The organism is Amycolatopsis sp. cmx-4-83, from assembly GCF_046548815.1.
GTDB lineage: Bacteria > Actinomycetota > Actinomycetes > Mycobacteriales > Pseudonocardiaceae > Amycolatopsis > Amycolatopsis pretoriensis_A.
Genome location: NZ_JAEBEF010000003.1, coordinates 335685 through 393355 on the forward strand (window position 1 = coordinate 335685; position 57671 = coordinate 393355).

Annotated in this window: 47 protein-coding genes and 3 pseudogenes (1 of these 50 only partly in view); 21 read left to right on the forward strand and 29 right to left on the reverse strand. The window is 71.3% G+C overall.

What is annotated here, in order from left to right:
* The 5 genes and pseudogenes from ACLJQM_RS11095 to ACLJQM_RS11115 form a co-directional block, all read left to right on the forward strand.
* Positions 1-1892, forward strand: partial view of an SDR family NAD(P)-dependent oxidoreductase gene (locus tag ACLJQM_RS11095; RefSeq protein WP_410631078.1) — the end only. The gene continues 3208 nt to the left of window position 1, outside the view; only the last 1892 of its 5100 coding nucleotides appear in the window; the start codon falls outside the window, past its left edge; its stop codon occupies positions 1890-1892.
* Between the two features lie 26 nt (positions 1893-1918).
* A pseudogene (locus ACLJQM_RS11100) lies at positions 1919-4909 on the forward strand (type I polyketide synthase); the annotation flags it as partial.
* A 4-nt stretch (positions 4910-4913) separates the two neighbouring features.
* Entirely contained in the window at positions 4914-5687 is a 774-nt protein-coding gene (locus ACLJQM_RS11105) for an arylamine N-acetyltransferase family protein (RefSeq protein WP_410631079.1), read from the forward strand.
* Between the two features lie 23 nt (positions 5688-5710).
* On the forward strand, positions 5711-7249 hold the full coding sequence (locus ACLJQM_RS11110) for a bifunctional 3-(3-hydroxy-phenyl)propionate/3-hydroxycinnamic acid hydroxylase (protein WP_410631367.1): 1539 nt from the start codon (positions 5711-5713) through the stop codon (positions 7247-7249).
* Between the two features lie 8 nt (positions 7250-7257).
* Entirely contained in the window at positions 7258-8436 is a 1179-nt protein-coding gene (locus tag ACLJQM_RS11115; RefSeq protein ID WP_410631080.1) for a 3-deoxy-7-phosphoheptulonate synthase, read from the forward strand.
* Between the two features lie 78 nt (positions 8437-8514).
* Here ACLJQM_RS11115 and ACLJQM_RS11120 read toward each other — a convergent pair whose 3' ends face one another.
* The 5 genes from ACLJQM_RS11120 to ACLJQM_RS11140 all read right to left on the reverse strand — a co-directional run bounded on the left by ACLJQM_RS11120 (position 8515) and on the right by ACLJQM_RS11140 (position 14500).
* Entirely contained in the window at positions 8515-9390 is an 876-nt protein-coding gene (locus tag ACLJQM_RS11120) for an alpha/beta fold hydrolase (protein WP_410631081.1), read from the reverse strand.
* A gap of 41 nt (positions 9391-9431) precedes the next feature.
* Entirely contained in the window at positions 9432-11045 is a 1614-nt protein-coding gene (locus ACLJQM_RS11125; protein ID WP_410631082.1) for an FAD-dependent oxidoreductase, read from the reverse strand.
* Positions 11045-11779, reverse strand: a complete 735-nt coding sequence (locus ACLJQM_RS11130; protein ID WP_410631083.1) for an SDR family NAD(P)-dependent oxidoreductase — start codon at positions 11777-11779, stop codon at positions 11045-11047. The genes ACLJQM_RS11125 and ACLJQM_RS11130 overlap by 1 nt, the downstream gene beginning before the upstream one ends.
* Positions 11776-13005 carry an MFS transporter gene (locus tag ACLJQM_RS11135; protein WP_410631084.1) on the reverse strand — a complete coding sequence of 410 codons (1230 nt, stop codon included), beginning with the start codon at positions 13003-13005 and terminating at the stop codon, positions 11776-11778. The genes ACLJQM_RS11130 and ACLJQM_RS11135 overlap by 4 nt, the downstream gene beginning before the upstream one ends.
* Before the next feature lie 136 nt (positions 13006-13141).
* Positions 13142-14500 (reverse strand): FAD-dependent oxidoreductase, encoded by a 1359-nt coding sequence (locus tag ACLJQM_RS11140; RefSeq protein WP_410631085.1) that lies wholly within the window; start codon positions 14498-14500, stop codon positions 13142-13144.
* An 88-nt stretch (positions 14501-14588) separates the two neighbouring features.
* On the opposite strand from ACLJQM_RS11140, the gene ACLJQM_RS11145 reads away from it, so the two are divergent.
* Positions 14589-15347: an IclR family transcriptional regulator gene (locus ACLJQM_RS11145; RefSeq protein WP_410631086.1), complete on the forward strand. Its 759-nt coding sequence runs from the start codon at positions 14589-14591 to the stop codon at positions 15345-15347.
* 356 nt (positions 15348-15703) lie between these two features.
* Here ACLJQM_RS11145 and ACLJQM_RS11150 read toward each other — a convergent pair whose 3' ends face one another.
* From ACLJQM_RS11150 to ACLJQM_RS11160, 3 genes are all read right to left on the reverse strand, one after another.
* The gene (locus ACLJQM_RS11150; protein ID WP_410631087.1) at positions 15704-16171 is read right to left on the reverse strand and encodes an SRPBCC family protein; all 468 of its coding nucleotides are present in this window, start codon (positions 16169-16171) and stop codon (positions 15704-15706) included.
* Positions 16172-16441: 270 nt separating this feature from the next.
* Entirely contained in the window at positions 16442-16846 is a 405-nt protein-coding gene (locus ACLJQM_RS11155; protein WP_410631088.1) for an ATP-binding protein, read from the reverse strand.
* A gap of 432 nt (positions 16847-17278) precedes the next feature.
* Positions 17279-18154 carry a C1 family peptidase gene (locus ACLJQM_RS11160; RefSeq protein WP_410631089.1) on the reverse strand — a complete coding sequence of 292 codons (876 nt, stop codon included), beginning with the start codon at positions 18152-18154 and terminating at the stop codon, positions 17279-17281.
* A gap of 455 nt (positions 18155-18609) precedes the next feature.
* On the opposite strand from ACLJQM_RS11160, the gene ACLJQM_RS11165 reads away from it, so the two are divergent.
* Together ACLJQM_RS11165 and ACLJQM_RS11170 are read left to right on the forward strand one after the other, a co-directional pair.
* The gene (locus tag ACLJQM_RS11165) at positions 18610-18744 is read left to right on the forward strand and encodes a hypothetical protein (protein ID WP_410631090.1); all 135 of its coding nucleotides are present in this window, start codon (positions 18610-18612) and stop codon (positions 18742-18744) included.
* 42 nt (positions 18745-18786) lie between these two features.
* Positions 18787-19029, forward strand: a pseudogene (locus ACLJQM_RS11170) (hypothetical protein); the annotation flags it as partial.
* A gap of 201 nt (positions 19030-19230) precedes the next feature.
* On the opposite strand, the gene ACLJQM_RS11175 reads toward ACLJQM_RS11170, so the two are convergent.
* The 8 genes from ACLJQM_RS11175 to ACLJQM_RS11210 all read right to left on the reverse strand — a co-directional run bounded on the left by ACLJQM_RS11175 (position 19231) and on the right by ACLJQM_RS11210 (position 26732).
* Positions 19231-20358 carry an alpha/beta hydrolase family protein gene (locus tag ACLJQM_RS11175; RefSeq protein WP_410631091.1) on the reverse strand — a complete coding sequence of 376 codons (1128 nt, stop codon included), beginning with the start codon at positions 20356-20358 and terminating at the stop codon, positions 19231-19233.
* 34 nt (positions 20359-20392) lie between these two features.
* Positions 20393-21460: a zinc-dependent alcohol dehydrogenase gene (locus ACLJQM_RS11180; RefSeq protein WP_410631092.1), complete on the reverse strand. Its 1068-nt coding sequence runs from the start codon at positions 21458-21460 to the stop codon at positions 20393-20395.
* Positions 21457-22671 (reverse strand): MFS transporter, encoded by a 1215-nt coding sequence (locus tag ACLJQM_RS11185; protein WP_410631093.1) that lies wholly within the window; start codon positions 22669-22671, stop codon positions 21457-21459. The genes ACLJQM_RS11180 and ACLJQM_RS11185 overlap by 4 nt, the downstream gene beginning before the upstream one ends.
* Positions 22672-22754: 83 nt before the next feature.
* Complete coding sequence (locus ACLJQM_RS11190) at positions 22755-23627, reverse strand: intradiol ring-cleavage dioxygenase (protein WP_410631094.1); 873 nt, start codon at positions 23625-23627, stop codon at positions 22755-22757.
* A complete protein-coding gene (locus ACLJQM_RS11195; RefSeq protein ID WP_410631095.1) occupies positions 23624-24685 on the reverse strand; it encodes a maleylacetate reductase in 1062 nt (353 codons plus the stop codon). Before ACLJQM_RS11195 ends, ACLJQM_RS11190 begins: the two co-directional genes overlap by 4 nt.
* On the reverse strand, positions 24682-25080 hold the full coding sequence (locus ACLJQM_RS11200; RefSeq protein ID WP_410631096.1) for a nuclear transport factor 2 family protein: 399 nt from the start codon (positions 25078-25080) through the stop codon (positions 24682-24684). Before ACLJQM_RS11200 ends, ACLJQM_RS11195 begins: the two co-directional genes overlap by 4 nt.
* Positions 25077-25931 (reverse strand): NAD(P)-dependent oxidoreductase, encoded by an 855-nt coding sequence (locus ACLJQM_RS11205; RefSeq protein WP_410631097.1) that lies wholly within the window; start codon positions 25929-25931, stop codon positions 25077-25079. Before ACLJQM_RS11205 ends, ACLJQM_RS11200 begins: the two co-directional genes overlap by 4 nt.
* A 93-nt stretch (positions 25932-26024) precedes the next feature.
* Positions 26025-26732, reverse strand: a complete 708-nt coding sequence (locus ACLJQM_RS11210; protein ID WP_410631098.1) for a helix-turn-helix domain-containing protein — start codon at positions 26730-26732, stop codon at positions 26025-26027.
* A 232-nt stretch (positions 26733-26964) separates the two neighbouring features.
* Between ACLJQM_RS11210 and ACLJQM_RS11215 the strand changes: the two genes are divergently transcribed.
* The 4 genes from ACLJQM_RS11215 to ACLJQM_RS11230 all read left to right on the forward strand — a co-directional run bounded on the left by ACLJQM_RS11215 (position 26965) and on the right by ACLJQM_RS11230 (position 29558).
* On the forward strand, positions 26965-27699 hold the full coding sequence (locus tag ACLJQM_RS11215) for a hypothetical protein (protein ID WP_410631099.1): 735 nt from the start codon (positions 26965-26967) through the stop codon (positions 27697-27699).
* Between the two features lie 54 nt (positions 27700-27753).
* Positions 27754-28050, forward strand: coding sequence for a hypothetical protein (locus tag ACLJQM_RS11220; protein ID WP_410631100.1), 297 nt, complete (start codon positions 27754-27756; stop codon positions 28048-28050).
* Between the two features lie 233 nt (positions 28051-28283).
* Positions 28284-28457, forward strand: coding sequence for a hypothetical protein (locus tag ACLJQM_RS11225; RefSeq protein WP_410631101.1), 174 nt, complete (start codon positions 28284-28286; stop codon positions 28455-28457).
* A gap of 219 nt (positions 28458-28676) precedes the next feature.
* The gene (locus ACLJQM_RS11230; protein WP_410631102.1) at positions 28677-29558 is read left to right on the forward strand and encodes an XRE family transcriptional regulator; all 882 of its coding nucleotides are present in this window, start codon (positions 28677-28679) and stop codon (positions 29556-29558) included.
* 52 nt (positions 29559-29610) lie between these two features.
* Here the strand turns inward: ACLJQM_RS11230 and ACLJQM_RS11235 are convergent, their stop codons facing one another.
* Positions 29611-32919 carry a protease pro-enzyme activation domain-containing protein gene (locus ACLJQM_RS11235; protein WP_410631103.1) on the reverse strand — a complete coding sequence of 1103 codons (3309 nt, stop codon included), beginning with the start codon at positions 32917-32919 and terminating at the stop codon, positions 29611-29613.
* 367 nt (positions 32920-33286) lie between these two features.
* The gene (locus ACLJQM_RS11240; protein ID WP_410631104.1) at positions 33287-33661 is read right to left on the reverse strand and encodes a hypothetical protein; all 375 of its coding nucleotides are present in this window, start codon (positions 33659-33661) and stop codon (positions 33287-33289) included.
* 1007 nt (positions 33662-34668) lie between these two features.
* Between ACLJQM_RS11240 and ACLJQM_RS11245 the strand changes: the two genes are divergently transcribed.
* Entirely contained in the window at positions 34669-37443 is a 2775-nt protein-coding gene (locus ACLJQM_RS11245) for a SpoIIE family protein phosphatase (protein WP_410631105.1), read from the forward strand.
* Here the strand turns inward: ACLJQM_RS11245 and ACLJQM_RS11250 are convergent.
* The 4 genes from ACLJQM_RS11250 to ACLJQM_RS11265 form a co-directional block, all read right to left on the reverse strand.
* Positions 37406-37756 (reverse strand): STAS domain-containing protein, encoded by a 351-nt coding sequence (locus tag ACLJQM_RS11250; protein WP_410631106.1) that lies wholly within the window; start codon positions 37754-37756, stop codon positions 37406-37408. The two genes, ACLJQM_RS11245 and ACLJQM_RS11250, sit on opposite strands and share 38 nt — an antisense overlap.
* 296 nt (positions 37757-38052) lie before the next feature.
* A complete protein-coding gene (locus tag ACLJQM_RS11255; RefSeq protein WP_410631107.1) occupies positions 38053-38382 on the reverse strand; it encodes an STAS domain-containing protein in 330 nt (109 codons plus the stop codon).
* A 156-nt stretch (positions 38383-38538) separates the two neighbouring features.
* Positions 38539-39279: an ANTAR domain-containing protein gene (locus ACLJQM_RS11260; protein WP_410631108.1), complete on the reverse strand. Its 741-nt coding sequence runs from the start codon at positions 39277-39279 to the stop codon at positions 38539-38541.
* Between the two features lie 617 nt (positions 39280-39896).
* A complete protein-coding gene (locus tag ACLJQM_RS11265) occupies positions 39897-40478 on the reverse strand; it encodes a hypothetical protein (RefSeq protein ID WP_410631110.1) in 582 nt (193 codons plus the stop codon).
* A gap of 700 nt (positions 40479-41178) precedes the next feature.
* Here ACLJQM_RS11265 and ACLJQM_RS11270 point away from each other — a divergent pair.
* Positions 41179-41457, forward strand: a complete 279-nt coding sequence (locus ACLJQM_RS11270) for a hypothetical protein (protein ID WP_410631112.1) — start codon at positions 41179-41181, stop codon at positions 41455-41457.
* A gap of 167 nt (positions 41458-41624) precedes the next feature.
* Here ACLJQM_RS11270 and ACLJQM_RS11275 read toward each other — a convergent pair whose 3' ends face one another.
* Together ACLJQM_RS11275 and ACLJQM_RS11280 are read right to left on the reverse strand one after the other, a co-directional pair.
* Entirely contained in the window at positions 41625-42851 is a 1227-nt protein-coding gene (locus ACLJQM_RS11275; RefSeq protein WP_410631368.1) for a cytochrome P450 family protein, read from the reverse strand.
* A gap of 267 nt (positions 42852-43118) precedes the next feature.
* Positions 43119-43626: pseudogene (locus ACLJQM_RS11280) on the reverse strand (SAM-dependent methyltransferase); the annotation flags it as partial.
* Positions 43627-43932: 306 nt separating this feature from the next.
* Here ACLJQM_RS11280 and ACLJQM_RS11285 point away from each other — a divergent pair.
* The 5 genes from ACLJQM_RS11285 (at position 43933) to ACLJQM_RS11305 (ending at position 48046) form a co-directional block, all read left to right on the forward strand.
* A complete protein-coding gene (locus ACLJQM_RS11285; RefSeq protein WP_410631369.1) occupies positions 43933-45222 on the forward strand; it encodes an RNA polymerase sigma factor in 1290 nt (429 codons plus the stop codon).
* Entirely contained in the window at positions 45116-46261 is a 1146-nt protein-coding gene (locus tag ACLJQM_RS11290; protein ID WP_410631370.1) for a sensor histidine kinase, read from the forward strand. The genes ACLJQM_RS11285 and ACLJQM_RS11290 overlap by 107 nt, the downstream gene beginning before the upstream one ends.
* Positions 46258-47016, forward strand: coding sequence for a LytR/AlgR family response regulator transcription factor (locus ACLJQM_RS11295; RefSeq protein ID WP_410631113.1), 759 nt, complete (start codon positions 46258-46260; stop codon positions 47014-47016). The genes ACLJQM_RS11290 and ACLJQM_RS11295 overlap by 4 nt, the downstream gene beginning before the upstream one ends.
* A 283-nt stretch (positions 47017-47299) precedes the next feature.
* On the forward strand, positions 47300-47497 hold the full coding sequence (locus ACLJQM_RS11300; RefSeq protein ID WP_410631115.1) for a hypothetical protein: 198 nt from the start codon (positions 47300-47302) through the stop codon (positions 47495-47497).
* 90 nt (positions 47498-47587) lie between these two features.
* A complete protein-coding gene (locus ACLJQM_RS11305) occupies positions 47588-48046 on the forward strand; it encodes an aldehyde dehydrogenase family protein (protein WP_410631116.1) in 459 nt (152 codons plus the stop codon).
* Here the strand turns inward: ACLJQM_RS11305 and ACLJQM_RS11310 are convergent.
* Entirely contained in the window at positions 48009-48188 is a 180-nt protein-coding gene (locus tag ACLJQM_RS11310; protein WP_410631381.1) for a hypothetical protein, read from the reverse strand. The genes ACLJQM_RS11305 and ACLJQM_RS11310 overlap by 38 nt on opposite strands.
* Before the next feature lie 142 nt (positions 48189-48330).
* Between ACLJQM_RS11310 and ACLJQM_RS11315 the strand changes: the two genes are divergently transcribed.
* Together ACLJQM_RS11315 and ACLJQM_RS11320 are read left to right on the forward strand one after the other, a co-directional pair.
* Positions 48331-48744 carry an SDR family oxidoreductase gene (locus ACLJQM_RS11315; RefSeq protein WP_410631371.1) on the forward strand — a complete coding sequence of 138 codons (414 nt, stop codon included), beginning with the start codon at positions 48331-48333 and terminating at the stop codon, positions 48742-48744.
* A gap of 79 nt (positions 48745-48823) precedes the next feature.
* Positions 48824-52861 carry a CshA/CshB family fibrillar adhesin-related protein gene (locus ACLJQM_RS11320; protein ID WP_410631117.1) on the forward strand — a complete coding sequence of 1346 codons (4038 nt, stop codon included), beginning with the start codon at positions 48824-48826 and terminating at the stop codon, positions 52859-52861.
* A gap of 171 nt (positions 52862-53032) precedes the next feature.
* Here ACLJQM_RS11320 and ACLJQM_RS11325 read toward each other — a convergent pair whose 3' ends face one another.
* The 4 genes from ACLJQM_RS11325 to ACLJQM_RS11340 all read right to left on the reverse strand — a co-directional run bounded on the left by ACLJQM_RS11325 (position 53033) and on the right by ACLJQM_RS11340 (position 57644).
* Positions 53033-54001, reverse strand: a complete 969-nt coding sequence (locus ACLJQM_RS11325) for an SDR family NAD(P)-dependent oxidoreductase (RefSeq protein ID WP_410631118.1) — start codon at positions 53999-54001, stop codon at positions 53033-53035.
* Positions 53986-54609, reverse strand: coding sequence for an alpha/beta hydrolase (locus ACLJQM_RS11330; RefSeq protein WP_410631119.1), 624 nt, complete (start codon positions 54607-54609; stop codon positions 53986-53988). The genes ACLJQM_RS11325 and ACLJQM_RS11330 overlap by 16 nt, the downstream gene beginning before the upstream one ends.
* Before the next feature lie 1225 nt (positions 54610-55834).
* Entirely contained in the window at positions 55835-56836 is a 1002-nt protein-coding gene (locus ACLJQM_RS11335; protein ID WP_410631120.1) for an acyl-CoA dehydrogenase, read from the reverse strand.
* 94 nt (positions 56837-56930) lie between these two features.
* Positions 56931-57644: a hypothetical protein gene (locus tag ACLJQM_RS11340; RefSeq protein WP_410631121.1), complete on the reverse strand. Its 714-nt coding sequence runs from the start codon at positions 57642-57644 to the stop codon at positions 56931-56933.
* Between the last annotated feature and the right edge of the window lie 27 nt (positions 57645-57671).

A 57671-nucleotide genomic window follows, 5' to 3' on the forward strand; every position in this document is an offset into this window, starting at 1 on the left:
TGCGCAAGGCGTGGCACCGTGACGGCGAAGTCTTCGCGGAAGTGGCGCTGCCCGAGGGCCGCCAGGCGGATGCGGCCCGCTTCGGCTTGCACCCGGCCCTGCTGGACGCGGCCCTGCAGGCGACCAGCCTCGTGGCCGCGGGCGACCCGGACCGGATCGTGCTTCCGTTCGCCTGGACCGGGTTCACGTTGAGTTCCACGGGTGCCACGGAGCTGAGGGTGCACGCCAAGCCCACCGGCGCCGACGCCTTCACGCTGACGGTGACCGATCCCGCCGGAGCGATGGTGGCGTCGCTGGCGGAGCTGGCGCTGCGCCCGCTGTCGCCGTCCCGCGCCGGCATCGCCACGGACGCCTTGTTCCGCGTCGGCCGTCGCCCGGTACCGCTGACCGGCGCGGGTGATCGGCCGCTGCCGCGCGTGCTCGACGTCTCCGGTGCCGGACCGGTGGCCGCCCGCGCGGCCACCACCGAAGTGCTCGCGGCGCTACAGCGCGACGACGAGCCCCTGGTCGTGGTCACCGCGGACCCGGCTGACCCGGTGGCGGCCGCGGTGTGGGGGCTGGTGCGCACGGCGCAGTCGGAGCAGCCGGGCCGGATCACGTTGGTGGCCGCCGAACCACCGGACCACGCCCTGCTGCCCGCCGCGCTCGCCACCGGCGAACCCCAGCTCCTGCTGCGCGACGGCCGCGCGAGCGTGCCGAGGCTGGTCCGCGCGGAGGTCCGGGGCGCGGCCCGGCCGTGGAACCCGGAGGGAACCGTCGTCATCACCGGCGGAACCGGCACCCTCGGCACTGCGGTGGCCCGCCACGTCGTCGCGAACTACGGCGTGCGCCGGCTCGTGCTCGTCAGCCGCGGCGGAGGGCCCGTTCCCGACCTGGACGCCGACGTCCGGATCGCCGCCGCGGACGTCGCCGACCGCGCCGCCCTCGCCGGCGTCCTGGCTGCGATCCCGCCCGAACACCCGCTCACCGCGGTCGTGCACGCGGCCGGGGTGCTGGACGACGGCGTGGTCGGCGGGCTGACGCCGGAGCGGATCGACAGCGTCTTCCGGCCCAAGGTCGACGGTGCGTGGCACCTGCACGAGCTGACCGAAGGCGCCGACCTCGCCGCGTTCGTGCTGTTCTCGTCCGGGGCGGGCGTCTTCGGCACGGCCGGGCAGGGCAACTACGCCGCCGCCAACGGGTTCCTCGACGGGCTGGCCCAGCACCGGCGGGCGCGCGGGCTGCCGGCGACGTCGCTCGCGTGGGGCCTGTGGTCGGAGACCAGCGCGCTCACCGCCGGTGCCGACCGCGACCGGCTCGGCCGCGGCGGCCTGCTCGGGCTGTCCACCGCCGAGGCGCTCGAGCTGTTCGACACCGCCCTGGGCGGGGACGACGCCTTGCTGGTCCCGGCGAGGTTCGACTTCGTGGCGTTGCGAGCGCAGGCCGACGAAGTGCCCGTGCTGCTGCGGGACCTCGTGCGGCCGCCGCGGAGAACGGCGGGAACTTCCACCGCGACCACCACCGGCCTGCGGGACCGCCTGGCGGGACTCGCCGAGCCCGACCGCGTGCGGCTGGTGGTCGACGTGGTCCGGCGGCACACCGCCGCCGTGCTCGGCCACTCCACTGTGGACGAAGTACCCGCGACGCGGTCGTTCAAGGAAGCCGGGTTCGACTCGCTGGCGGCGGTCGAACTGCGCAACCGGCTCAGTGGCGAAGCCGCCGTACGGCTGCCGGCCACGCTGGTCTTCGACCACCCGACGCCCGCCGTCCTGGCGAAGCGGGTGCTGGCCGAGCTGTTCGGCGAAGCGGAACCCGAGCGGGCGGACCCGGGCTTGGCCGGGGAAACGGAGCTGATCACGGCGATGAACGTCGACGAACTCGTCGCCCGTGCGCTGGGAGGGAGCGGCCGATGAGCCAGGACCGGGTGGTCGAGGCGCTGCGCGCGGCGCTGCTCGAGAACGAGCGGCTGCGCGCCGAGAACGACCGGCACCGCGAGCCGATCGCGATCGTCGCGGCCGGGTGCCGCCTGCCGGGCGGCGTGACGTCCCCGGCTGACCTGTGGCGCCTGGTGGCCGGAGGCCGGGACGCGGTGTCGGGGTTCCCGGAGGACCGGGGCTGGAACGTCGAGGAGCTGTACGACCCGGATCCGGATCAGCCGGGCAAGTCCTACGTCCGGGAGGGCGGTTTCCTCCACGACGCCGGGGACTTCGACGCGGGGTTCTTCGGGATCTCGCCGCGGGAGGCGCTGGCGATGGACCCGCAGCAGCGGCTGCTGCTGGAACTCTCCTGGGAGGTGCTCGAACGCGCCGGGATCGACCCGGCGTCGGTGCGGGGCAGCGACACCGGCGTCTACTCCGGCGTCATGTACCACGACTACGCCGCCGGTGCGGCCCCCGACGGGCTCGAGGGGTTCCTCGGCACCGGGAACTCCGGCAGCGTGGTGTCCGGGCGCGTGGCGTACGCGCTCGGGCTGGAAGGTCCGGCCATCACGGTCGACACGGCGTGCTCGTCGTCGCTGGTGGCCGTGCACCTCGCAGCGCAGGCGCTGCGCGGCGGTGAGTGCTCGCTGGCGCTGGCCGGCGGTGTCGCGGTCATCTTCGGCACCTCGCCGTTCGTGGAGTTCTCGCGGCAGCGTGGGCTGGCGCCGGACGGCCGGTGCAAGGCGTTCGCCGACGCGGCCGACGGCACCGGCTGGTCCGAAGGTGCCGGAGTTCTCTTGCTGGAACGGCTTTCGGACGCGCAGCGCAACGGCCACCCGGTGCTGGCGGTCGTGCGTGGCTCGGCGGTCAACCAGGACGGCGCGTCCAACGGCCTGACCGCCCCCAACGGACCGGCTCAGCAACGCGTGATTCGCCAGGCCCTCGCCCAGGCGGGCCTGGCACCCGGTGACGTCGACGCCGTCGAGGGCCACGGCACCGGGACGACGCTCGGTGATCCGATCGAGGCGCAGGCGCTGCTGGCCACCTATGGGCAGGACCGGGCGGAGCCGTTGTACCTGGGGTCGTTGAAGTCGAACATCGGGCACACGCAAGCGGCGGCGGGCGTCGCGGGGATCATCAAGGTCGTCGAGTCGTTGCGGCACGGTGTGTTGCCGAAGACGCTGCACGTCGACAAGCCGTCGTCCCATGTGGACTGGGACAGCGGTGCGGTCGAACTGCTCACGGAGGCCCGGGAATGGCCGCGGGCCGGACGGCCCCGGCGAGCGGGCGTCTCGTCGTTCGGCGTGAGCGGGACCAACGCGCACGTCATCGTCGAGGAAGCACCGGCACACGAGCCGGCCGCCGAGGTCGGCCCGGTTCCGGCCGTGGTGCCGCTGCTGGTGTCGGGAGCCGGTCCCGACGGCCTGCGCGCTCAAGCCGGCCGTCTGGTCGCACCCCTCGAAGACGGCGCCCGCCTCGCCGACGTCGGGTTGTCGCTCGCGACGACCCGGGCGGCGCTCACCCGCCGGGCCGTCGTCGTGGCCGGGGCCCGGGCGGAGGCGGTGTCCGGCCTGACCGCGCTGGCCGGGGGAGAAGCGGCGCCGAACGTGCTGACCGGCGTCGCCGACGTCGACGGGAAAGTGGTGTTAGTCTTCCCCGGCCAAGGCACGCAGTGGACCGGCATGGGGACCGGGCTGTTGTCCTGGCCGGTTTTCGCCGACGCGCTCGGCGAAGCGGGCGCGGCCCTGGCGCCCTTCGTCGACTGGGATCTGCTGCCCGTCCTCCGCGGCGATCCCAGCGCACCCCCGCTGACGCGAGTGGACGTCGTGCAGCCCGCGTCCTTCGCGGTCGCCGTCGCGCTCGCGCGGCTGTGGCGGTCCTTCGGCGTCCGGCCGGACGCCGTGGTGGGGCACTCGCAAGGCGAGATCGCCGCCGCCGCCGTCGCGGGCGCGCTGCCGCTGGCCGAAGCCGCCCGAGTGGTCGCCGTCCGCAGCCGGATCATCGCCACCCGGCTCGCCGGGCACGGTGGCATGGCCTCGGTGGCGCTGCCCGCCGACCACGTCGTCCCGCGGCTGGAGCGGTGGGCCGGACGGCTGGAGGTCGCCGCGGTCAACGGGCCCGCGTCGGTGGTCGTCGCGGGCGATCCCGGGGCGCTCGGCGAACTCGTGGCAACGTTCGAAGCGGAAGGCGTGCGGGTCCGGGAGATCCCGGTCGACTACGCCTCGCACACCGCGCACGTCGAGCCCGTCCGGGGCGAGCTGACCCGGGCGCTGGCCGATCTGCGCACCGGAACCGCCGATCTGCCGTTCTACTCCACTGTGGACGGACGGTGGCTCGACCCCGAAGACCTCGGCGCCGGGTACTGGTACCGCAACCTGCGCGGGACCGTCCGCTTCGCCGACGCCACCAAAGCCTTGCTGGCCGAAGGTTTCCGGGTGTTCGTCGAGGCGAGCGCGCACCCGGTGCTGACCACGTCGGTGCAGGAGAGCCTCGACACCGCCGGCGTTCCCGCCGTCGCCACCGGCTCGGTGCGCCGCGACGACGGCGGACCGGACCGCTTCCTCGCCTCCCTCGGCGCGTTGCACGTGCGCGGCGCCGAGGTCGACTGGAAACCGCTGTACGCCGGGACGGCCGCCAAGCGCGTCGACCTGCCGACCTACGCCTTCCAGCACCGCCGGTACTGGCTCGGGCAAGCGACCTCCGCCGCCGTGGCCGCGGAGGTGCCCGAGCAGGCGGACGAGCTGCCGGCGTCGTTCGCCGCGTTGCCGGACGAGGAACGCGCGCACGCGCTGCTGGAGCTGGTCCGCGGCGAGGTGGCCGCGGTGCTCGGGCACGACGGCGCCGCCGCAGTCGACCCCGGCGCGGTGTTCTTCGAGATCGGGTTCACCTCGCTGACCGCCGTCGAGGTGCGCAACCGGCTGCAGGAGCGAACCGGCCTCGAACTGCCCGCGATGCTGATCTTCGACCACCCGACCCCGGAACTGCTCGCCGCCCACCTCGACCAGGAGCTGCGCGATGTTTGACGTGGACCGCTACCTCTCCGTGCTGGGCCACCCCGGCCCGGCCGAGCCGACGTGGGACACCCTGCGCCGGCTCCACCGGAGGCACCTGATCACCATCCCCTACGACAGCGCGCTCAACGCGACCCGGGGCACCGCGTTGTGGGCGGACGTCGATGTTGATGTCGACGCCGCTTTCGACAGCGTCGTCACCGGCGGCCGTGGCGGGGTCTGCACCGAGCTCAACGGCCTGTTCCGGACCCTGCTGACCCGGCTCGGCTTCGACACCGGCGTGCTCGCCGCGGGGATCCGGCAGCTGGACGGCTCGTTCGGCCCCGACCTGGAACACCTCTTCGGCTACGTCCGGCTCGACGGCGAGCTGCTGCTGACCGACGTCGGCTTCGTCGGGCCGTCCTATGTAGAACCGTTGCGGATCACCGAGCAGGTGCAGCACCAGTACGGCAACGACTTCCGCGTGGTCGAGCGCGACGGCTACCACGTCGTGCAGCGCCGCGGCCGAGCCGGCGACTGGCAGGCGGTCTACCGGTTCCACCCGCGGCCCCGGGACTTCGCCGAGTGGCGCGGCCCCGGCCTCGGCCTCGAGGAGTTCGCGCGCCGGCTCGCGAGCGCCGGCACGCTGGTGCGCGGCCGCGCGTTCGAGCGCGGCCAGAAGATCCTCATCGGCAGGCGGCTGCTCACCGTCGAGGACGGCCACGACACGATCCGGGGCCTGGTCACCCAGTCCGACTACGACGCAGCGCTGGCGGACATCCTCGGCAGGCCGGCGTGAGCAGGACGGTGGTGGACACCGACGTGCTCGTGGTCGGCTACGGGCCGGTCGGGCAGGTGCTCACGCTGCTGCTCGCGCGGCAAGGCAGGCGGGTGACCGTGCTCGAGCGCTGGCCGGCGCCCTACCCGATGCCGCGGGCGGTGTCGTTCGACGGCGAGTCCGCGCGGATCCTCGCCGCGGCCGGGATCGGCGACGCGCTCGGCGAGGTGAGCGAGTCGTCGCGGGACTACGTCTGGGAGACCGCGGACGGCCGGGTGCTGTTCGCGGTGGACGTCCCGGAGCGGGGCCGGTCCGGCTGGCCGGGGTCGACGTCGATGTACCAGCCGGGGCTCGAAGCCGCGCTCGCCGAGCGGGCACGGGCCCGGCCCGGCGTCACGGTGCTGCGCGGGCGGCGCGTGGTCGCGCTCGCCGACCACGGCGACCACGTGGCGGTCGGTACCGACGGCGAGGACTTCACCGCGCGGTGGGTGATCGGGTCCGACGGCGCCAACAGCTTCGTCCGCGAGGCCGCCGGCATCGGCAGCACCGACTTCGGGTTTTTCAACGACTGGCTGACCTGCGACGTCACCCTGCACGAGCCGCACGCGTTCGAACCCAACAACCGGCAGATCTGCGATCCCGCCCGGCCGCGGACGGCCGTGTCGGCGGGACCGGGCCACCGCCGCTGGGAGTTCATGCGGCTACCCGGTGAGGACGCGGCAGAGTTCGCGAGCACCGAATCGGCGTGGCGGCTGCTCGGCCTGTTCGGCATCGACCCCGGCAACGCGACCCTCGACCGGCACGCCGTCTACACGTTCCAGGCGCGCTACGCCGACCAGTGGCGGTCCGGGCGGGTGCTGCTCGCCGGCGATGCCGCACACCTGATGCCGCCGTTCGCCGGGCAGGGCATGTGCTCGGGCTTCCGGGACGCGGCGAACCTGGCCTGGAAGCTCGACCTCGTGCTGCGCGGCGAGGCGGGGGAGGACCTGCTCGACAGCTACACCGAGGAGCGGCGCCGGCACGTCCAGCACGCCATCGGCCTGTCGATGCAGCTGGGCCGGGTGATTTGCCAGACCGACCCCGCGGCGGCCCGCGACCGCGACGAGGTGATGCTCGCGCAACGGGCCCGGACGACCACGCCGAGCCCACCGGAGGCCGCGGTGGAACCCCTGGCCGCGGGCGTGCTCCACCGGGACGGCACCGGACTCGGCGGGACTTTGAGCCCGCAAGGCCGGGTGTCCCGGGACGGGGTGACCGGCCGCTTCGACGACGTCGTCGGGACCGGGTTCGCGCTGATTTCCGCCGTACCGCCGGACGAACTGCTCGACGCCGGGCGGCGGGCGGTGCTGGCCGCGCTCGGGACCCGGCTGGCCCACGTCGTGCCCCGCGACGCGGAGGTCCCGGGTGCCGTGGCCGACGTCGACGACGTCTACCTGCCACTGCTGGCCGAGGCCGGGGCGGTCGCCGCGCTGGTGCGGCCCGACTTCTACTTCTTCGGCGGGGCGGCCGACAACGCCGGCGCCCGCACCCTCGTGGACGACCTGCTGGCCGCACTGCACTCGGGAAGGCTCTCGCACGCATGACCTCCACAATGGACACCCGAGTCGTCGCCGAATTGCCAGCGGCGCTCGCCGACGTCCTCGCCCGGCCGGCCGCGCAGCAGCCCGCCTGGCCCGATCCCGCACGGGCCGAGGAGATCCACCGCGCGCTGCGGCGGGTGCCGCCGCTGGTGACCGTCGCCGAAACCGAACGCCTGCGCGCCCGGCTCGCCGAGGTCGCGCGCGGGGAAGCCCTGGTGCTGCAGGGCGGTGACTGCGCGGAGACGTTCCACGGCAACACCGAAGAGCACCTGCGCGGCAACGTCGAGCTCCTGCGGGCGGTCGCGGACGTCCTCGAAATCGGCACCGGCCTGCCCGTCGTAGTCCTCGGCCGGATCGCCGGGCAGTACGCCAAGCCCCGGTCGCGCCCGGTCGACGCCACCGGCCTGCCCGCCTACCGCGGCGACCTCGTCAACTCGGTGGTGCCGACCGCGGCGGCGCGGACGCCGGACCCGGAACGGATGCTGCGGGCCTACGCCGACGCGGCCGGCACGCTGCACCGCCTGCGTTCGTTCGGCGGCGCGCGCGAGGTCTTCGCGGGGCACGAGGCATTGCTGCTGGGCTACGAATCCGCGCTCGTGCGCCGTGCCGGGTCCCGGCTCTACGGCAGCTCCGGGCACTTCCTGTGGGTGGGGGAGCGGACCCGCCAGCTCGACGGCGCGCACGTCGCGTTCGCGGCGCTGGTGGCCAACCCGGTCGGCCTGAAGATCGGCGCGACGGCGACCCCCGACGAGGTGCTGGCGTACGTCCGCCGGCTGGATCCGGACCGTACGCCGGGCCGGCTGACGCTGATCAGCCGCATGGGCGCCGACCGCGTCCGGACGGCGCTGCCGCCGATCGTGGCGCGGGTACGCGCCGCGGGGCACCCGGTGCTCTGGCAGTGCGATCCCTTGCACGGCAACACCGAAACGGCACCGAGCGGCCACAAGACCCGCGACGTCGGCCGGGTGGCCGACGAACTGCGCGGCTATTTCGACGTCCACCGAGCGCTGGGCACCCACCCCGGCGGCATCCACCTGGAACTGACCGGCGACGACGTGACCGAGTGCGTGGGCGACGGCATCACCCTGGGCGACCTCCCGGCCCGCTACACGACGGCGTGCGACCCCCGCCTCAACGTCCGGCAGGCGCTGGGGATCGCGGAGGTGGCGGCGGAATCGATCGCCCGCTGACGCCGCTGGACCTCGGAGGCGGCACGATGAGGTCGGCCGGCAACGATCGCGACCGTACCGCGCATGCCGGCGTAGGCCTCACGCTGCGAGCGTCCGGATCAGCCGCGCCAGTTCCCGCGGTTTCGAAGCGAACGGCGAGTGGCTGCTTTCGAGCGAGCCGATCCGGAAGCGGTGGGCCGGTGCGATCCGGTCGGCGTCGGCGATCATCCTGCGTTGCAGCGCGGGGGTGACGACCCGGTCCTGCGTCGTCAGGACGTACGAGCGCGGTATCGATCCCCACCGTTCCCGGGTCGCGCCGACCTCGGCCGCGGCGATCCTGGTGGGGTTGTCCGGGACCAGACCGTTGGCGAAGGCCAGGAACCGCTCTTCTCCGACGTCGCCGTAGAAGGTGCGGTGTAGCAGCGCGCGGTAGCCGGCGTCGCTGCTGCGGAAGTTGATCCGGGTCGCTCCGATCGCCGCGGGGTCGCCGAGGTAGAGGTCCGGGTAGCGGGGTCCGGCCTCGGGCAGTCGGAGGTAGGCGGCGGCCGACCCGAGCAGCGTGGGCACGAGGGCCGCGACGTAGACGACGTGGTCGACCAGGTCGGGAGCCTGCTCCACGGCCCGCGTCACCGTGAGCCCGCCGAGGCTGTGCGCGACGAGGACGAGCTTGCGCCCGGCACCGCGCAGCTGCCGGAGAGCGGCCACGACGGCGTCGGCGGTGTCTTCCAGCGTCAGGTTCCGCAGCGGTGAGGCCTCGGTCGTGAGCCCCTGCTGCCCGGTGGTCAGGTACGACACCGGGAACCGTGCGTTCGGTCCCGCGCCCGGCAGGTCGAGGGCGCAGACGCGGGCGCCCGCCGCCGTCAGCTCGAAGCTCACCTCCGCCCAGGCGGCACCGCTGTGCCACGCCCCGTGCACCAGGACGAAGTCCGTCCCGGCTGCCTTGCCGTGACCCGGCGGCGGCCCGAATCCGGCCATCAATGCGCTCCCGAGGACCGTGCGCCGGTTCGGCGAGTTGGTCAAAGTCCGTTCCCTTCCAGGTTGTCCCGTGCCGCGTGCCGGGCCGCGAGGTAGCCGAACGTCACGGCGCTGCCGACCCGGCATCCCGGTCCGGGATACTCCGACGCGGTGAAGAAGTGTGCGTCGTCGCCACAGGCGTATAGGCCGGGCACGGGTTCGCCGGTCCCGCTGAGGACGCGTGCGTCGGTGTCGGTCCGCACCCCGAGCGTGGTCGCCAAGGGCGTCGGGAAGACGGCGACGGCGTAGAACGGCGGTCGGCTGACGGTTCCGCGCGCCGCCACGGTGTGCGCGAGGGCCTCGGGATCGGCGCCGATCTCCGCGGCCAGCGCCCGCACGGACCGGCCGGACCGCAGGTAGCCGTCGTCGAGATGACGCCGCAACGCCGCTCCCGGCAGGTACGGCCGGACCAGGCCCAAGCCGTACGTCCGCAGCGCCGCCGCGTCGGTGACGAGCCACGCCGGCACCGCCACGCCGGGCCCGGCGGCGTACATGGCGCGGACGAAACGGTGGTAGGACACGGACTCGTCGACGAAGCCGCGGCCCGCTCCGTCGACGGCCACGATGCCGGGCTTGGCCCGGTCCCAGATGTGCGGGAAGACCGCCGTGCTGCCGTCTCGTCGACGGCCGACGGAACCGGGGAACCACATGGCGTTCTCGTCCTGGGCCGCGCCGAGGGCTCCGCTCACCGACTGGGCGAGGCGCAGGCCGTCTCCAGTGGCTTCCGGCACGGCTGGCGTGAACTGGGGGACGGGCTCCGGCAGGTATTCGGCGCGCAACGCGGGGTTCGCGGCGAAGCCACCGCAGGCGAGGACGACGCCGCGCCGGGCGCGGACCCGGCTGACCGTGCCCCGCCGGTGCACCACCGCACCCTCGACCCGGCCGCGCTCGTCGACGACCAGTTCGGCGGCGTGCGCGGTGAACCACACGTCCGCCGATATCGCCGTCAACCGCTCGTAGAGGGCGGCGACGAGCGCGTTGCCCATGGTCAAGCGGGTTCCGCGGGGGTAGCCGCCCGCGCGGTCGAGCAGCCAGCGCAGGCCGAGGCGGCCCGCCGTCGCCGCGGCCCGGACCGGCTGTCCGGTGAACGCGGCCGCCAGCTCGTCGGCTTCGGCCCGGCGAAGCATCAGAGTCCCGCCGAGGAGCGCGAACTCCCGGATCGGGCGCCGGATCCGGCCGAGGGCCCGCCGGCCGAGGCGTCGTCCGTCGAAGGGCTCCGGTTCGAGCGCCCGTCCGATGCCCGCTCCGGGCACCTCGGGGTGGTAGTCGACGGCACCGGCCGTGTGCCGGAAGCCGATCCCCAAACGCCGCAAGCGCTCCAGCGCCTCGGGCGCGTGCCGGAGGTACGCGGTGCGCAGGTCGCGTTGGCTGCGGTCGCCGACGAGCGCGTCGAGGTACCGCGTCGCCTCGACGACGTCCGCTCGGGGATCAGCCTGCTGCCGGTGCCCCGGAATCCACACCGTGCCCGCCGAGCGGGCCGTGGTTCCGCCGACCCACTCCGATTTCTCGGCGACGAGCGTGGACAGGCCCGCACGCGCGGCGACGACCGCGGCGGTGAGCCCGGCCGCGCCCGCGCCGAGGACCAGCACGTCGGTTTCGTGGTCCCAGCCGGCCATCAGTACGTCGCCCGCCCGCCCGAGAGGTCGTACGTGAACCCGGTGGTGAACGACGCGGCCGGGGAGATGGCCCATCGCACGAGCGCGGCGACTTCGGCGACCGTGGCGAGCCGGCCCATCGGGATGAGGGTGCGCAGCCGGGCCACCTGCTCGTCGGACATCCCCCGGATGAGGGTCGTCTCGACCATCGTGGGCGCGATCGCGTTCACCGTGACACCCGTGGTCGCGTACTCCTTGCCGAGTGCCTTCACCATGCCCATGAGCCCGGCCTTCGATGCGGAATACCCGGTCATCCCGGCATTGCCGTCCTTGCCGGCCATCGAGGCGATGTGCAGGAGGCGGCCGTACCCGGCGGCGGCCATCACCGGGAGCACCGCCTGGGACAGTGCGAACGCCCCGGTGAGGTTGACCCGAAGGACGTGTTCGAAGTGGTCGACCGGCTCCTCGGCCGCCGGAGCGGGATCGCCGAGAATGCCGACGCAGTTGACGACCCCGTCGATGTGGCCCAGCGTCTGCGTCGCGCCGTCGACCATCGCCCGCACGCTCGGCGGATCGGCGAGGTCGACGGGGAGCCAGGCCGTCAGCCCCGGTAGATGCGGCCGCACCGCGGGTAGATCGCTGCCGACGACCACCGCGCCCGAGGCCAGAAGCAGTTCGGCGACTCCGGCACCGATGCCGTTTCCGGCTCCGGCGACCAGGACGCGCAGGCCGCCGATTTCATCAGGGTGATTCACGATGACACACCTTTCGAGGACAGCTCACGGGTCTCCGGGCTCGCCAGGACGGCTCCGGCCGAAGCGAGGGCGAGGACGACGAGCAGCGCGCCGATCGCCCAGTACGAACCGGTCGCCGCGCACAGCGCCGACGCGATCAACGGGGTGAACCCGCCCAGCGGATCGGAAAGCGAGCGGGCGACGGTGACCCCCGAGTTGCGTATCCGCGGCTCGAACATCTCGGCGAGGTACGCGCCGGACACCGCGAGGATGACCTTGACGCCGAGCCCGTAGGCGAGCACCAGCGCGACGACGACGAGCAGCGGGTTCCGCGTCTCGAGCAACCAGAAGAACGGGAAGGCGAACGCGGCGAGGAAGAACAGTCCGAAGAGGAACACCGGACGGCGGCCCACGCGATCGGCCAAGTGCCCGCTCAGCGGGATCACCGCGAGCCCGACGGCGTTCGCCACCAGGACCCCGCTCAGGGCCGGCCCGGCGCTCATCCCGAGCTGCGCGGTGCAGTACGAGATCGCGAAGACGTTGAACAGCTGGGCGCAGACGGACTCGGTCGAGCGGGCGAGGGACGCCAGCACCAGGTGCTTGCGGCCGGTGCGCAGGAGTTCCCGCAGCGGGCTCGCCGCCAGCGTCCCGGATTCCCGCAGTTTCTCGAACTCCGGGGACTCCGCCACCCGCAGCCGGAGGTAGAGCCCGACGAACACGAGGCAGAACCCGAAGAGGAACGGCAGCCGCCACCCCCAGTCCAAAAAGGACGCACGGGGGAGCAGTGACATGAGCGAGAAGGCGCCGGTGCCGAGCATGATCCCGAGCCCGACGCCGAGGGCGGGAACGGTCGCGTACAGCCCGCGCCGTCCGGCGGTCGAGTACTCCGAAGTCATGGTCACGGCGGTGCCGTACTCGGCTCCGGCCCCCAGGCTCTGCACCAGCCGCAGGACCACCAGGAGGACCGGGGCGGCCAGCCCGGCCTGGGCGTGCGTCGGAAGCAGCCCGATGGCGCCGGTCGAGGCACCCATCAGCACGAGGCAGAGCACGAGCAGGCGTTTGCGCCCGATCGTGTCGCCCCACCGCGCGAGCACCATGCCCGCCACGGGACGGAACACGAAACCGATCGCGTAGGTGGCCAGGGCCGCCAGCGTTCCGGCGACCGCGCTCGCCGCCGGGAAGAACAGCGGGGCGAACACGAGCGCGGTGGCCGTGCCGTAGATGTAGAAGTCGTACCACTCCAGCACGGTGCCGATGAGGTTCGCGGCTACGGCGCGTCGTCTGGCTCGCGAGGTCGTCCTCGGGTGCAGAGCCGATGAGGTGTGGGTCAACGGTGACCGCCTTCGACGTCGGGTTACGGGACTGGGCAGGAAAAGGGCGGGGTCAGCGCACGGGGGAATCGACGATGGCGCCCGCGTCGCGCAGTGCCCGGCGCAGCTGGTCGCCCGGGACGGCGCGGGTACTGACGTCCTCGCCGGCGGCGATGGCCGCGGCGGTGCCCGCCGCCTGGCCGGTCGCCATCGCCGTCCCCATGTGCCGGCTGGCGCCCATGGCGCGTCCGGTCGCGGACAAGCACCGGCCCGCCACCAGCAAACCCTCGGTGCCCCGCGGGACGAGGCACCGGTACGGGACGGAGAACGGTGCGGGTGGTTCGATCAGCACGAGCCCGGTCCCCGTCGTGTCGTGCACGTCCAAGGGGCCGCCGGCCTGGGCGATCGCGTCTTCGAACTGGCGTCCGCCGAGCACGTCGTCCTCGGTCAGCGTGTAGTCGCCCTCGACGCGCCAGGTTTCGCGCACGCCGATCCAGGGAGCCAGCGCGGCGAGGTAGGAGCGTTCGAAGCCCGGCACGGACGTCCGCAGGAACTCGACGACGGCCCGGACCTGGGCGCGGCCGAGCCGTTCGGCGGCGGTGAGGTCCCGGCTGTCGGAGCCGTCGAGCCCGGTCACCCGGGTCATGAGGATGAACGCGTCCGAGCCCGCGGGCGAGCTGACCAGCGAGAGCAGCTCCTGCTTCAGCGCGCCGGCCTGGACGCCGGCCACCGCGAGCCGCCGCTTTTCCGCACGCGGCAGGGCGCGGAAGCGCGCGACATCGACGTTCGACAGCCGCGCCATCAGCGTCATCGGCTGGCGGTCTCGCCGCTGCTCGGCCCGGCTCTGCGTCCGGCAGCCCGCGCGGCGGCAGACGAGGGCGTTCGCGGTGGCGTCGACCACCACCTGCGCCCGGATCGCGCGGCGGGCGTACTGGTCCTGGGTGACGACTCCGCGGACCGTGGCGCCCTCCTGGAGGGGATCGACCACCTGGGTGTGCAGCCGCACCTCGGCGCCGCTCTCCGCGAGCAGGTCGTCGAGGACGAACTTGAGCACTTCCGGATCGAACGGGAACGTCCGTACCTTGACCGGGTTGCGGCTGGCCTCGGCGAGGACGTACGGCGTGAACCCCTTCGCGCCCCCGGCTTTCACCAGGCGTTCGGTGACCTCGTGGCCGATGCCGCCGCCGACGAGCACGTCCCGCCAGTAGAAGCCCATGAAGCTGGCGACCATCGCGCCGGTGGCCGTGCCGCCGAGGAAGGGCGCCTGCTCGACGAGCACCGTCCGGGCTCCGGACCGCGCCGCGGCGACGGCCGCGCAGAACCCGGCCGGGCCACCACCCGCGACGACGACGTCCACGGATCGGTCGACCTCGATCGTTTCGCCGGGCAGGCTGATCGTCGGGTGCGGCAACGCTGGTTCTCGTCCGGTCATGGTGCAGAACGGTGCCTCGCCGGAGCCGGGCGATGGCCTCCGTTCCGCAATGCAGAACCGCGAAGCTCTGACCAGCTAAGATCACGGGATGGGACGCGCACCGGGTTATCCGCTGAAATCGGTGGACCACGCGCTGCAGGTGCTGGCGACGCTGCAAGCCGGTGCGTCGGTGACGGTCGGCGACGTCGCGCAGCTGCTGGGCATCGGCCGGTCGAGCGCGCACCGCCTGCTGAGCGCGCTGGTGTACCGCGACTTCGCCGAGCAAGGGGTGCGGCGCGAGTACCGGGCGGGTCACCGCCTCCCGGTGCAGCGAGCGGGCAGCGATCCGCTGAACCGGCTGCGGACGTCGGCGGCGCCGGCGATGCAGGAGCTCGCGGCGCAGACGGGCGAAACGGTGTTCCTGCAGGTGCTGCGCGGCCGTGACGTGCACTTCGTCGCCACGGTCGAGTCGGGGCAGGCGGTCCGGGTCGGTGACCGGACCGGCTTGGTGCTCCCGGCGCACATGGTCTCGGGAGGCCGGGCGATGCTCGCGACGATGAGCGACGAAGACGTCATCGCGCTCCACAGCGGCTCACGCCTGGCCGCCGACCCCCGGAGCCTGCGCCGCACCCTGGAAGACGTGCGAGCCAAGGGGTTCGGCACCAACGTCACGGAGACGAGGTCGGGATTCGTCGCGTTGGGCGTGGCGGTGGACGGCCGGGAGGACCACGCGCACACGGCGGTTTCCCTGGGTGTCCCGGAGTTCCGCTACGCCCCGAACCGGCTTCCGGAATACCTGACGGCCCTGCGCCGCGCGGCGGCGACGATCGAGAACGCGAAGCCGGCACCGCGAACCTCGGCCGGGTAAGACACCGTGGAAGCGAAGGGGGCGGGCGGATCGCGGAGCTTGCTCCGGCCGCGTGGCCCTTGCCGAGCCGGCTCATGGGCAACTCTCACAACCCGACCTCGGCGTTTACCGGGTCATCGACAACCTCATAATAGGGACCGCATGATCTCCCCGAACGCGGGAGATATCCCATGTATGGGGGTTCAAGTCCCCCTTTGAACACGCAGACGTGGGAGATCTCCCATGTGGATGTGGGTCACTCAACCTGCAGGTCGGTGGCGAACTTCAGCGTGGGGTTATAGATCAACTCGGTCCTCGGACACTGACCACGACCCCACATGTGCGGATCGAGGGACGCGGGCAGCAGCCGTGCGAGGTCAGGAGGAAACGGCTGCGGCCAGGTTGGCGAGCGATTCTTCGAGCTGGTCTTCGGTCACCATCGGGAACGACACCTGCCGCAGGACGTCCTTGTCGGTGACCTTGCTCCAGTCGTAGGTGAGCGTGACGACGGTGGAATCGGGGCCCTCCGGGGCGAGCTCCCACAGCCATTCCCAGCCGGGGGGCTGGGTACCGGTGGGGGAGGTCTGCCACGCCACCAGCTTGTTCGTGTGGTAGGCGGTGACATGGTTGTCGGTCTGGTAGTCGCCACCCATGTGCTCTCCGGTCATGTTCATGGTGAAGGTCTGCCCGGTCGCGGTGATCCGCTGCGGGTGATCGGCGGAGCGCACGAAGCCCGATCCGTCGAGCGCGGCGTGCCGGTCGGGGCGGGTGAGCACGTCGAAGATGTCGTGCGCTGAGGCGTTGACAGTGCGCTTGACCGTGATCTGCTTGTCGGTGGTCGTCATGACGTCATTCTGTCCCACCCGCCGTCAGTGCACGAGCTGAGCGGGCAGGTCCGTCGTGGCAACAGCGGTCCGTGGTGTTTTATCGCTCGCAGGCTCGGCGGGATCGCGCCGCAAAGAGGTCGCCGGGTCACCGAATGACCTCCGTCTTGAGCGGTCCGCCGGAAGAAGAGGGCCCGGCACGGCGGATTCGATCGGGCGCCGGACTTCCCGACACGTCTTCGCAGGCGGCGGCCACTCCTCCCGCTCGGACATGCTCGTGGCCGAACGACTCTACGTCGCGTCGAGGGTGATTTCGGCCCAAACGGTTTTGCCTGTCGAACGCTGCCACTGTCCCCACGCGACGCTCAACCCCGCGACCAGGCCGAGACCGTGGGGCGCGGCGCCCATGGACGGTTGGGAGCAGGCAGGATCCAGGCAGGCATCATCGACTTCGACGCACAGCCAGTTCCTCCGCCGCAGCAAGCGCACCTGGCGAGGTGGTTCGCCGTGGCGCAGGGCGTTGGAGGTGAGCTCGTCGACCACTGTCACCACGTCTCGGCGAAGGGTGTCGGGCAGGTCGCCCAAGAGCCGGTGCGCCCAGGCGCGCACTGCGGCCAGCTCGCTGAGGTCGTCCGCCACCTCCAGTGCGACGACTCGCAGGTCGTCGGTGCGGTGCAGCGTCTGCTCGATGGCCATCGGCCGCTCACCTTCCCTCGCGCCTCGCGACTACCTCGCTGGGGCATCGTGCCTGGAGTTACCCGCGGGAGCCCCGGACGAACATCGGCTGGCCGGCGAGTCACCGGAAAGCGTTCGGCGCGGACACGCCGGTGACGAACCGGTGTGCGATGTCACGTGGTTTCGAGTGGTCCGCTGGAACTTGGTGGGCAGCCGGCGCGTGTGAGGTGGTCGCGCTGGTCGGCGCGTGCCGGTATCTGCCGGCGAAGCTGTGGTCGTCGAAGCCGGACAGGTCACGGTGTCGCACCGGGCAAGACGCACCAGATCAACGCGTTCCACAACGGCCACGGCGACTGAGTCACCAGCCGGTGCGCCCACGTTCGACGCGGGCGGCCTCGCGCCGGCTGAGGCTTCCGCTGTCCTTTCGTGAAGCCTCAGCCGGCTGCCGGTGGGTCAGCTCTGCGCGATCGTGTTCATCGAGTGCGCTTCGGTCACGTCGCCGGTGTCGAAGAATTCCCAAGGTACGGTGACGAAACCCCGGGCACCCCAGCTCGTGCCCCACGAGTTTTCGATTTTGACGCCCTGGGCGGTGTAGCCGACGATGGTGACTTCGTGGCCGCCGACGACCGGGTCGCTGCGGTCGTCACCGGGGAGGTAGCTGTAGTCCGCCGCGGTCGAGGAATCGAGGTCCATGAAGCTCTGGTGGACTTCGAAACCGATCGGCACCGGGTGGCCTTGCGAGATGGCGTTCTTGATCGCCGTGCGAGCCGAAGTCCCGCTGGTCGGCAGTTCGGTGAAGGAGCCGAGTTTGTAGTGGGCGGCGTTCGCCCGCTCCCGCGAGTTCGGCTGGGTCGTGTAGTCGAAATCGCCCTGGGTGTAGTCGGACCTGGTGTCGATGCCCTGCTTCTGTTCCATGGGCAGCGCGACGCCGGCGTAGGTGCCCTGGTCGTTGCCCTTGGCGATCTGCGCGTAGATGAACATCGGCGCCATCGGCGCGCCCTGGATGCCCTGCTCGTGCATCAGGATGCCGTAGCCGGTGTACCCGGTGGCCCACGTGACGCACGAACCGACCTGGCCCTGGTCGCCCGGGGACAACGCGTACTGCGAGAGGTCGTAGCTGGTCGGAGCGGCGGCCAGCGCCGATGGCTCGGCGACGTGCGCGGCGGCGTGGTGTGCCCGGGATGCGCGCAGATCGAGCCCGAGGCCGTGCGCCGGGTGGTGCTGCGCTGCGCCGGCGGGCAGTTCCGCCGCCTGCACGGCCGCGGTCCCGGTGGCCAGTCCGGCCAGCGCCAAGGTCGCCACCACACCGGCGGTCTTCGTGAATTTCATCGTGTTTGACCCACTCTCGACAAGAATTCGAAAAAGCGGAAAAGGAGCCGGGTCCGTCGTGAATTAATGTGATTTCCGACGGGAACGGGAGAAGGTTAAGCGGTGATCGAATCGCCGGGCACCGACGAACGTATGGATGGTGGCGGAAATTAACCTACGGGGGTCGGGAAAGGTGCGTTCCGGACACGCGCGGTGCGTCGCCGGAGCTGCCGCGGCTTCCGGTTACCCTGCTCGCGGCGCCTGGGTTCACGCGGGTCTCCCTGCGCGCCGGGCCGCGGAGTTGCCCCGTCCTCGCGGCCGCAGCAGTCGGCGGCGATCGGGAGAAGCGGAGTACGACATGACGTGGTTCCAGCGCGCCGGCAGGGCCGGCGTCGCCGCGGTGCCGCTCGCGATCGCGGATCCGATCGCGGCGAGCACCGACACCGCGATCGGCATGAGGCCGATGAAAAGGTAGATTGGCCCGCCTGCGCACCGAATGCGCGACGCATGCTTCCGCGTTGCTGGACCGCGACCCAGCCGACAGCTACCACGCACTCACGGACGAGTCCCAGTTCGAGGAGGTCCAAAAGATCGCCGCGAAGGTCGGCTGACGACGCACCGAGCGCAAATACGCGCGGGGCAAGCGGTTCCAGCTCGACAGCCTCGGCGAGCTCCTGCAGCTGTTCGCGACGGCGGCCCGCCACGACCACCTCACCGCGGACACCGAACGCGCCGCCGACGTCTGCGTCGACTTGATCACGCGGCGCTGGGACGAGCCGGAAGCCGGAGTCTGGGAACTCGCCGACGACTGGTGGTCCCACTCTTGCCTCGCCTGTGTCGCCGTGGTCCGCCGCAAACGCGTCCTCGGCGACGACCAACCCGACACCGGCTCGTAAGGCCCCGTACCGATCGCGCCCAGAAGATCCGCGCAACGGCGTCCGAGTGCGTGGGTACGACCCTGGTCGAGGTCGGCCGCGACGATCCCGCTCCTGCCCGAGCGACCGCGCGACGTCGGCGACGGCGACGGCGAGCACTGCGGGCCCGGACCGACAGCAGCCAGCCGGTCTGCACCCGGTACATGGTCGCTCCGCGGGCGGCTAGCGCTCCGATCTCGTTGCGGTGACGTCGGCAACCCAGTCGGCGATGTAGGCGGTCGTCGGGGTGATGTTGTCGGCGGCGACGTGCTCCACGCCGCCGTCGTGCTCGGTCATGATCTTCAGTTGGCGTCGGACGCTGTTGACCGCCGCGTCGTACTGGCGTCGGGCCATTTCGACCGGGACTTGGCGGTCGTTGCTGCCGTGCAGCACGAGAAACGGCATACGGATCCGCCGGCTGTCCTCGACGAGGTTCATCCTCGCGGTGAAGTGCGCCAGGCCCTCCAGCGAGGTCTGGCCGAAGGTCCAGAGTACGTGCTCCCAGAAGTGCGGCACGGACTTCTCGGCCGGTGCTTCGGCGAGCTGCTGCTGACGTCGGCGCTGCAGGGCACCCCAGTCGTAGATGGCGCCCCAGGCGACGCAGAAGGCGAACCGCGGCTCGTAGGCGGCGACGCGTGGTGCGAAGTAGCCGCCCAGCGACCAGCCCGCGATGCCGATCCGATCGGGGTCACAGTCGCCGCGGGAGAGCAGGTAGTCGAGGCACGCGGTGCCGTACCGTTCGCTCTCGACGACGCCGGGCATGCCGCGCAACCGCAAGGATTCGCCCGAGCCGGGCTGGTCCACGATCAAGGTCGAGATGCCACGGCGGGCGTACTCGCGGGCAATTCCGGTGCCGTAGATCATTTCTTTGGTCGAATCGAGTCCGTTCAGGTGGACCACGATCGGTGGCTGGGGTTCGTCGCCGTAGGCGCGGACGAGCAGCCCGGGCAAGGAGTTACCGCCGTAGGGGATCTCGACGAATTCGCAGTTCTCGCGGCCCAGGGTGATCGCGGTGCGGAAGCTGTCCAGACCGGCTCGGTAGGCGTCGGCGCGGGGTGCGTAGCCGTGCTTCTGCATCCTCTCGGCGGTGAGGAAGTAGATGGACGCGCGCCGGTGCCGCTCGGCGGCGGACAGGTGATGTCCTTGTGCTTCGTCGGCGTCGGCGAGGTCGACCAGGCGTCGGGCCAGCATGCACCACGAGGTGAAGAACTCCTCGGTCGTCGAGTCCGGTCGCAGTGGCCGGCACGCTTCGTCGATCTCGCCGATGGCGGCTCCCTGGCTCAGTGCGAGGTTGAGCGACAGGTTCCACACGTAGTTGCCGGAAAAAGTATTCGAACATCGTCAGCTACCAGTTTCGGTGTGTCGGGGCTACCAGGATCTTGCCGTCGACCCGGCTGGCGGCCAGCGGCTCGAGCCCCCGGGTGACGAGGTCGTCGAGGCTGATCACCGAGTCGAGCAGCAGGGGGCCGAGGATGCCTTCGGCCAGGATGTCCAGTGCGACGCCGAGGTCGTCGTCGCAGACGTGCGCCACCGTCGAGTCGATCGTGACTTCGCGCAGGGCGAGGGAGAACATGTCCACCGCGGGCTTGTCCTTGGGCAGCCCGACGGCCAGCACGCGGCCGCCGGTGGTGACCATCCGCAGCGCCGTCTCGAACTGCCCGGGGGCGCCACTGGCTTCGATCACCACGTCGGCGCCGCGGCCGCCGGTGAGCTCCAGCACCGCGGCGACGACATCATCGTGGGCGGAGAGGGTGCGGGCCGCGCCGAGTTTCGCGGCGCGGTCGAGCTTCGGGCCGGGCAGGTCGACGACGGTGATGTCGACGTGGATCAGGTGGGAAAGGCCGGCGAGGGTGAAGGTGCCGATCGCGCCGGCGCCGATGATCACCACGGAGTCCCCGTGGCGGGCCCCCGCGCGGCGGGCGGCGTGAAGCCCGACGGCCAGCGGCTGCGCCATTGCGGCCGCGTCGAGGGGCAGACCAGCTGGAACCGTCCGCAGCATCCTCGCCGGTGCGGCGACGTACTCGGCCAGCCCGCCTGGGGCGTTCAAGCCCAGGGTGTAGTAGTTGCGGCAGATGTTGGTGCGGCCTTCGGCGCAGCGGTCGCACCGTCCACACCAGACTCCGGCGCCCGCGGCGACGAGGGTTCCGGCGGGGAGTTCGGCTGAGCCGTCGACGACTTCGCCGACGAACTCGTGGCCGGGGATCATCGGCCCGAGGTGGCCGCTGGCCGGGTGCCGGTGGTGCACCGGGACCATGACCGGACCGGCCGTCCACTCGGTTGCGTCGGTGCCGCAGATGCCGCTGCGCCGGACCGCGATCACCACCTCCCCGTCGCGGGGGTGCGGGATGGGGACCTGCTCGATGCGGATGTCCCGGGTTCCGTGGTAGACGGCGGCCTTCATGGTGCTGCTCATGCGGTGACCCCGTCGCTCTGGCGGACGTCGGCGGCGTGGTCGGGGCTGCCGGTGCGGGGCAGCAGCAGGGTGGTGAGCGCGGCCAGGCCGAAGAAGCCGGCGCACACGATGAGGCCGCCGCTGAACCCGACCGAGCCCGCGAGCCCGGCCAGCAGGAACGGGGCGAACGCCGACACGCCGCGGCCGACGTTGAAGCAGAACCCGGCGCCGGTGGCGCGGGCGCGGGTGGGGAACAGTTCGCCGAGGTAGGAGCCGAACAAGCCGAAGAATGCGGTGAAGGCGCCGAAGAGCGGGCCGAGCAACAGCAGCGTGGTCTGGTGGGTGGTGAAGGCGTAGCTGGGCAGGGTGAGCGTGACGCCGAGCAGGGTGAGGATGATCGTGCGGCGGCGGCCGATCCGGTCGGCGAGGGTCCCGAAGCCGTTGTAGCCGGCGAACATGCCGAGGTTGAGGATCGTCACGAACAGGGCGACGGAACCGGTGGGCAGGTCGCGTTCGGTGGTCAGGTAGGTCGGCAACCAGGTGGTGGCTCCCCAGTAGCCGGTCAGGGCCAGCGCGGACATCAGCGTGCCCAGCAGGGTGGTGCGGCGCCGTGAGCCGCTGAGGACGGCCCGCACGGTGACGGTGTCCTCGAGGTGCTGGTCCTTCTCCGCCGCCCAGGTGGCTGATTCGCGGAAGAAGACCGCGACGACGAGCACCGGCACGACGACGGCGGCGCCGGCAATGAGGAACATCTGGCGCCAGTCGGGGAGGAATTGCCCGGAGATGGTGGCCGCGATCGCTCCGCCTGCGGGGAAGGCGCTGATCACGAACGCGGCGGCACGGCCGCGGCTGCGGGGCGGCCAGGTTTCCACGACGTAGGCCGACACGACGCTCCAGACAGCGCCGAGTCCGATGCCGGCCAGGAACCGGAGGATGAGGAAGACCGCGAAGTTCGGGACCACGGCCAGCGCCGCGGTGAACCCGCCGAAGACGACCAGCGAGCCGATCAGGGCCTTCTTGCGGCCGAAGTTGTCGGCGAGGTAGCCGCCGGTGACGCTGCTGACCCCGATGCCCAGCAGGGTCGAGGTCGCAAGCAGACCGGCTTGGGTCACCGACAGCCCGAGGTCGTGCCGGATCACCGGCAGCGCCAGGGACAGCAGGACGATCTCCAGTGCGTCGAACAGGTAGGCGAGGAAACACCCGCCCAGCACGATCCAGCGAGTAGTTCTCATTCGGTGCACCTCCACGTTGAGCTGCGGAACGCAGGCAGAACCGGCGGGCCGGCGGCGGGCCGGCTCGCCGGTGAGGACCAAGGTCAGGAGTGGGTGGGTTCGGCGACGAGGACGAGGTCGAACGCGATGCTCGTCCAGGCCTCCGGCCTGTCGGAGCCGTCGGGGGCCACCCCGGCGGGGTGGTGCTCGACGTCGACGACGAGGCCGTCCTTGACGCCGAACACCGCGTCGCGGCCGAGGTAGGGGTCACCGGCCACGAAGATGTGAGTGATCAGGGTGCGGTGGCCCGGCGCGGTGACCATGAAGTGCAGGTGGGCGGGCCGCATCGGGCCGCGGCCGGCGGCGGTGAGCAGGTCGCCGACCGGCCCGTCGTGCGGGATCGGGTACGGCGCCGGCAGCACCGACCAGAACCGGTATCCGCCGTCGGCCCCGGCGCGGAGCCGGCCGCGGCCGGCCGAGCGGTCGTCGCTGTACTGGACGTCGTAGAAGCCGTCCTCGTCGGCTTCCCACACATCGATGCGCGCCCCGGCGATCGGGTGCCCGCCGGTGTCGCGGACCTGGCCCGAGACGTAGCAGGGCGGGCCGGCCGCGCCGCGGGCGATGTCGCCGCCGAGCTCCACCTCGGGGGCGTCGTCGATGAAGAAGGGCCCGAACACCGTCGCCTCGGTCGCCCCGGGCACCGCCGGTTCGTTGATGGCGACGGTCAGCATGGACAGCCCGAGGACGTCGGAGAGCAGGATGAACTCCTGACGGCGATCGTCGGTGATGTGCCCGGCGCGGGTCAGGAACGCGATCGCCGCTTCCCACTCCCGCTCGCTGAGCCGGACGTCGCGGGCGAAGGCGTGCAGGTGCCGCACGAGGCTCTGCATGACTTCACGCAGCCGCGGGTCGGCGGTGGTGTCGAAGCTGGCCAGTACCTCGTCGGTCACGGCCTGTTCGCGCTCGGCGGGAGTCACGGGGCCTCCCCGGCGGGGTCGGTCCCGGCCCAGGCCGCGTGCAGCAGCGTCCGGACGCCCTCGGCAGTGACCGGGCGCGGATTGTCGGCGGGGGCGAGCGCGAGGATGTCGCCGTGGACGGTGTCGAGGTCGGCCTCGCGCAGCCCGAGCTGCCGCAGCCCGGCGGGGACGCCGAGCTTCGCGCCGAGGTCGCGCAGGGCCTCGACCGGGTCGGCGTGGCCGAGCGCGGCGGCGATGCGGCTCGCCGCTTCGGGAGCGTGCGGCGCGTTGAACGCCAGGACGTACGGGAGCACGATCGCGTGGGTCCAGGCGTGCGGGAGGTCGAACGCGCCGCCCAGGACGTGGCAGATCTTGTGGTGCAGGCCGGATCCGGTGCCGGCGAACGCGGATCCGGCGAGATAGGCGCCGAGCAGCAGCTCGGTCCGGGCCTCCGCGTCGGCGGCGCCCCGGGACAGGCCGGCGAGGAGGTGGCGGATGCCGCCCTCGGCGACGGCACCCGAGATGGGGTTGCGGCGAGGGGCCCAGAAGGCGTCGACGCAGTGGGCCAGGGCGTTGAGGCCGCTGGCGGCCGACAGCTCGGCCGGCAGCGTCGCGGTCAGGTCGGGGTCGTAGACGACCGTGCGCGGCAGCACCCGCGGGTCGGTGCCGGTGGTCTTGCGTCCGCGCTCGGTGAGCCCCCACACCGGGGTGACTTCGGATCCGGCGTACGTGGTGGGCACGGCGAGGATCGGCAGCCCACTGGTCAGCGCGACCGCTTTGGCGGTGCCGGTGGTCGATCCGCCACCCACCGACAGCAGCAGGTCGGCGTCCGTGGCCGCGTCGCGGGCGAGTTCGGCGGTCTCGATCGGGACGTGGGGGCGCACGGCCGTGAACGTCGCGGCGATCCGGCCGGCGAACGGTGCGGTGAGCTCGTGGGCCAGTGCGCTCTCGGCGTCCGACGCCACGAGCAGGATCCGGGTGGCGCCGAGCGCGTCGACCTCGGCGTGCAGGCGGGTGCGGGCCGCGCCGGGGCTGAACACGACACGGCCGGGCAGGGCGTCGTACGTGAAGGCGGTCATCGGGGCGGCTCCGGCAGGACGGTGGGCTGGTAGGCCAGCAGCAGCCACCGGTCGTCTTGGCGCACCCACACGGCCATCGCGCGGTTCGCCAGGGTTTTCCGTGTGCCGCCGGCGGTGATGTCGGCGTGCATCTCGCCCACCACGACGACGGTGTCGCCGGCCACGAGGATGCGGTCCACCGGGTGGTCGATGTGGTGGTAGAGGTAGAAACCGGACCGGAGTTTGTCCTGATAGGACTCCAGTGTGTCGGTGACGCCGTTGGAGTGGGTGTAGGCGAGGTCGGGATGGGCGTGCGCGGTGAAGGCGTCGATGTCGCCGGCGATCACCGCGGCGTAGCGGGCATCTTCCAAGGCGCGGATGGCCGACTCGATCTCGGCGACGGTGCTGGTGGTCATGAAAGCGCTTCCTGCTTGGTGGTGGTGCGCAGCCGCAGGGCCGCGAGCACCTGGGCCATGTCCTCGTCCCCGAGCCCGGCGGCGGTCGCGTCGTTCAGCACGGCGTAGGCGGCTTCGGCGCCTGGCAAAGCGAAGCGGTCGCCGGCCAGGTCCAGGGCCAGGCCGAGGTCCTTGCGGATGAGCGAGATCGGCGCGGCGACCCCGGCTGAGTCCGGGGCGAGGAACGCCTCCTCCTTGTAGCCGACGTAGGGCGCGCCGGCCGCGCTGGCGCGCAGCACCTCGTAGAACACAGGGAGGTCCAGCCCGCCCGCTTCGGCGATCAGCAACCCTTCGGCGATTCCTTGGCTGAGGGTGGCGAGCACGGCGTTGACCGCCAGCTTCGCCGCCGAGCCCGATCCGGCCGGGCCGGTGTGGAACTGCGCCGACGTCATCGCGGCGAGGACCGGGCGGATCCGGGCGAACTGCTCGTCCGTGCCGCCGACCATGGCGGTGAGCGCGGCGGCCTCGGCCATCGACACGCTCCCGGACACCGGCGCGTCGACGATGGCCACCGGCCCGGTGGTGGCCAGGTCCCGCACCACGGCCGGTCCGACGGTGCCCATCACCACGTGGAGGTGGTCGCGGTCGGCGTCGGCCAGCCCCCGCACGACCAGTTCCCGGGTCGACGCGCCGTCCGGCAGCATGCTGATGCTCAGGTCCGCGACGGCGAGCTCCGCCGCCGCAACCGCGGTGAGGCCGTCCGGGACGCGATCGAGCCCCGGGTCGTGGGCGAGCACCGTGTGCCCGGCCCGCGCGAGGTGGGTGGCCATCGGCCGGCCCATCCGGCCGAGGCCGGCAAATCCGATCAGCACGCCAGCTCCTCGTCATCGACGTTGACTCAAGTGTTCACTAATATTGAACACTTGGCGTCCTACGTCAAGTGAGGACGGACACGTGGAGAGAGGTCAGTCGCGTCGGGAGGACAGCAGATCGAGTGCCTCGACCACGTTCGACGGGTGCGACGAGCCATCGGCGGAGAGCTCACCGAGCTGGGTCTTCACCCACTCGCGGGTGTGCTCGAGCTCGTGGCGGCCGGCCACGAACCACACGCCGCGCGCGGGCTGGGTGCCGTGGTTGAGGTACAGGTGCGGGCGGGTGGAGTCGAAGCACAGCGAGTCGCCCGTGGTGATCACGTGCCGGTCGAAGTCGAGCAACAGGGTCAGCTCGCCGGAGAGCAGGTAGGCGTACTCGGTTCCGCTGTGACGCATCAGCGTCCGGTCGGCCGAGCTGGCGGCTCCGGGCTCGTAGGTGACCAGCAGCGTATCCACGTCGTCCCGGCCGGCGAGCCGTTCCCAGCGGACACCGGTGGCCATTTCGAGGACGGGATTGTCGGCGGCGCGCTGCACGACGTCGGACGCCGCCCGCGCGACCGGCTGCTCGGCTTCGACCGGCGCCGCCTCGCCGGTGCGAGCGCCGGTGCCGAGGAGGTTGTCGAGGGAGATACCGAGGTGGCTGACCAGCGCGTACAGCGTACTCACCGACGGCTGGGACCGGCCGGTCTCGACCTGGGAAAGCAAGCTCGCCGAGATGCCGGCCGCGGTCGCCACGCTGCGCAGGCTCAGCTTCTGCGCCAGGCGCGCCTGGCGCAGCCCGGGCCCGATCTTGTCTTCCATTGCGGTCCTCCACGCCTGGGTTCGCTGCCACTGAACAATACCGGGCGCCATCAAGATTCGGGCGGCCCCGCTGGGGGACCGGCCCGTATCTGCTGACATCGAGCTATTCGCCCGCCGGGCGGCGGCTGCCTTCCTCACGGCAGGGTGATCTCGCCGCACTCTGCTTGACGCCACTGTTCAGTGGAGTTAAACAAGAGCGTCTACGACAGCTTTTGCACATCTGGAGGCATGGATGCCGACACACGAGCCGACGATCAGGGCAGTCCTGGCCGGCCGCCCCGTCAGCCAGGACGACATTCAGGGGTGGGAGACAGCGCGGCTGCGGAAGGCCGCCCGGAAGATCGGCCTGCCGGCCCCGGCCGGCGAACTCGCCTGCGCGAGGCGGTCGTTCGCCGACGCCAAGCTGGGGCTCGGCCCGGACGAAGTCCGCCGTCGGCTGGCCCGCGACATCCGTCTCGCCGACGCCGTCGCGCGCACCTCCACCCGGTTGTCCCGCGGGCGCCGCACCACCAGCACCTGCGACCTTTACGTCACCGGAGCCGGCACGGCCGCGGAGTTCGTCGCGTGGTTCACCGGTACCGACCGCGAGGACTACGCCCGCAGCATGATCGCCGCCAACCCCGACCACTTCCTGATCGACACCGCCCCAGACGGGCGCCAGGAAGTCATCGAGACCACCGGAGGCAGCCCTCTCGCGACCCGTTTCCTGATCGACTACTCCGATACCGCCGAGATCGTCACCCGGCGGGACCCGGCGTTCCCGCTCGAGACCGCCGGCGTCGCCCGCGCCGGTACCGGCCTGGCGATCGGCGCGGTCCGGCACGAGTTCCGCGACGACGGCGACGGGTTCCACGCCCGCCTCTGTGTCGAGTTCCCGCAGCTCGCCATGCCGAGCATGATCTCGCAGCACCGCATGCACCTCGCCTGCGAGTTCTCCAACTGGATCACTTTCGCCTTCGCGCAGTGAGGGCGGAAGCCGTTTGGACCGAGGTCGAACGACTATCGAACACGAGCGGTCGCCGTGAAGTCGCACTTCCTGACCCTCGCCGAGGCACTGCCGGTGCTGGTGCAAGCCGCCGAGGCAGCCCAGGACGCCGGGGCACGGGCGCAGGCGTACACGCTGGTCACCCGGGCGCTGGTGAAGCTGCGTCCCAGTGGCCTGGAATGGATCAGCGCTGACCGGGCGGTGCGAGCCGCAGGCGAAGCCGCGCAGCCACTTGTGCTCGCCGAAGCGGAACGAACGCTGTCGGGAGTGTGCCGCCGTGCCGGCGACCACGACCGTGCTCGCGACCTCGTCCTGAAGGCTGCTGACCGCTGAGGCTCGATGGCCGCGACCCGCGTCACCTGCTGTGCACCGGGGCCGGGCTGCGGCCCGCGCCGGGGACGGGCCCCGGGCACGTGACCTGCCGGCAGATGCGGCAGCGACCGCGGACCGTCTTGACGGCGATGACGTCTTACGAGCTCGCGCGAACTTGTTGAGCCATCGCGTGTCGTGGAACAGCCGCTCGGCAAACCCGGCGTTGCCCTGCGGCACGCGCGCACCGCCAGGATGTGAAGTTCCCCGACACCGAGCGTGAAGGCCGCTATCTCGTCGCTGTACAGCTGCAGCTCGGCCAGCCCGGACCGGCGCACAGCACGTTGCTGGCCGCCGAACGCTGCGCTCCCGAAGTGCACACCCGCGCAGCTGTCCGGACGATCGCCGATGCACTGCTGAACCGGATTTGATCTCCGGGCGCCCAATGTGCCGGGAGGCCATGATCCACCGGAGGCAACGTTCCGCCGTGCAATGACTCTGGGCTATGTTTCGCTGCCGAGACCTCCACTGTGGACCCGTCGGACGGTGCTTGCCTGCGCTCCCACCGGCGGCGATAGTGGTACGACGCCGTCCGGAGGAGGCCCGTGCCCGCAGATCGCCTTACCGCCGCGCTCCCCGACGATCGGGAGTTGCGCAGGTTGCTGCGCCACGGCACCTTCGCGCAGGTCCTCGACCACTGCCTGAACGTCAACGGGCTGAGCCTCAAACGCCTGCAGGACCACCTCGCGGTCCGCGGCGCGCGGGTCAGCCGGGCGGCGCTGAGCTACTGGCGCACCGGTCGCAACCGGCCGGAACGCGACGAGTCGCTGCGGGCGGTGCGAGCGCTGGAAGACCTGTTCGGGCTCCCCGAGTCCACCCTGGTGTCCCTGCTCGGCCCGCCCCGGCCGCGCGGCCGGGCCGCGGAACCGGGATCGGTGGACCGCAAGCGGATGTGGCCCGGGCACGACCCGCTGCTGGTCGCGCTGGCCGCGCCGGCCGACGACCGCCTGCGCTACCTCACCGTGCACGAGCACGTCCTGGTGGACGCCGACCGGCGGCTCGCGGAGGTCCGCATCCGGATGGTGGTCGAAGCGCAGCGCGACCACGTGGATCGCTTCCTCGTCTACCAGTGGGTCGAGGAGTCGGACCTGCCGGAACTCGTCGAGCCGCGGTCCTGCCGCCCCGGCCGGATGCGCCGCGATCGGGAAACCGGGGCCACGGTGTGCGAACTCGTGCTGGACCAGCGGCTGGTGGGGGGAGAACGGGCGGTCGTCGACTTCGCCTGGCGGTTCCCGCCCGGCCCCGAACTCACCTACTATCACCGCCGGTTCACCCGCCCGGCCCGGGAACTGGTGCTCCAGGTCGGGTTCGCCGGGAACGCACCCGCGCACTGCGTGCCCTACCGGCAGCGCACCCCCGCCACAGCGCCCCGGCAGGGCCGGCCGCTGTGGATCGGCCCGTCCAACACCGCGCACCTGGTGCTCGAAGACGTCCAGCCCGGAATCGCCGGGCTGAGCTGGGAATGGGACTGACCGGTGGCCCCGATCGAGAGCCACCGGTCAGTCCCCTTTCCCTCCCCAAGGATCAGTAGACGTACCAGGAGAACTGGTCACGTCCGCTGATCCCCGCGGTGTCGGTCGCGGTCACCGACACCTGGAACACCTGGTTGACGTTGCCCGCCGTCCCGCTGATCACCCCGGTGGTGGCGTTGATCGACAGGCCGGGCGGGAGCCCGGTCGCCGACCAGCGGTAGCTACCGGTGCCGCCGCTCGCCGACAGCGGTAGGGTGACCCGCTGCCCGTGCTGGGTGAACTGGAACCCGGGGTCCTGCACGGTCACCGGCCCGCTGTTGCCCTTGGTCACGGTGAGCGTGTACGTGGCGTCGTGACCGGCCGTCGCGTTCTTGCCCGTCACCGTCACTTGGTAGGAACCCGCGGGGGTCGCCGCGCTGGTGGCGATGGTCAGCTTCGACGAACCGCCCGCGTTGACCGAAGCCGGGTCGAACGTCGCCGTCGCACCGGCGGGCAGCCCGGTGGCCGACAGCGCGATGTCACCGCCGCCCGGCGGCGGGGTGCCGCCGATCTGCGCGTTGGCCCAGTCGCCCATCGTGCCCCAGAGCTTGCCGTGCGCGTTGTAGGACGCGCAGTCGGTGCGCAGCCAGGAGAACACCCCGTAGATCTTGCCGTTGTAGTAGTACGGCCCGCCCGAGTCGCCCTGGCACAGGCCCTTGCTGCCGTTGCCGTACCCGTCGCAGAACATGTAGTCCGGGTTGAAGATCGACGAGTCGATGGTCTTGCAGTTCTGCCCGTCGACGGTGGGCAGCACCACCTCGCGCAGCTTGGTGTTCTTGTTGGCGTCGTTGGCGTCGGTCTTGCCGTACCCGACCGCGGTGCCCTGGGTGCCCAGCGGCAGCGTGTCCGAGGACGACGCGATCGCCGGGTAGGTCATGCCGGCGGGCACCGGGATGTCGGTCTTGGTGAAGATGATCGCCACGTCGTTGCCGTTGCGGAAGCCCTCGCCGCTCTGCGGGGTGTAGTCCGGGTGAATCCGGTACTCCGCGATCTCGATCCGGGCGCCCTGACCGGTGTCGGCCAGGTCGTCACGCCCGTAGATCAGGTACTTCGGGTCCCCTTGGGCGAACTTGCAGTGCGCCGCGATCAGCACGGCCCGCTTGGCGACCACGCTGCCGGTACAGGACTGCTCCTGCGGGCGGACGCCGCCGGTGCGGTGCTGCGAAATGATGAACGGGTACTTGGCGACCGTGGTCGGCTGCCCGCCGATCACGCTCGGGCTCGCGCCTCGTCCGGTGCTCGCCGCGGCAGTGGAGACGGTGGTCGTGGTGGACTGCCCGGCCGCCACCGACCCGGAGTTCGGGGTGACGCTGAGGGAAAAGTCGCCCTTCCCGGAGCCGTTGACCGTCAGCGACACCGTCGCGGTGTGGGTGGTGTCGGAGCCCTTGCCGGTCACCGTGACGGTCGCCGACCCCGGCGATGCCGACGACGACGCGGTCAGGGTGAGCGTGGCGGACTGGCCCGCGGTCACCGAGGCCGGGTCGAACGTCGCGGTCACGCCTGCGGGCAGGCCGCCGGCCGACAGCGCCACGGTTTGGGCGCTGCCCTTGGTGACCGTGGTGGCGATCGTCGAGGTCGCGGACTTGCCCGGGTCGACGCTGACCGATGCCGGGTTCGCCGCCACCGAGAAGTCGTTCGCGGCGGGTGGGGTGGTGCCGCCGATCAGCGAGTCGGCCAGGGTGTCGCCCTGCATGGAACCCCAGCCGGTGCACAGGTCGTAGCCGGTGCCCGCCGAGTAGGTGCCGTTGTTGCCGGTGGTGACGTCGTGGAAGTTCGACGAGTAGGCGCTGCCCTTGGCGATCGAGTACAGCGTCGGGTTGATGCCGCCGAGGTTGGCCTTGCCGCCCGCCTTGGCCTTCTGGTTGACCATGGCGATGTAGCCGGCCCACAGGGGCGAGGACAGGCTGGTGCCCCCGACGTCCTGCCAGCCGCCGTTCATGTAGACCGACAACGCGCCGGCCCCGTAATCGGCGTCCAGCGCGACGTCGGGCACCGAGCGGTGGGCGTTGCTCCCGGTCTGCCAGTCCGGCCGGTCGTAGATCGCCGAGTAGCCGCCGCCGGAGCGGGTGTTGCCGGTGCCGCCCTGGTTCCAGCAGGACTCAGAGGTGTAGGTGCCCGCGTTGTCGGCGGTGCGCAGCTGGGTACCGCCGACGCCGGTGAAAAGCGGGTCCGACGGCGGGTAATCGGCCTGGACGGTCGAGTTGTCGCCGTTGTAGCCGCAGCCCGTGGCGCCCCAGTCGCCGGACGCCGACAGCATCGTCACGCCCTGGGCGGCGAGCTGGGTGTAGGAGTCGTGCGACGCGGGGATGGGGTCGGCCTCGCACTTCTCACCGAGCAGCCAGGAGCCCGACAGCACGGTGATCGCGTTGTCGGAGGCGATCTTCGCCATCTCGTCGACCCACGCGCTGTCGTTGTTGGGTGCCTCGTAGACCACCTGCGCGGCACCGGGTGCGGTCGCCGCGACGGCCTCGATGTCGAGGGTCACCTCGAGCTGGTTGCTGCCGGGGCTGGACACGCCGCCGTCGACCGGAACCACCCGCGGGGTCACCGAGGGCTGGCCGAAGTTGCTGGTCCAGGCGTTGATGTCGGACTGCTTGAACGCGTCGAACTCGATGAGCCCGACGGTCTGCCCGGCTCCGGTGTAGGACGCGGAGAGGTTCTTCATGTTGTAGGCGGTGCGGAACTGGGCCGGTGTGTAGCCGCCGGCCGGTCCGCCGGGACCGCCCGGCGCGGACGCGCGGTGCGCGACCTCGCGGTTGGTGAGGCCGGCGACACCCCGCACAAAGGTGGCGACGTCGGCAGGCACCTTCGGTGCGCTGTCGTTGGCGTAGAAGTGCTTCCCGTCGGCGCCGGTGTAGCTGCTCAGCGGGGAGTCGAACGCTTTCGCCACGACGTCCGCCGGTGCGGAGGCGTCGACGACCTGGCGGTTACCGGACACCGCGTCGACGTGGAGTCCCCGGTCGCGCAGGAAGTTCGCCACCTTGTCCACATCGGACTGACGTGGCGCGAACAGCTCGTTGTACTCGGCCGAGGTCAGGAAGTGCCGGTAGGCGGGAGACCTCGGGTCGTTCACCGCGGCCACGAACCGGTCGAGACCGGCCTGGTCGTGGGGCCGCAGCGCCACCGCGACGTGCAAGGGCGGAACGTCCGACAGCGTGCCATCGCGGTGCGCGCCGGCCGGTACCGAGGCACCCCGGGAAGCGAGCGGGACCAGCGTCGGTGGTGGCGCACCGCCGGTGGTGCCGGCCGCCACCGAGGTGGCGGCCGTGACGAGACACGCCGCAAGCGCGACGGCTCGGAAAGCGGACAGGGTTTTTGACACCGTTCCTCCACTTCGCGGGGACTGGGATCGACCGGCTCGAAAGCGCGCGATCGCCGGTGCCGGAAGACGCTAATCGCGTCACGGCCACTTGGTACGCGGGAAGTGAACGTTCAGAGTTTTTCACCGACACCCGCGCTCGGCGAGCGGTTTCCGCAGTTCAGAGGCGCTTTGTGCGCCAACGGTCCACACCCGCGGGGCGGGGGTCAGGGAACTCGGGCGCCCGTCCGCTACGGGGAGGAGCTGCGGTTCGCCGGCAGCGACCTGCCCGGCCCCGAAATCGTCCGGGGCCACGTCCGCCGGCCGCCCGCGGCGATCCCCGGCGGCGCCCGGCTGATGCGGTACCCGCGATGGACGACCGGTGGTGCCGCTACGTCGCCGCCCGGGTGGCGACCGGCGACACGGCGGCCGGCAGCGTGGTCGTGGGCGGCTTCCCTTCCGGCGGCGGGCTCGCCGCGGCCGTCTGCCTGCCGGTCCGACCGTCGGCACGCCCAGTTCCGCCGCGGTCGAGAATGCCGGCGCTGGCGGCCCCGGCCCACCAGATCGAGTCGTGGGCCCCGGCGGGGCATGCAGAGACGTTCGCGGCGGGTGCAAGACCGGAGACGTCGTACTCGTCGTCGTTGTCGAGGTCGCGGCCGACCAGATCGACGCGCTCGTGGCGGGGTACGGCGTAGATCAGGGTCGGCGAGCCGGCTGTGGTGCAGGACGAGGCCGCACGCCTGCGCAGTCGCCCGCCGGCGACCACGTAGTCACGACGCGCGGGATCTTCACCACCGCGGCCCGCAAGGTCGGTGACGAGACGGAGCTGCGGGCGCAGACGTCGGGAAGTTGCGGCCAGGTCATGTCGTCGCCAGTGGGTCGGCGACCCGCAGTGGTGGTACCCGAGAACATGATCCGGTTCTCCGTACAGGACGAAGCGACCTCGTCGCCTGCGCCGGGAAACCCACGAGGTGTGCCGGACAGGACGATGATGACCTACTCGAACTGCACTAGCTGTGCTGCGATGCGTGTTCACCGGGGGTGGCATCCAGGCAGCGAACAACTTCGACCACGCGACCCGGGCACTCGCCCCACCAAGAACCTCGTGGACGTCAGCGGCGACCAGGTCGACGCTCTTCTCGACCAGCGCTGATCTGCCGGCCGGCCGACGTGCGTGGTGGCTGGCTCATTCTTTCGTGCCGCCACGCACGAGGCTCGGCGGCACTGCCGTCTGTTCGGCACTTCGTTGTGGTGCGCGGGGGCGCAGGACCGAAGCTCCGCGGCGCCCGCTGCACCGGGAACCGGTCGCACTCCGTGACTTCAGTCCAACGCCGGGATCGGCGACCATGAGCTGCAGGACACACGAGACGACGGAAGTGGACTGTGCCGACCCGATCGGAGCAAGACGTGATGCCCATCCGCGAGTTCATGATCCACTCGGCCGGCATGGGCGTCGGCACGTGGTGACCGCCGACGTGGCCCTGCCGGCCGGACGGCGCGAAGTGGCCGGGCGCCTCGAAATACCCGTCATCCGAACTTCCCCTCGGCCACATCGACGCTGGCAAACAACTGTGGTGGGCTTCTTTCCGGCCACCTCGGTGACGGCTGGCTGGCTGCCTGGGGGGAGCCTCGGGCCGGGGAAGTGCCCGTCGACGTCTTCTTCCACTCGCCGGGCCGCGGCATCCACGGCGAGCAGCACCGGCGCGCTGTACTGTCGGCGTTCACGACCTGCTCAGGTCGTGAACGTGTCCGCGCGCTGGAGAAGCCGATCTCATGGGTGCTGAAGACGTTGTGGCGGCGTGGGCGAGCGACACGCTCCTCGATCGGGTGCCGGTCGTGGCGTGGGCAGCCGACAGCCGCAGCGGCGCGTACTCGTTCATCTCCGCCGGGTGCCTGTCCTTGCTCGGCCACCCACCGGCCGCATGGCTTGCCGAGCCGAACTTCGTCCTGTCGGTGGTCCACCCCGACGACCGTGATCACTACGACCGGGCGAGGGCGGAGCGGTGGGCGCGCGGTGGTGATTACGAACTCTCCTACCGCGCCCTCGCTGCGGACGGCCGGCTGGTGTGGGTGCAGGAAATAGCCCGGGTTTCCTCGGACGGCGCCGTGCACGGAATCTTCCTGGACGTTTCCGAACGGCATTCGGAGACCGAACGGCAGCGGTTCCTCGCCGAGTTCGAGCGAGGCTTGCAGCAGCTCGACGACGCCGAGATGATCATGGTTTACGCCGCCCGCAGCCTCGGTGAGTACCTCCAGGCGGATCGTTGTGCCTACGCCGAGGCGGAAGAGGACCAGGACCACTTCCTGATGAGCGGCGACCACGCCACCGGCCTCCCGCCACTGCCCGGCCGCTTCGCCATGTCCGCATTCGGCGAGGGTTGTGTCACGGCGATGCGCGCCGGCGAGTCGTGGGTCGTCGACGACAGCTTCCACGACGACCGGCTCGCACCCGCCGACCTCGACGCCTACCGCGTCACCGGGATCCGTGCCGTGATCTGCGTGCCACTGCTGCGCGGCGGTCTGTTCGCCGCCGCCATGGCTGTCCACCAGGCCACTGTCCGGCACTGGAGCAGCGCCGAAGTCGAGCTGGTCGAGCTCGTCGTCAGGCGGTGCTGGGAGTCCATCCAGCGCACCCACGCCCTGCGGGCCCTGCGCGACAGCGAGCAGCGCCACCGGCTGCTGGTGGAACGCGCGACCGACGCGATCTGGGTGCTCGACCGCGACCTGCGGTTCGTCGAGATCAATCCCGCGGCCTGCCAGCTGCTCGGCTACACCCGCGATCAGCTGCTCGGCGCCCCGATCACCACGCTGCTCGACGACGGCGGTGACCACCGCTGGCGGCAGGTGGTCGCCGATCCCGGCAGCGTCCTGGAGGTCAGCGAAGTCCATCAGATCCGCCGCGCCGACGGCACCGAGATGGCTTTTGAGCTGAGCATCCAGGCGACCCCTTCAGGGGTGCAGGCCATCGGCCGTGACGTCACCGAACGCCGCCGCCGCGAGGCCGAACGCGAGCTGCTGCTGCAGCGGGAGCACGAGATCGCCGAAACCCTGCAGCGCAGCCTCCTGCCCCGTGAGCTGCCCGCGCTGCCCGGTCTGGCGGCGGCCGCCCGGTACCAGCCGGCCACGGTCCACGCCCAGACCGGCGGAGACTGGTACGAGGTCATCCCGCTCGGCGGCTCCCGGGTGGCGCTCTCGGTCGGCGACGTCGTCGGCAAGGGCCCTCAGGCCGCCGCGGTCATGGGGCAACTGCGGACCGCGCTGGCCGGCAGCCTGCTCGACGGGCACGGCCCGGCCGCGGCCCTCGCGCGGCTCGACGCCTTCGCCGCCCGCACCGACGGCGCGCCCGGCACCACCTGCGCGTGCCTCACTCTGGACTGCGAGACCGGCGAGCTGGACTGGGCCAGCGCGGGGCACTTGCCGCCCGTGGTGGTCGAGGCCGGGCAGCCGCGGCTGCTGACCGGGGCCGGCAGCGTCCTGGGTGCCCCGGATCCGGCCCGCCACGAGCAGCACACCACCACGCTCTCACCCGGCAGCTCGGTGCTCCTCTACACCGACGGGCTCGTCGAGCGTCGCGGGGAGCTGATCGACGAGGGGCTGCAGCGGCTATGCGAGGCCGCCGGGCGGCTCCACGGCGCACCGCCGGACCACCAGGTCGCCGCAATCACCGACGCCCTCCTCGACATCGGTCAGGACGACGACGTCGCTGTCCTCGCGGTCCGGCTCATGCCGCCACCGCTGCACCGGCGCACGGCCGCGGACACCGGGCTGCTGCGCACGGTCCGCAACGACCTCGCCCGGTGGTCCGGCCTCGCCGGGCTGTCACGCGAACTGTGCGAGGACCTGAACCTGGCCGTCGGCGAAGCCGTGGCCAACTCCGTCGAACACGCCTTCCCCGGCTCCCGCGGCGAAGCCACCTACACCGTGACCCGCACCCCGGCCGGCCGGCTCGACGTCGTCGTGCACGACAACGGCACGTGGCGTCCCGAACCCGCCGACAACAGCCACCGCGGCCGCGGCATCGCCATCATGACAGCGCTGTCCGAACGGTTCAGCCTCGACCACGACGACCACGGAACGACCGTCCGCTTCACGCTCGCCGCTGCCGCACCCGCCACCGCGCCGGCACCCGCACCGGTCACGATCCCCGAACCGGCACCAGCAGGCCTGCTCGTCGACGACGCCACGCCCGAACGCCTGGTCCTGCACATCTCCGGCGACCTCGACCTCACCACGATCGACGAGCTCCGGCCCGCCGTCCTGCACCACCTCGGCACCGCAACCGCTGACGACATCGTCCTCGACCTCGCCGAGGTGACCTACCTCAGCAGCTGCGGCATCGCCCTGCTGCTGGACTCGGCCGCGCTGACAAGACGCCGCGAAGGGTCGCTGACCGTCCTCGTCCGTGCCCGCTCCGCGCCGTTGCGCATCCTTGAGGTCGCCGGCCTGGCCACAACGGGAAACACCGCGCTGGCCGTAGCCGTGAGCGACCCTGCACAGCCGATCCGGCCGCTCACGGCTCAAGGTGCAGAACTTCGCTCAAATGAGTGATTTCGGCGACCCGCCGAACCGGCGGCGAGGCGAGCACGCGCATGGTGACGCCACCGGCTTCGCAGGCGTCGGCTGCTTCCACGAGGCTTCGCATCCCATGAGAACCGCAGAACATCACGCGGGTCAGGTCGAACCGCACACAGTGGGGCGCTGGCGGCTGCAACGCCGCTGTCCAGGCCGCGCGCAACTTCGGCGTGGTGCTCGGATCGATGGCACCGATGACCACAACCTGCACCTGATCGATGCCATCGGATGTCGTGGCGCGGTCAATGGTCACCGACCAGTCCGGCTCAGCGGTATTCAGATCAGTCACGGAGGCGAGAGTTCCTGGTCGACTTTGGGCGCGGCGGCACGTCTGGGGCGGGCAAGGAAGCGGTCGTTCCCAGAGGTTAACTGGTAGGGGGCGGCTTCTCGATCACCCAGTGAGGCTTGGTGGCCGTGCGAGCCGCCGCGACGGTACGCGGCCTGGCTTACGGCAGGGCGCGTCGATCGGTCCAGCTCCGGCATTGTCCGACTGGCTGCGTTCCGCGGAAGTCGTCGGCGATCCGCATCCAGGGCCTGTCCAGCCCGGATGCCACAGGCGTGCGCCTTCGGCTGTCCACAGGGCGGTCATGTGGGTGGGCGAAGCGGGAGGACGACGTCCAGGCCGAGCAGAGCAAGCTTCCGGCGCGCCGCCGCCGAGGCGATGACCTGCATGGCGCGGCCTTCGCTGTGGCAGCGGCGGGTCAAGGTCATCAGGGCAGCCGCGGCTTCGAGGCTCAGCTCGGTGACGGCCGTCAAGTCGACCACGACGGCAGCGCCGGGCGAGGCAGCCGAGACGGGCGCGCTGAGCTGCTCGGCGGTGCCGGCGTCGAGGACGCTGGGCGCCGTGACCCTGAGGGTGTCGGGGGCGGGCCGGAGTCCGGCCGGTCTGTCGTGTGGCTCGGTGGTGGTGCTCATCGGCCCTGTCCCTCTCGCGCGGACCTGGTCGCAGCCGTTCCCGCCGTGCGGGCAGCTCCAGGCTCATCCGCTGTCGCTGACTGTCCCTCGCTGGGGATTCGGCGCGCGTTACTGCACGGATTGCCCCGCCCCCGAAAAAACGGCGGGCCGGGGGAGTCAGCTCTGCTTGCGGGTGACGTCGGTGACGAACTGGTCGGCGACGTCGCGCAGCTTCACGTTCTGCTGTTGCGACTGGGCGACCAGCAGGTCGAACGCTTGGTCGGCCGTGATCCGGTGCAGGGCCATGATGATGCCTTTGGCCTGGTCGATCACCGCGCGGGTGTCCAGGGCGGTCTTCAACTGGACGATTGTCCCCTGGGCCGCGTGGTAGCGGTGCGTGCTGCGCAGGGCGGCTTCGGCGGCGGTGGTGTAGAGCTGCAGCAAGGCCGCGTCGAGGGTGCCGAAGCCCTCGTCTCCGGTGCCGTAGAGGTTCAGCGACCCCTGGTACCGCCGGTCGATGAACAGCGGCGCCGACAGGTAGCTGCTCGTGGTGCTCGCTACGACGGCGGCAGCGAACGCGGGCCACCGTCGGGTGGCCTCGCTCATCGTGACCCGCTGGACGTGCGCGCTGCGGGCGGCTTCCAGGCACGGGCCCGCACCAGCGTCGTACTGGGCCTGGTCGATGCCGCGGGCGGCGTCGGTGGTGGCGGTCGCGGTGTAGGGGGTGTCGTCGCGCAAGAGCGTGACGCTGGCCATGCCGGCGTCCGGGATGGCGTGGACGGCCTGCTGGCACACCCGCTGCAGAACGACGGCCAGGTCCTCATCCTCACCAAGGGTGCTGGTGAGGTGTTCGAGGGAGCTGGCGACGTCGTCGACCCGCTGCGCGGCATCGAGTTCATCCAGCAGCTTCTCGCCCATTTGCGTTCTCTTCCACCCGAGGTCTGGACACGAACAGTACCGGGCGCGGCGGGCAGCCGGGTGGCGAGACGGCTGGTCAGGCGGGCCACCGTTCACCGGGTGTCGACCACTGCGCGGCGCGTGAGGGCCGCTCGGTAGCGCAACCCGGTGGTATTCGGTCCCGATCTCCTCTCGCGCTGTCCCGGCTCTGGCATGGTGGCGAGTGTGGTCGGCGCCGAACTGCGCCAGCCAGCCGGCGCAGCCGAGGTCGTTGTCGGTGCCCGGTTCTCCGTTGTGGCAGCCGAACACGACGTAGCTGCCGAGGCCGGCGGGTTCGACGTTCGCTTCCCGGACCGCCGCCGATGACGGTGTGGTCTCGAGCGCAGCTGCCGGGTTGGGGAGCGGCGGCCTGCTGCGATGACCTGTACTGCCCGGCACCGCCCCGACGGTGCGGCGTGGTCATCCCGGCAGGCCGCCGCCTGTCCCCGAGACCCCGTCCCGAGTACTGGTGACCTACCCACGCGATCGAGGCACTCAACCGTCCCGGGGCACATTCGTCGAGTCGACAGCGTGGTCACGTGACGGGGGCGATCACCTCGGCGAACCCCGAGGACACAGCACTGGATGAGGCGGTGACCTCAGGAAGGGCTGACTGCGCGCGGCTCCGCAGCACCGGGTGGCGCAGGGGCATCCGCTTCGGCGCCCACCGGGACCAGTGCGCAGTTCGTCAACGTCGCGCGATCACCCAGGTCTTGGCCGACGTAGTAGCCGGAGGACACGAGGAAGCTGCGGTAGACCGCGCCCGCCGGTCCCCGCCAGTAGTCGTTGTGCAGCTCGCCGTCGATGATGGCGAACCTCGCCGTGTACGCCGAGGCCCGGTAGTACCAGCCGGTCGCCTTGAGGCACAGGTGGTTGCCGTCCGCCTTGATCAACCACTTCGACCAGCCACGGTCATCGGTGTCCTCCAGCTTGAACTGGCAGGCGCCGGCGACGTCAGGACGCATGACGATGTAGTCCCAGAAGGATTGGGTCGCGTTGGGGCCCAACGGGCAGAGGTGTCCGACGAGGTCCTGTCCGGACTCGCTCAGGTAGTGCGCGCGGAGGTAGTACCAGCTATCGGCGTCGGCGGCGGCCACCGTCCCGGCGGGCAGAAGCAGGGGTTCGCCCTTGAGGACGAGCGGCGGGTCGTCCTCGGACGGTGACCTTTGCGGATCCAACATAGACGTCAACCTTTCGAAATCCAGCTGAGCGGCGGGCACGCGGAATCGGTGGCACGGCTGACGGTCCTGCTCGGCGTCCCGTCCTGCTTGCCGTTCCCGGTGGCCAATTGCGAGACTGGCCTCGCGCTCCCATCCGGGCAAGGTGCGCCCGCGTTCGTCACCCGCGCGTGGCGCTGAGCGGTTGGACCCCGTGCTGAGCGCGTGCAGATCGACGGTCCTGAGTCCGGTGCCCCGTAATCACTCCGGCAACGCCGAGCCCGCCACACCCGCGAGCTGATCAGCGCAGTGCGCAACATTGCGCCGGGCCCGTTCCGCATTCATGAGACTGTGGTCGCAGCCCGTCTCGACGGGGATGAGCCGCCGCAGCCGGGTCAAGCCACAGGCATCGTCGGCTCCAGCGCGGCAGACACCGCTCAGGTGGCCGTCCGCGGCCGGATCATCCTCGCCTGCAAAGGTTCCTGGCTCGATCGGGTTTGCTGTTCGTGGTCACCTTCGATTGTCCACTGTGGATCTCCGTCGACACCGCCCGCCACACCACAGCCCGCCGTTGCTTCCCTGGCAGCGACATGAGAAGTTGCCGCCGCTCCGTCAAGCCACGACCGAGCGGCGATGAGCTCCCGCCGATGGACAACTGGTGTGTGGATGTGGACACCGAAGGCTTGACGGCGAGCCGGATGCAAGCCGAGGTCACGGTCGTTGCATGAACGTCCACCTGGTGGGGCGTTCAGCGCTACTCGTTCGGGTGGATCCGCGCGGGGCGGGTGTCGGCGTGGTCGCGCCGGCGCGACCGTCAAGAACGATCGATGGGGGTCATCGGGCTACCGCCGAGTGGTCAAGATTTGCCAGCGTCGAACATCGCTCCGCGACGGTGGAGGTCGCGGCCGGTGTCGCTGTTCGTTTTCACTACCTTGGCGAGAACGGCAGCTGGTTCGACGACCCCGACGATCTGGGCACCCCCGACCCGGGTGGCGATGCCTGAGCGGTCCTCGCGGCCCGGACCGGGGATGATCCGGCCAGCACGAGCCCGGCCGGCGGCGGCGACCACGGGACGGAGTGGAAGCGACAACAGGCGGTATCTCCTGCAGCAGCGGAATTTCGTCGTCTTCGACCGGAAAATCGTCAGGCGTACGATGCACGGTTCCGGCGTCAGTGAGGCGCGGGCCGGAGGTGGACGGGCAGGCTGGTGTGTCCGTTGGACAGGAACGTGGGCAGGGTGGTCAATTCCTCCGGCGGCACGGCTAGGGACAGCTCCGGGAAGCGGCCGAACAGCGCCGGGAGCGCCACTTCGGCTTCGAGCCGGGCCAGCGGCGCGCCCGGGCAGTGGTGCACGCCGTAGCCGAAGGTGAGGTGCGGTGCGGCCGCGCGGGTGATGTCGAACTCGTCGGCGGTGTCGCCGTGCTGGGCGGGGTCGCGCCCGGCGGCGCCGAAGCCGACCAGGATCGCGTCGCCGCGCCGGATCACCGTGCCGTCCACTTCGATGTCCTCGACCGCGTACCGCAGCGGCGTGTACGGGATCGGCGCCTGCCAGCGCAGCGTCTCCTCGATTACGGCGGTCCAGGACCGTCGCCCCGACTGGACCAGGGCGAGCTGATCGGGGTGGGTCAGCAGCGCGGTGACGGCGTGGTCGAGCAGGTTCACCGTGGTTTCGTGGCCGGCGGTCATCATCAGCATCATCGTGTCGACGAGCTCGGTTTCGGTCAGCGCGCCGTCCCGGTCGTCGCGCGCGGCGATCAGGGCGCTGGTCAGGTCGTCGGCGGGCGCCGCGCGCTTCTGCGCGATCAGTTCGGTGAACAGGGCGTACGCCGCGGCCACGTTCGCCTGCGCCTGTTCGGCGGTGATCGCGCTGTCGAAGAAGCCGTCCACTACTTCGCGGATCCCGGCCCGTTTGTCCTCCAGGACGCCGAACAGCCGGCAGATGACCTCGATCGGCAGCGGATAGGCGTACCGCGCCCGCAGGTCGACGGGCGCGTCACCGGAATCCGCCTCGATGGCGTCGAGCAGGTCCCGGGTGATGTCTTCGACTTTCGGGCGCAGCGCCTCGGTGCGACGGGCAGTGAAGGCGGCGGCCATCAGGGAACGCAGCCGCCGGTGGTCGGCACCGTAGGCGGTGAACATGTTCCGGACCGACACCCAGATCCGCAGCGGCCAGTCTTCGGCGATGTCCCCGTTGGTGAACGCGGGCCAATGCTGCACCGCGTCCTTGGACACCCGGGGGTCGGCCAGCAGCCGACGCAGGACATCGTTGCCGGTAGCGGCCCAGGCCGGAATTCCACCGGGCAGTTCGATCCGGGTGACCGGCCCCCGTTCCCGCAGGCGGGCGCCTTCGGCGTGCACGTCGGAGGCGTTGACGTCGAGTGTGATCGGCTGTTCCATTCTCATTTCCCCTGCCAGTTCTCGCGCGGACCCCGGCCGGGCTCGGACACGGAGTGCCGGCTGCGGGTCAGTGCGCGTCCAGGACGCAGATGACGGTCGGCCCTCTCGAACACCGTGGCCACCGATAAGCGCCTCGCAGTGCCCGGGTCCGTCGTCGGATCGGGAGTTGGGCCAGTCCGGCGATGACGAGGTCGTGCTCGGGCCCGGATCAGCTGGGACGCGCTCGTCGGTGAGGTGTGACAGCGCGAGAAAGCTGCCTGGGGGCAACCGAGCGCGGTAGGCAGTGATGATCGCCGCGGGGTCGTCGCGGTCGGGGATGAAGGGCAGGCTCGCGATCATCAGCAGGGTGATCGGCCGGTCGAAATCGAGCAGCGCTCGCGCGTCGCGGTGCTCCAGGATCGTTTCGGGGCGGCGCAAGCCGGCGGCGGCTTTGGGTGACGGCGACGACGTCGGTGTCGACGTAGACGACCTTGACGTCCGGATCGAGGTCGCGGACGACTTGGTGGACGTTGCCGACGCTGGGGATGCCGGAGCCGATGTCGATGAATTGCTTCACACCGCGCTCGACGAGGTAGGTGACCACGCGGCGCAAGAACTCGCGGTTGTCGACAGCCATGATTTTCGCCGGTGGCAGGACCTGGAGGGTGCGTTCGGCGAAGGCCCGGTCGACAGGAGTGCAGGTGGAGCCGCCGAGGAACCAGTCGTAGGCGCGAGCGACGCTGGGTTCTTCGGGATCAATGGGCGGTGTATCGGACGTAGTGTTCTCGTTCGACACATTTTCTCCCCTCGTCAAGAATTCAGGCTAGCAACGGCAATACGCCCAAAGCATCCGCCACTTGGGCATCGTAGGTGTCGACTACGGGTGATCGAGCATGGATAGATCGTTGACGGTGCGCAACGGCCGCCACCCTTTCAGGGGAGTTCGTTTTTTTTCGAGGGGCGCACCGTCAAAAACTGGCTTTTCAGCCGGGTAACAGGTGCGAGCGTCGCTTCCCCCGGGCGCGCTACCCCCGTCCCCGCAGAATCTGGAAAGGACTACCCCGAGATGTCCTCGAACTGGCCGCCTGTGCTGCTGATGGCGATGACCGCCGCCTTGACGTTGCGGCGTGCCCGCCCCGCCGTGGTTCGCGCTCTGCGGTGTGCCTTGCCTGGCGGTGGGTCAGGGCACGGAGTGACCGATTCGGCTCGACCTCCGACCCGCAGACCGTGGACGGAGCAAAGGCGGAGGGCCTTGACCTCCTACGTCCGCCGGCCGGCACCGAATGGGGATCACGACAACGTCGTCGGCGAAGCTCCGCTGGCGTTGTACCAGCGGTGGGACCGTATCGACGGCGACAAGCCGGCCTGGCTCTACCGGGTCGCCCGCAACAAGGCCGCAGACGCGACCCGGCACAGAGAGGCCGGGCACGCCGAGATCGACGAATCGGCCGGTGTGGCCGACAAGGCCGCACCGATCGGCGTGTGGACCCCGCCCGGCCCGGGGGAGCGGCTGCTGTTCGTCGAGGCGATCGGCGCGCTGCCGCGCCGCCTGGGCTTGCCGCTGACGCTGCTGGAGAAAGGCTGGCGGGTCGAAGACATCGCCGAGTACATGGGCCTGCCCGCCTCGACCGTCGGTATCTCCTTGTCGCGGGCGAAGAACTACCTCAACCGCCTGCTCACCGCTGCCGATGAAGTCAGACCAGTTCACCGGTCGGAAAGGAGGGACCGATGGCTCCATCGGCACCCATGGCCCATCAGTCTCCAACCCGGCCGCCGCAACGCGGCGGTCCCTGCCCCGTTCCACGACCGAGCGACTGCGCTCCTGGCCCGGATCAGCGCCTTCACGATCGCCGCCGACGACCGGATCGGCGACCCGGTGGCCGCCACCGACGTCGAGGCGGCCGTGCAGGAAGCGCGGACCCCGGTACTGCCTGGGCTGGTGCTGACCGTCGATGACACGATCGATTTCGGGCACCGCTGGTACCCGGCGCTGACCAGCGACGCCTGCCTGCAGATCCACCGCAGGTTCGCCGAGCAGCAGTTCGGGCGATGGACCGCGGCGATGCTGGCTGCCTTCGGCGCCCCGATCCTCGATCCGCATCGCCGGCTGGGCGCCCTTTGCGGGTGGCGCCCGCTCGTCCTGTCGTTCTCCGGCGGCGGCGACTGGACGAAGCGGTGCGATCACTGTCGTGCGCCGCGCTGCGGCTTGCGCCGGAGCCGGTTCGAATCCATCCTTGGCGCGGGGAGGTGTCGTGCTCGTCGTCGCACTTGCTGTGCTCGCCGCGGTGTCCACTGCCGCCGCGATCTGGTTCTACTTCCGCAGCAAGAGTGCGTCTGGAGAGATTTCAGACGCCGTCTACCAGCTGTTGCGAACCACGCCGGTATTCCGTGAACATCTTTCGCAAGATGCAGCTCAACGCCTCGTCGGGCAACTTCATGAGCTGCTGGCTTGTGTCGCGGTCGGCATCGCCGACGCCGAGGGCAGCCTCCTGAGCTGGTCGGGCCGAGCATCTCACCACTACATCGACCTCGCCGACCACATCAACTCCGTCCGCCGCGGTCAACTACGGGCCACCGTGGCACACCACGACCTGTCGAGCTCGTCTTGCCGCTCGTGCGAACTGGGTGTCGCGATGATCGTCCCGCTGATCGTCGATGGCGAGACCGAAGCGGTGCTCATCGTGGTCGCCAAAAGCAGAAGGCGCCAGCCGAGCACGATGGTCGACGCCTTGGCGCGGTTGGTCTGCATCCAGTTCGAATTAGCTCGCCTCGATGAGTCGAAACACGCACTGCAGAGGGCGGAAACCGAGGCTCTTCGCGCGCGGATTTCGCCGCATTTTTTCTATAACGCCCTCAATACTATATCAACGCTGATCCGCACGGACCCGGAGGAGGCCCGAGATCTGTTGCAGGATTTTGCTGACTTCATCAGGTACTCTTTCCGTGCTTCCGGCATGTTCACCTCGCTGGCCGAGGAACTGCGCAACATCGACCGGTACCTGACGATCGAGTCGGCGCTTTACGCCGGGCGGCTGGGCGTCCGGATGAAGATCGCCCCCGAGGTGCTCAGGGTGGCGCTGCCGGCCCTCGTTCTGCAGCCGATAGTGGAGAACGCGGTCAAGCATGGAGTGTCCGGCAAGCCGCGTGGCGGCACCGTCACCGTCATCGCCGAGGATTCCGGCGACGAAGCAATCATCACTGTGGAGGACGATGGTGTCGGCATGGACCCTGAGCGACTCAAGGATCTCAGCGACGGTCACAGCGCCGGCTCACACATCGGCCTCGGCAATATCAGCACGCGAATGCGGCAAATTTTCGGCAGCGACTATGCCCTCATGGTAGAGACTGCACTGGGGGCAGGAACAAAAGTCACCCTGCGACTGCCGAAGTCCATACCGGCGGCGCGACCGAACCCGGAGGAGCCGGAGTGAGCCGCGGATTGCGGGTCCTCGCGGTCGACGACATGCCCACCGCGCTCGATGGAATCTGCCGGCTGCTACGCGAAAGCCCCGAAGTGTCCCACGTCAGCGCTGCCGAGGATCCGCTCAGCGCGCTGAACATGATCCGAGCTACCCGCTTCGACGCGGTCTTCGTCGACATAGCGATGCCCGGGATGAGCGGCATCGACTTGGGTGGCCTCCTGATGAAGCTGACCGACCCACCGGTGATCGTGTTCGTCACCGCCTATGACGAACACGCCGCCGACGCCTTCGAGCTCGGTGCGATCGACTATCTGCGTAAACCAGTGAGTGCCGATCGGGTGTCCGCCGCCCTGCGGCGAGTGATCAAGATGCTGCCGTCGACCGACCGTGCACTCGCACCCGTTCCGGAGTCCTTGACGGCACTCCCGGTGGAGTCGCGGGGGCGCACCAGGTACATCAAGCGCCGCGAGGTCGTATTCGTCGAGGCCAGCCGGGACACGGTCAACGTGCATACCTTCTCCGGGATCCACCCGGTGAGGATGTCCATCTCCAAGCTGGCCGAGCACTGGGAGGAAGCCGGTTTCGTGCGCACCCACCGCAGCTACCTCGTCGCCGTCAACGCGATCACCGAATTGCGCAGCGACCCCATCGGCGGCTTGGTGGCACACACCGGGCTTGGCGAAGTACCGGTGAGCAGGCGGCACGCGCGCAGCGTACGAGAGCGGCTGTTCCGGGCGGCGCGTGCGGAAGACCCGGAGCACTGACCGTCGGTCCTGCTCGCCCAGCGACCGCTCGTCGGTCCCTGCGTACCGCTGGTTGACCGCTCGTCGTGCTTTCGGGTTCGGAAATCGGCGAGCTTCCCCGTCGATGCAGCGGGTTCCTAGCATGGTGTTCACCGGCAGCCGGCGATCCTCTGTCAACGGAAGGTCCGACAGCTGCCGCGACGCCGCAACCATCCGGCATGGTGGTGGCGTCCCAAACGACGCGCAGCGCCGGGCACCGGGCGGAACTGGAGTGTCAAGCATTTCTACAGCTGTGATTTTACTCGTGGCGGTCCTTTCCGCGTTCTGCCTCACCGCGCTGGCTCTCCATCTGATCAAGGGGGCCGCAGACGGATACTTGAAGGTCAAGTTCGGACCATTCTTGTTCGAGTACGGTGCGCGTCCCAAGGTGAGCACTGATGAACCAGCCGTGGAAAAGAAGCAGTCGGCGGCGGGCGAAGATCCACCGCCCGGCTCTTGCTGAGAGCGCGGCTACGGGATCGCCCCCGCGTGCTACGGGTCGAACGCGATTGCGCTGGCGGTGCATCTGCTGACCTTCCAGCACATCCCCGCCATGCGAACCGCCCAGCTGCTGGCCGACCGGGCGGGACTGTCGGTCCTGACCGGCCGGGTCGCTGGGTTCTCACCCTGGGTTGCGGCCGGGCTGGAAAGACTCGAGCAACGAGGCGCTGTGTGCGGCGCCGGCCGCGGTGGCCCGGACCGCGCGGACGCGCGGGTCGTCACCGGTGGACGGCGGCTCGACCGGCGGGGGTTCTTCCTCGAGCCGGCACTGCTCACCGACGTCGCCCGTGCCTCCGAGCTGGCTCGCGAAGGAGTCTTCGGCCCGGCCCTCACCGCGCCCTTCGGCGGCCGCGAGGATTCCGGCTGGGGACGCGAACGCGGGCCCGAGGCATCCAGGAATTCATCGAGCTCAAGGAGATCCTCTTCGGGCCGGGCGGCGTCCGGCCCATCGACTGACCGGGAGTACCCATGGGCTACCCACCGCGGCGCGCCAAGCCGGAACTCGCGTTGATCACCGGTGCCGCGAGCGCCTCGCCGTGGACGGCGCCAAGCTCGTCCGCACCGACATCGACGAGACGCGGCTCGTCGACGACCCGGGCGGTCTCGACACGGTGATCGCGACGCAGGGCGCTGCGATCGGCGGGGGAGCGCACCCGAAACATTCGACGCCTACCACCGCGCGCTCGACGTCAACCTGCACGGGGCGTTCTACCTGGCCGCCGAGGTGCTCCCGCATCTGGCGGAGGGTGAAGGTTCGCTGGTCCTGTTCGCCTCGACACCGCGGCTCCCGCGGACATCGGGCTCACGCGCTGGCTCGCCCGTGACTACGGGCCGAAAGGCGTGCGGGTGAACGCGGTGCACCCGGGATTCGTCCGGACCGCGCTCGTCGCCGGCAGCATGGCTCACCTCGCCGAACGCGAAGGCGTCTCCCTCGAAGCGGCGTATGCGCTCAGCGCGGCGCACGTACCGCTGAGGCGCGTGTGCACCGAACGGCGGATGCAGGACCGCGCGGGCTACCGGGACTACCAGCGCCGGGTCGCGTTCTCCTTCCCCCGGCCACCCCGGCCGACGCCGAAGTCACCCGGCTCGGCCTGCTCCGGAAGCACCGCGCCGACGCGTGGTGTGAACCGTCCGAAGTGGAGGCTCCGGAGTTCCGCGCCCCGTCCCGTGCACCGCGACGACGACGCCCGGGTGACCACGATCGATTGAATGATCATCTTTCTGCCAGCTGTTTTCCGGCCGGTCACGCACGATGACCGGAGCAGCAGCGAGGCGGAGGTGTCGGTCGATGGGCGGCGGGTCGCGGCGGAAGGTGCCGGCGCTCCTGGTGGTGGCGACACTGCTCGCGTGGTGCGTGTCCGCGTTCGGGCCGGTGGCGCGCGCCACCGCCGCGACCGACGACTGCGGGTTCGCGTCGGCGGGAACCGGCACCTACGCGCGGACGCTGTGCTGGTTCGACCTGTCCGGGTACGACGCCGCGGAGGCGACCTCCGCGGCGGGCCAGCGGCTGACCTTCGCGCTGCCCGGCGGTTACCGGCTCGCGGTCACGCTCAAGGTTTCCGGCGGCCCCGTCGCCGCGAACCGGCTGCCGACCTATTCCGCGGCGTACCTGGGCAACTCCGGGCACTACACGGGCGTGCCGGGGCGGCCCGCGCTGTACCAGACCGCCTTCGGCACGACGACGGTCGCCGCGCTGACCGACATCGTGGCCACCGACAGCACCGGGGCGGTGGTGCAGGGCTACGCGCTGGTCGGCGCCGACGCGGAGTCGACCGACGCCGGCGAGTCGATCGAGTGGACCTCGTCCTCGCCGCTCGAATCGCTGACCGCCACCGGGTCCGATCCGGGGATCGGGAACGCCTGCGGCGGCGGGTACAGCGGCATCGGCACGCGGACGGTGCGGTGCACCGGGCGCACGGGTGCCAACAAGACCGGTACCGCGATCATCTCCGCCGAAGACCCCACGTCGTTCAGCCAGCGCATGGTGGGTGGCGGGCGCCAGGCGGTCGGGTTCGGCGTGCTGGTTTCCAGCCTCCAGCTGACCAAGGAGGTCGTCCGGGGCTTCTCCGGCGACTCGTTCGCCGTCTCGGTCGCGGCGCCGGGTGGCAGCGTGCTCGCCTCCGCCGACACCGGGGGCGGCACTTCGGCGAGCACCGGTGAAGTCACCGTGCTGGCCGGTGCCCGCGGCGGTGACTACACCCTGCGCGAGACCGCGAGTTCCGGGCTCGAGTCCAATTACGACAGAGCGTGGTCCTGCACCCGCAACGGCAAAGCGGACGGGGAACTGCCCGCCGGCGACGCCGGTGGCTCGGCCCGGGTGCACGTCGGCATCGGCGACTTCGTGTCCTGCACGGTCACGAACACAGGGAAACCCGCGACGCTGGAGCTGGACAAGCACGCCGCACCGGTCGACGTGAACGGCAACGGGATCACCGATGCGGGCGATACCATCGGGTACACCTTCACCGTCACCAACACCGGCGCGCTCGAACTGCACGACATCGCCGTGACGGACGCGAAGGCCGGGCCGGTCACCTGCCCCCGCCCGAGCCTCGCGCCGGGGGAATCGCAGACCTGCGCCGCGCCGGCCCCGTACGTCATCACCCCCGCCGACGAGAACGCCGGGGCGGCGGTCAACACCGCGACGGCCTCCGGGCTGCCGCCCGGCGGTGCCACCCGGGTGACGTCCGGCCCGGCGTCGACCCGCACCCCGACCGAGAAGCCCGCCCCGGCACTCACGCTGAAGAAGTCGGCCGCTCCCGACATCCCGGACGCGTACACCGCCGGCCGGCCGATCACCTACTCCTTCCGGGTCGCGAACACCGGGAACGTGCCGTTGACCGAGATCGGAATCGACGAGACCGCCTTCTCCGGCAGTGGTGTCCTGTCCACCACGCTGTGCCCGGTCGCGACGCTGGCTCCTGGCGCGAGCACGACCTGCACCGCCACCTACGTGCTGACCCAGGCCGACGTCGATGCGGGCCGGCTGGACAACACCGCCACGGCGCACGGCAAGCAGCCCGGCTCGACGGTCCCGACCACGTCGAACCCCTCGAGCGTTTCGGTCCCGACGCCCGCGCACCCGGCGATCACCCTGGTCAAGACCGCCGACCCGACCACCGTCGACCGCGCCGGCCAGCCCGTCGGCTACACGTTCCTGGTCACCAACGCCGGCGACGTGACGTTGCGCGACGTCGGTGTCGACGAAACCCGCTTCACCGGTTCCGGCCCCGCACCCGTCGTCACCTGCCCGGGGACGGTGCTGGCCCCCGGTGCCGCGCAGACGTGCCGGGCCACCTACCCGGTCACGCAAGCCGACATCGACGCGGGCGCGGTGGAGAACACCGCCGTCGCGCACGGGACGCCACCCCGCGCGACGGAGCCGACCTCGTCGGAGCCGTCGTCGGCGAAGGTGACCGCGACCCGCTCGGCCGCCCTGACCCTGGCGAAGTCCGCCGACCCGGCCACGGTGGCATCCGCGGGGGAGCCGGTTCGCTACTCGTTCACCGTGGAGAACACCGGCACCGTGACGCTGACCGGGGTGGCGATCACCGAGACCGCGTTCAGCGGCAGCGGGCGGCTGTCCGCGGTCACCTGCCCGCCCGGCAGCGCGGTGCTCGTGCCCGGCCAGGTCGTCACCTGCACCGCGGACTACGCGGTGACCCAGGCCGACCTCGACGCCGGCCGCATCACCAACAGCGCCACCGCGGCCGGCACCCCGCCCCCGGGTTTGCCGACGGTGACGACGCCGCCGGCGACGGCAGTCGTGACCGCCGTCGGCGGGGCGGCGCTCACCCTGGTCAAGTCCGTCGAACCAGCCACCGTGGCCGGCGCGGGCGAGACCGTGACCTACCGCTTCGCCGTGACCAACACGGGAAACCGCACCCTCACCGCGCTGTCCGTGCGCGAGACGGCGTTCGGCGGCACCGGTCCGGCGCCGGTCGTCGAATGCCCGTCGCGCACGCTGGCGCCCGGGCAAGCGCAAACCTGCACGGCCGTCTACACCCTGACCCAGGCGGACGCCGACACCGGAGCGGTGACCAACACGGCCGAGGCGATCGGCTCCGGTCCCGGAGGCGAACCGGTCACCTCCGCCCCGTCGCGGGCGAAGGTGACCGTGCCGGGCGAACCGGGGCTGTCACTGGTCAAGTCGGCCGACCCGGCCGACGACGGGCACTTCCGCGCCGGGCAGACGGTCACCTATTCCTTCGTGGTCACCAACACCGGGAACCGCACGCTGACCGCGGTCACGGTGCGCGAGACGGCGTTCTCGGGCACCGGGCGCCTGTCCCCGCTGTCCTGCCCGGGCGGCGGCGCGACGGTGGCCGCGCTGGCTCCGGGGGAGCAGGCGGTCTGCGCCGCCGCTTACGTGCTCACCCAGTCCGATGTGGACGCCGGGAAGGTCGTCAACACGGCCGTCGCCACCGGTACCCCGCCCCAGGGCGACCCACCGGTCTCGGATCCGTCGACGGTCGTCGTGCCGACGCCGCCGGACGCCGCGCTCACCCTGGCGAAGACGGCCTCGCCGGGTACGGTTTCCGCGGCCGGGCAGGAGGTCACCTACTCGTTCGTGGTCACCAACACCGGTAACGTGACGCTCACCGCGCTGTCGATCCGCGAAACCCGTTTCACCGGCAGCGGCGGGACACCGGGTCCGGTGTGCCCGGCCGGTTCGCTGGTGCCGGGGCAGCACGTGACGTGCACGGCGACCTACCGCGTCACGCAGTCCGATGTGGACGCCGGACGGATCGACAACACCGCCGTCGCGTCGGGAACCCCGCCGGCGGGCAGGCCCACGGTGGAGTCGGAGCCCGCGAACGCGACGGTGCGGGTCACCGCTGCCGCGGCGCTCGCGATCACCAAGGCGGCCCGGCCGGTCGACGTGAACGGCGATGGCGTCATCGGCGCCGGCGACCGGATCGAGTGGACGGTCACGGTCGGCAACACCGGTGCGGTCACCGTCCGGGAGATCCGGGTCGACGACCCGTCCGCGGGTGTGGCGACCTGCCCGGCGACCGAGCTGGCACCGGGCCAGGCGATGACGTGCACGGTGCCCGCGCACCCGGTCACCGCCGCCGACGTGGTTGCCGGACGGGTGCGCAACGTCGCCACCGCGGCCGGCACCGGGCCCGACGGATCGCCGGTCCCCGCCGGGCAAGCGGCCGTCGACGTCCCGGTCGTCCCCGCACCGGCACCGACCGGCGGCCCGCACCGGCTGCCCGACACCGGCACGGACGTGCGCAGGCTGCTCGGCCTGGCGAGCGTGCTGCTCCTGGCCGGAGTGGTGCTGTGCGCGGCCGCGAGGCGACGGGACGTGACCCGGTGAGCCGGTCGGCACCGCTGTTTCCGGCTCGATCGGCCGTGCGGTCGGGGTACAGCCTCGGCCCGCGTCAGCTCTGGTGCTCGGGGTCGGGCTCCACCGGGCGGGGTACCGCCCGGCGTGACCGAACCGCCGGGCTCCAGGCCGGGCACCTCGTGGGGCCCGGGCCGGGCGCGGTCACGGGTTCGCCGCCGGGGAGTCGATCGCGGGTGTGGCGGGCCTCGTGGTCTCCTGTTCTTCGGGCGGGTTCGGCCAGCGGCCGTGGACGCGTTCGCGGGCCGGGACAGGCCGGAGCACCGTCCCCGATGTCGGCCGCCGCCGCTCGCGGGTCAGGACGGCGAGTTGCAGCAGGGGGCCGGCCAGCCGGTCGTAGAGCCGGGGCAGGAGCCGGAAGCCGGTGATGATCAGGGGGTTGCCGGGACCGATCGGCACGGACACGTGCCGCCGGGGCCGGTCGGCCAGGCGCGTGATCGCCGCGGCCACCCGTTCCGGGGCGAGGACCGGCCGCGGCGGCCGCGTGGCGTGTCCGGTGTAGTTGGCCGCCTGGTAGTAGATGGGGGTGTTGATGCTGCCGGGGCTGACGATGCAGACCGACACCCCGGGCTCGTCGCGGGTCTCCTGCTGCAGGGTGCGCAGCAGAGCGCGCTGTCCCCATTTCGACACGGCGTAGGCGCCCATGCGGGGAACGGTGACCGAGCCCAGCAGCGAGTTGACGCCGATGAACGTGCCGGCGTGCTGGGCGCGCATGACCGGGAGCACCGCGCGGGCCAGGTGAAGGGTGCCGTGCACAGCGGTGTCGACGACAGTGGTGAACACGTCCGCCGGCATCTCCTCGGCGCTGCCGTAGCCCATCACCGCGGCGGTGTGCACGACGATGTCCAGCCGGCCGTGGAGCTCGAGCGTCCGGGCCACTATCCGGTCGGCGGCGGCGGGATCCCCGATGTCCCCGGCCTGGGTGTCGATCACGTCGGTTCCGGCGCGGCGGCACGCTGTCTCGGCGGCGCTGAGCGCTTCGGGACTGCGCGACACCAGGACGAGCTTGTCGCCGCGGGTGGCGAACGCGAGCGCGGCAGCGAGTCCGATCCCGCTGGTGGCGCCGACGATCAGCACTACCCGCGGTGGACGCGGGTTCAGGCGACTGCGCATGGTTCTCCGTCCAGGATCCGGCCGAGGGGAGTGCCGGGATCGGCGGTGGGCCGGTCGAGCAGGGTCGCGGCGGTGAAGGCGGCGGCCAGGTGGTCGAAAGTCCGGTGACGGCGCAGCATCGCGTGGTCGCCGTCGCGAACCTGGATGACGCCGACGCGCGCGGTGCGGGTGAGGCGGTGGGCAGCGGCGAAGGCCCGGTCCGGGTGGGCGACGCGATCCGCAGTGCCGTGGACGATCAGAACCCGGTTGCCCGCGGCATCGACGTCGCCATCTTGGGGATGGACCCAGGGCGCCAACGCGACGACGCTGCGGACGTCGTCTTCGCCGGCACTCAGGATCGCCGCGCGGCCGCCGAGCGAATGGCCGATGAGGCCGACCGGGGTCCGGGGTGGTAGCTGGGCACGAAGCTGGGTAAGCGCCCAGCGGACGTCGTCGAGCGGGGTGTGCGTGCGCTCCCAGCCGCGAGCGGAGTTCAGCAGCCGCCACACGGCGAGCCGCCCGCGGCCGGCACGGGCGACTCGGTGGGCGATGGGAATCATGCGCAGCACCGACAGCTGAGCAGGGCTGACCGGCCGGGCGCCACCGCGACCGCCGTGCAGCACGAGCACCGCACCGTCCGCGGAGCGCGGGACGCGGCTTGGGATCAGCCGTGCCGTGGTGGGCAACGGAGCACCTCCGGGGCCGGTCGGGTGGAGAACGGTCGGCCGCCGTGCGGGCGCGGAGTCGTGGGCTCCGCGCCCGCACGCATCGCGGCCGACGCACCTGAAGTGGCTCAGGCACGCGGCGAGAACTGATGTCGGCTCGGCACGATCGGACTGATGTCCGATCGGACGAGCTGGTTTCTCCAGTTACCCCGTTGAAGCGATGGCAAACCGATGCGTTCGATGGATTCGCGAGGACTGCGAAGGCCTTGGCCAGGAGTGATCACCCGGTCAGACGATGCAACATCGATTCAACCTTTCCGGCGATGGTGGGCCTTCACTCGCGTCGAGGCCTGGGGGCCCTGTGTTCGGGTCACGAGGCCGGGGCTTCGGCCCGCGCTGGTGGCCCAGGTGCGCGGCCGGTCCAGACTAGAGCTCGCCGCGACCTCCCTTCGCGGGTGTCCGTTGTTCAGCCGGCGCCGCCCACCCGCACGTCGTCAACGCGAATGCCCGGACGTGCTCCGCTGTTCCCTCCGAAGAGCCGGTGCCCCACCGCTCCGGCGAGAGCGAAGCGGTGATGTCGGCGAATCACCGATCGGGTGGTCACTGAGGGCGGCGGAGACGCGAGCCACGTTTCGGGCCGGCAACCGCCGAGTGATCAAGATCTGTCAGGGGCGTGACGGGAACGGCGCGACCCGAAGCGTCTCCAGTTCGCCGGCCGACGAGCTGCAGCTGGACGAGCCCGGCCGCGAGGCATAGCGCCAGCGGCAGTCAGCGCCCCGGCGCGGGGCGTCAGCGGACGCACATTCGCGATCGCATCGGGTTCGACGTGAACTGTGCTGCTTTGGGCGAGCCTCGGTCAGGGCCCATCCTCGGCGCATCAAGAGGATTCCGTTACGCGCGACGAAGGGAAGGAGAGAAATTCAAGGGATCTCCTGGCGACATCGGCACTTACGGCAGCCATGTTCGTCGCCGATCGCCCGAAGTGTGCGCCGATGCGACGGTGGAGATCGACTTGGTGTGCGGTCGTCGTACCGTCAGGCACCCGGTTGCCTGTACCAGCGCGCGGGTGCGGACGGTGGACACGGGCGGAGCGCATCGGAGGCATCCCGCAACCGTTGACGACGAGCCCGCACTCCGCGCCCCGACGTTGCCTCGGCCTCGCACGAACCGAAGCTGGGCTCGGTGGCCGTTATGCGCTCTCTTCAGCGCCAAGGACTTGCCTGCCCAGCGCGGCGAGGTCGCGTTCGGCGTGGTGCTGGCGGACGTAGACCTCGAGGTCGGCTATCCGCTGGGCGAACCGGCGATCGCGGCACAGCGGGCCGGCCCCGGTCAGCCGGGGTGCGTGGTCGAGGACCTGGTGCACCGCGTGCTCCACCGCGGCTCGGCAGGTGAACGCGACGTGCCACGGATCGGTGGCTGTTTCGATCGTGCCTGCGGCGTGCAGGAGCAGCGCTTCGGCCGAGCGGATCGCGGTGTGGATCGCGCCGAGGTGGGCCAGCTGGTGGTCGTCGGCACGGCCGGTGTCACGCAGGTGCGCCAGGATCGTGTCGGCGATCGCGGCTGCGCCGCCGAGCCAGACGGCAGCGACGCCGGCGCTGCCGAGCGCGAAGCCGGGACGTCCGAGGTACCAGTCGGGGGGCCCGATGAGGGCGTCGGCGGCGACGAGGATGCCGTCGAAGACGACGTCGCCGCTGTCGGATGCGTCCATCCCGACGGCTTGCCACGTGTCGGGGTGTCGCTGCACGCCGGGATCGGTGAGGTCGACCTCGACGAGCCGGTCGCCCGCGGCCACCAGTGCGCGGTCCAGCAGCGACAGTCCGGAGCAGAACCGTACGGTGCCGCTGAGCCTGCCGTCCTCGAGGACCGCGCCGGTGCCGGCCGACTTCGCCGCCCAGACGCCGTAGAGCGCGCCGGGCACTGGCGCCCGGCCGGCTTCGCCGAGGATCGTGACGGCGTCGGCGTGGCCCTCGGCCAGCCGTGCCAGCGTCAGGTCGATCCGCCCGAGCGCGGCCAGCGCGGCCCACCGGCCGGCGAGCCCCCCGGTTCCGGGCTGCGGCAGTTCGAGCGCGCCGGCTGCCTGCAGCGTGCGGAGGTCGGCGCCGATGGAGGAGGTGGATCGCGGCAACGGCAGTGGTTTCGGGGTCAGGTCTTCCAAAAGACCGTGGGTGGGTCTTTCTTCCCAAGTGATCACGCGGTGGTGGGTACCCGGTGCGTCGCCGCCTCATGCGCGATTCGCCGGCTCAGCCGTCGTCGTAGCGCGTCGACGCTGATGGCCGATCCGCGTCTCAGAGCTTCCCGCTGACGCCCGGGAGCGAGCCCATCCTCAGCCGGGCGGGGCGGGTGAGGTCACGCTCCGGGTCGATCCACGTGCGTCCCACCGCCCAGGTGAGTGCGCCGACGGCGAACCCGTAGCCCGAGACGAGGCCGTGGCCATTGTCTTGGAGGAACCACAGCGCCAGGCCGAGGACGACGACGGCGGCCGCGGTCAGCCGTTCCTTCGCGACGCGAGTGCGCACCAGGAGCGGGGCGGCGAGGGTCGCGCCGAGGAAGTAGGTCGCGCCGGAGCTGCCTGCGAAGTTGCGGGGGTCGACCGGGCCGGCGGCGAGGCCGAGCAGCGCGTCGATGTGCTGCGGCAGCAGGATGCCCGCCAGGAAGAGAATGAGTGTCAGCGGGCGGCCCCAGAACCATTCGGCGAGCGCGGCGATGAGAGCGAGGGTCGCGATGTTCCACGCGGCCCCGCCCACTCCGCCGTTCTGCATGAACACCGAGGTCAGCACCCGCCACCACCCCGGCCTCGCCGGGTCGCTGTCGAGGGCGTCCATCGCGCCGGGCCAGCACAGCTGGAGCACGACACCGGCCACGGCCAGCGCGGTCAGGCTGATCGCGAGCCAGGGCAGCCGGCGGCGCGGGATGGTGTCCCGGTTGACCAGCGCCAGGCCTGCCGCAGCGATCAGGATGAGCAGCAGCGCCGTGGTGAGGTTGAAGATGATCGCGTCCATGACAAGCCCCAGTTTGAACAGTGTTTG

Bases quoted from the DNA above. Each gene is read 5' to 3' on its own strand.
- ACLJQM_RS11105 (WP_410631079.1), top strand. From the start codon at position 4,914: ATGTTTGACGTGGACCGCTACCTCTCCGTGCTGGGCCACCCCGGCCCG.
- ACLJQM_RS11115 (WP_410631080.1), top strand. From the start codon at position 7,258: ATGGACACCCGAGTCGTCGCCGAATTGCCAGCGGCGCTCGCCGACGTC.
- ACLJQM_RS11120 (WP_410631081.1), bottom strand. From the start codon at position 9,390: ATGGCCGGATTCGGGCCGCCGCCGGGTCACGGCAAGGCAGCCGGGACG.
- ACLJQM_RS11125 (WP_410631082.1), bottom strand. From the start codon at position 11,045: ATGGCCGGCTGGGACCACGAAACCGACGTGCTGGTCCTCGGCGCGGGC.
- ACLJQM_RS11140 (WP_410631085.1), bottom strand. From the start codon at position 14,500: ATGACCGGACGAGAACCAGCGTTGCCGCACCCGACGATCAGCCTGCCC.
- ACLJQM_RS11145 (WP_410631086.1), top strand. From the start codon at position 14,589: ATGGGACGCGCACCGGGTTATCCGCTGAAATCGGTGGACCACGCGCTG.
- ACLJQM_RS11150 (WP_410631087.1), bottom strand. From the start codon at position 16,171: ATGACGACCACCGACAAGCAGATCACGGTCAAGCGCACTGTCAACGCC.
- ACLJQM_RS11155 (WP_410631088.1), bottom strand. From the start codon at position 16,846: ATGGCCATCGAGCAGACGCTGCACCGCACCGACGACCTGCGAGTCGTC.
- ACLJQM_RS11160 (WP_410631089.1), bottom strand. From the start codon at position 18,154: ATGAAATTCACGAAGACCGCCGGTGTGGTGGCGACCTTGGCGCTGGCC.
- ACLJQM_RS11180 (WP_410631092.1), bottom strand. From the start codon at position 21,460: ATGAGCAGCACCATGAAGGCCGCCGTCTACCACGGAACCCGGGACATC.
- ACLJQM_RS11185 (WP_410631093.1), bottom strand. From the start codon at position 22,671: ATGAGAACTACTCGCTGGATCGTGCTGGGCGGGTGTTTCCTCGCCTAC.
- ACLJQM_RS11195 (WP_410631095.1), bottom strand. From the start codon at position 24,685: ATGACCGCCTTCACGTACGACGCCCTGCCCGGCCGTGTCGTGTTCAGC.
- ACLJQM_RS11200 (WP_410631096.1), bottom strand. From the start codon at position 25,080: ATGACCACCAGCACCGTCGCCGAGATCGAGTCGGCCATCCGCGCCTTG.
- ACLJQM_RS11210 (WP_410631098.1), bottom strand. From the start codon at position 26,732: ATGGAAGACAAGATCGGGCCCGGGCTGCGCCAGGCGCGCCTGGCGCAG.
- ACLJQM_RS11215 (WP_410631099.1), top strand. From the start codon at position 26,965: ATGCCGACACACGAGCCGACGATCAGGGCAGTCCTGGCCGGCCGCCCC.
- ACLJQM_RS11245 (WP_410631105.1), top strand. From the start codon at position 34,669: ATGGGTGCTGAAGACGTTGTGGCGGCGTGGGCGAGCGACACGCTCCTC.
- ACLJQM_RS11255 (WP_410631107.1), bottom strand. From the start codon at position 38,382: ATGAGCACCACCACCGAGCCACACGACAGACCGGCCGGACTCCGGCCC.
- ACLJQM_RS11260 (WP_410631108.1), bottom strand. From the start codon at position 39,279: ATGGGCGAGAAGCTGCTGGATGAACTCGATGCCGCGCAGCGGGTCGAC.
- ACLJQM_RS11265 (WP_410631110.1), bottom strand. From the start codon at position 40,478: ATGTTGGATCCGCAAAGGTCACCGTCCGAGGACGACCCGCCGCTCGTC.
- ACLJQM_RS11270 (WP_410631112.1), top strand. From the start codon at position 41,179: ATGAACGTCCACCTGGTGGGGCGTTCAGCGCTACTCGTTCGGGTGGAT.
- ACLJQM_RS11275 (WP_410631368.1), bottom strand. From the start codon at position 42,851: ATGGAACAGCCGATCACACTCGACGTCAACGCCTCCGACGTGCACGCC.
- ACLJQM_RS11285 (WP_410631369.1), top strand. From the start codon at position 43,933: ATGACCGCCGCCTTGACGTTGCGGCGTGCCCGCCCCGCCGTGGTTCGC.
- ACLJQM_RS11305 (WP_410631116.1), top strand. From the start codon at position 47,588: ATGCGAACCGCCCAGCTGCTGGCCGACCGGGCGGGACTGTCGGTCCTG.
- ACLJQM_RS11320 (WP_410631117.1), top strand. From the start codon at position 48,824: ATGGGCGGCGGGTCGCGGCGGAAGGTGCCGGCGCTCCTGGTGGTGGCG.
- ACLJQM_RS11325 (WP_410631118.1), bottom strand. From the start codon at position 54,001: ATGCGCAGTCGCCTGAACCCGCGTCCACCGCGGGTAGTGCTGATCGTC.
- ACLJQM_RS11340 (WP_410631121.1), bottom strand. From the start codon at position 57,644: ATGGACGCGATCATCTTCAACCTCACCACGGCGCTGCTGCTCATCCTG.